Here is a 57,671-nt window from a genome sequence, read left to right as displayed (position 1 = left end):
GACTGGCGGTGGGAGACGCGCTGGGCTCGCAGTTCTTCGTCCCGGAGAACTACCCCCTGCTCAAGCACCGCGAGCTGCCCGCCGGCCCCTGGCAGTGGACCGACGACACGGAGATGGCCTGCTCCGTGGTGGCCGTCCTGGCCGCCCATCACCGGCTCGACCAGGACGCGCTGGCACGCTCCTTCGCCGAGCACCACGACTTCGACCGCGGCTACGGCCCGGCCGTCAACCGGCTGCTCCGCCTGGTCCGCGAGGGCGAGGACTGGCGCGAGCTGTCCGCCGGCCTCTTCAACGGACAGGGGTCCTGGGGCAACGGCGCCGCCATGCGCATCGCGCCGCTGGGCGCCTGGTATGCGGACGACCCCGAGCAGGCGACCCACCAGGCGGAGATCTCGGCGTATCCCACGCACCAGCACCGCGAGGCCGTGGTGGGCGCGATGGCCGTCGCCGCGGCCGCCGCGCTGGCCGCGTCCCCGGCGGGCCCGCCGGGCCCCGAGGCGCTTCTGGACGGTGTCATCGCGCTCATCCCGAAGAGCGCCGTCGGCGCGGGGCTGCGCAGGGCCCGCGACATGCTCGACTACGGGGACGCGGTCACCGTCGCGGCCGTGCTGGGCTGCGGACGCCGTACGTCGGCCCACGACACCGTCCCGTTCGCCCTCTGGTCCGCCGCGCGGGCCCTGACGGACTTCGAGACGGCGTTCTGGACGACTGCCCGTGTCGGCGGGGACGTCGACACGACCTGCGCGATCGTGGGTGGCGTGCTCGGCTCGGGCAAGGCGGGCACGCCCCCCGCGCAGTGGGTGGAGCTGACCGAGGCGCTGCCTGCCTGGGTGCCGACGGGGTTCTGAACGCCCGCCGGCCGTTCCGGCAGCGGACTCGCGGAAACTCTCCGTGCGCGCCGGGAACTCTGTGTGACCGTCCGCCGTTTCGCAAGTAGTCGCTCCGCGAACGCGGACGACGGCTCGGTTCGGGCGGCTCATGGGCGGGAGGGGTGCGGGTGATGGCGGTCGTTGTCACTGTGCTGACAGTGCTTGTCCCGCTGTCGGTCTACGTGCGCGTGGTCGCGCGGGCGGTGCGGCCGGCCGGACCGCAGCATGTCGGGTTCCCCCCGCTGCGGTCGGGCCGACCGCGGTGCCGCGCGACCACGGGCCGGTCAGCCGATGCCGGGCCCCGCTGTGCCGGCGAGGGCATCGATATCGCTCCTGCGGACCTTGATCACCAGCCAGGCGGTGAGGAACGCGAGCACGGCCATGGCCGCGGCCGGGACGAAGGCCGCGGAGATCCCGTGCGCCAGCACCTCGTGCCCCCAGGGCGCGGGCAACTGGTGTGTCGTGGCGAACTGCGCCTTCTGCTCGGGCGTGCCGTCGGCGAGGAACTGCGGCAGCTGTTTCTTCGCCTCGTCGGTGCTCGCGGAACCGAAGACGGTGGTGAGGATGGACAGACCCAGCGAACCACCGACCTGCTGGGTGGCGTTGAGCAGTCCGGAGGCCGCGCCCGCCTCGTGCTGGGCCACGCCGGAGACGGCCGTGACGGTGACCGTCACGAAGTTCAGGCCCATGCCGAAGCCGAACACCAGCATCGGTCCCAGCACCCCGCCGAGGTAGGAGCTCTCGGGCGTGATGAAGGTCTGCCAGACCAGTCCGGTCACCACGAGCGCCGAGCCGGTCATCATGAAGGGTTTGGGGCCGAGCGTGGGCAGGAAGCGCTGGGACAGACCCGCGCCGACAGCGATCGCGAAGGTCACGGGAAGGAAGGCCAGGCCGGCCTTGATCGCGCTGTAGCCGAGCACGTTCTGCACGAACAGCACGATGTAGAAGAACATGCCGAACATAGCCGCGGCGAGGCTCAGCATGATCACGTACGTGCCCGAGCGGTTGCGGTCGGCGAACATCTTGAGCGGGGTGATCGGCTCCTTCGCCCGCAGCTCGATGAGGACGAAGGCCACCAGGAGCACCACCGCGGCGCCGAAGGACCCGAGGGTGAGGCCGTCCCGCCAGCCCTCCTCCGAGGCGCGGATGAACCCGTAGACCAGCGATGCCATGCCGGCCGTCGATGTGAGCGCTCCCGCGATGTCGAACCGCCCCGGGTGCCGCTCGGACTCGCTGATGTACAGCGGGGCGAGGAAGGCGATCAGCAGGCCGATCGGCACGTTGACGAAGAGCACCCACCGCCAGTCGAGCCAGTCGGTCAGCATGCCGCCCGCGAGCAGGCCTATGGCGCCACCACCCGCGGACACGGCGGCGAACACGCCGAAGGCCCGGTTGCGTTCCGGTCCCTCGGGGAACGTGGTGGTGATCAGGGCGAGCGAGGTGGGAGAGGCGATCGCGCCGCCCACTCCCTGCAGGGCGCGTGCCGCGAGGAGTTGCCAGGGTTCCTGGGCGAGCCCGCCCAGGAGCGAGGCGAAGGTGAACAGCAGGATGCCGGTCATGAACACCCGGCGCCTGCCGAGGATGTCGCCGGCCCGCGCGCCGAGCAGCAGCAGACCCCCGAAGGTGAGCGTGTAGGCGCTCACCACCCAAGTGAGGTCGGTGGTGCTGAACTTGAGAGCGTCTTGAATGTGCGGGAGCGCGATGTTCACAATCGTCGCGTCGAGTACCACCATGAGCTGGCAGGCCGCGATGACGGTGAGAGCGATGCCGGGATGCCCGTCCCGGCGTGCCGCACCCGGTTTCCGTTCTTGGAGCAGCTGAGAGGTTGTCACTATGGGTCCCCCACAAAGGCGTTAGTGAACGATCGCGTTCACTTCCGCGTCAACGGTAGTGAGTCCCCGACAGTGAACGCAAGCGTTCACTTAATTCCGCGTCGCGTGTCGCCTCCCCCTTGCCGCGACGTGACGCGACCCCACCCCCGGAACCCCCGCTTCCCCTTGCATGCTGGAGAAACACAGATGGAAACCTCGCGCTGGACGGCCGCTCCCGCTCAGGCGGCCTCCCCCCGGCGGCGCGGCGCGGTGCTCGAGCGCGCGATCCTGGATGCCACCCTGGAGCAGCTCGGCACGGTCGGCTGGAACGGTCTGACAATGGAGGGCGTCGCGGCGGGCGCCCAGACCGGCAAGGCCGCGGTCTATCGCCGCTGGTCCTCCAAGGAGGATCTGGTCGCCCACGCCCTCGAGGCCGGACTGCCCCCTGTCGAAGCGGCCCCCGACCTCGGTGGCGTCCGGGAGGATCTGCTGGCCCTGTGCCGGCGCGCACGGGACGCCATGTTCTCCCGCCCCGGTTCCGCTCTGCGCGCTGTCATTCACGAATGCGATCCGGCCCAGGTCGAACGCTTCCACAGTGTGATCATCGAGGGAGTGGTCGAGCCGATGATCGAGCAGCTGCGCGAGGTCGTCATCCGCGGTATCGAGCGAGGAGAAGTGCGCCCGGACGCCGACAACGGCTACGTCTTCGACGCCGTCCCGGCGATGATGATGTACCGGTCCAAGATGTGCTCCAGCGAATGGAGTGATCAGGATCTCGAAGAGATGATCGACCGGCTGATGCTGCCGCTGCTGCGGCAGCACGGGGCCTGACCCGGGTCGTCGGCGTTCCCGGTCCGATCACGGGGGCCGGGGTGTCGCGCGGCCCCGCGGGCGGCGTAATCTAAGGGCGCCATGCCGTACGAACCACCTACACACACCGTCGAGCGCTCCCTGCGCGCCACGACCGGAGCGAAGGTCATTGCCGGTGTCGACGAGGTGGGGAGGGGTGCGTGGGCAGGCCCCGTCACCGTCTGCGCGGCGATCACCGGACTGCGCCGGCCGCCCGAGGGACTGACCGACTCCAAGCTGCTGACCGTGAAACGGCGTACGGAACTGGCCGGGATACTGCGGTCGTGGGTCACGGCCTACTCCCTCGGGCATGCGACGCCCGAGGAGATCGACGCCCTGGGCATGACCGCCGCGCTGCGGCTGGCCGCCGTCCGCGCCCTGGAACTCCTGCCGGTCCGCCCGGAGGCCGTGATCCTCGACGGCAAGCACGACTACCTCGGTGCGCCGTGGCAGGTGCGCACGGTCATCAAGGGTGACCGGTCCTGTGTGGCCGTCGCGGCGGCATCGGTGATCGCCAAGGTTCAGCGCGACAAAATGATGGCCGAACTGGGTGTCGACCATGCAGACTTCGGATTCGCGGACAACGCAGGGTATCCGTCGCCCGTGCACAAGGCGGCACTGGAGGAGCGGGGCCCCACCCCGTACCACCGCTTGTCGTGGGCGTATCTTGATGCGCTGCCCCAGTGGCGGCACCTCAAGAAGGTCCGCAGCTGGGTGGACGGAAGCGTTCCGGAGATCGAGGGTCAGCTCGGCTTCGACTTCTGACGGTTCCGCTCGCACTGATGTGCCACCCGGCCAACCGTGCCGCACCAACGTTTGATAAAAATCAGCTCATGCCTCTCATTCCCGAGGAGCCTCAGATTCACGAGAGTGCCCAGGGTCCCCGCACCGCGCCGACCCCACGCCCCGTACCCGGCCCCCGTCCCGCGGCTCCGTCCCGCCCCGGTCGTCCAGGCCCCCCGCGGCCCGCGCCGCCGGTGCAGCGCGCCTCGCGTGACGCGGCTCCGGCCAAGCCGGCCCCGTCGGGTCCGGCCGCTCCCGCCGCCAAGGCTTCCACCGCCGCGCCGGCGAGTCCTCAGGTCCAGTTGATCCCTGCATCGGCCGACGGCGCGCTCGACGCCGCCGACGAGGCAGTGGACCTGCTCCTGGACTCGGGCCGCGCCCCCGGCGAGGTGCTGGTGATCACCACCGGCTCCCAGCATCCGTGGGCGGAGCACGAGTTGTCTTTCGGAGAAGCCTCCTACTGGAAGCAGCACGACGCCGGTGACGACGTCTTCTACACGGACGCCGTCCACGCCTCCCGTGCCGCTACCCGGCCCGTGGTCGTCGTGGCCGTCAACGGAGACTCCGCCGACGCCACCGCCACCGCCCTCCCGCTGGCCCACTCGCGAGCCGGCGCGCTGCTGATCGTCTGCGGTGACCCGCAGCAGATCAACGCGGTGCTGGGCGCAGGCGTCTGAAGCACGTCCGGGCCCCTCGGGGCCGGGCATGGCGAAGACCGCTCCGACGACATCCGTACGGCGCGGCTTTCGGCATGCCCGGACAACCGGCCGTTCCGCATGCGTGAGTCGGGCCCGTCCGCAGGCCGCCCTCCGCGGCGGCGCGGGCAGCCTGCGGGCCCCTGGCGGCGCCATGGGCAGCCCGCGGGTACTGGTGGCCGTCGTCCGCCCGGTCGTAGGGATGCGACGGTGGCCGGCCGACGCCGCCTTGAACCGCCACAGACGGAGCTCCGCCCTTTCGGGCGACCGGTTTCAGCGGGCGGCCGCGCGGCGCAGGACCTCGGAGACCGGGCCACCGGTGCGGGGAGGCAGGGGCGGAGCCTGTGACATGGCGAAGGACTCGGGCTCCGAGTGGGCGTTCGGATGGCGTCCGCCCCTTCCCTCACCGAGCACCTGCCAGCCGTCCCCGGTCAGGGTGATGTACGCCCCGCAGCGCAGCCCGTGCAGGGTGCAGGCGTCCCGGAGCCCCCACATCCAGGCCCCGTCCTCCTCGGTCCAACGGGACTCGCCCTCACGGCAGTAGAGCAGCACCGCGGTGCGCACGGGAGTACGGCGGCGCAGGTCGTGCGGGATGACCCGGCGCAGCTGGTCCAGCAGCGCGTTGCGGAACATCCAGCCGTCGGCCGGCGCGGGGCGCCGTACGAACGACGCGCTGGCGCAAAGGCGTTCCTCCGGATCCAGCACGGCGACGACCGCCGTCGACGGCTGGGGACGATGGCGGGCGTGCAGCCCGCCGACAACCTCACGCGGGTTGCGCAGCAGGGGTATTCCGGCGGCCGCCCACTCCGCGGGCTCGAGCAGGCGACTGGCGGAAGCGGCGGACGCGGACGTCGACAAGGAGGCCGCCGAGGACGAGGCGAATCCGAAGGTCACGTTCCTCCCTTCGGCTACGCGCCCACACTGCGGGCGAGGTCGGATTCGGGGGAGCGCGCACCGCGGCGAAGCCCACGGATCGTGGGCGAGCCGTGCGGGGAGCGGACTTCAATTCTTCCTGTCGAACTTGGATGCGGCAACGAGCAATTGGAGCCGCTGACGGTTATCTGGTGGTGCGTGGCTTATATCCCTACCCACAGGAGGCGCTGACGACCCCTGTGGCGCTCGACCGAGGCACGTTCGTGTCCCGCGGGCCGCGCCGGCCCGGCTCGCGGGGCGTGCGGTCATCCCTGGACGGCCAGCACCAGGGGCAACACACCGTCGGCGCCGGCCTTTCTGAGCAGGCGTGCCGCGACGGCGAGGGTCCAGCCGGTCTCCGTGAAGTCGTCCACCAGCAGGACCGGACCGTGCGCCTCTGCGAGCGCGGAGGCGAGGGCCGGCGGCAGCGTCAGCGAGCCGTCGAGGGCCTTCAGCCGCTGGGCACTGTTGCTGCGAGGCACCCGGGGCGCGTCCCCGGCGTACTCCACGGAGCCGAGCAGCGGCAGCCGGCCGACCTCGGAGATGCGGGCGCCGAGGGAGCCGATCAGCGCGGGCCGGGAGCGGGAGGCGATGGTGACCACACCCACCGGCCGCGCCTGGACGCCGCCCGCCCCTGAAGCCCACCCTCCCGGACCCTTCGCCCAGTCGGCCAGTACGTCCACCACGGCCCGCGCCACATCGTCCGGCACCGGCCCGTCGGAGGCCTGAGGGGCCAGCAGGGGCCGCAGCCGGTTGCCCCAGCCGATGTCCGACAGCCGGCCCAGGGCCCGGCCGGACGCGGCCTGTTCGGCGGCCGCGATGCGGCCCTTGAGGTTGATGCCGATCGCCGGGAGCCCGGTCGGCCACATGCGACGGGGTTCCACCTCGACCCCGGCACGGCCGAGGTCGGAGCGCGCGGCGTCCAGTGCCGCTGCCGTGGTGTCGGCGGTGAAGCGCGGCCCCGCGCAGTTGTCGCAACGGCCGCAGGGCTTGGCGCCCTCGTCGTCCAGCTGCCGCTGCAGGAACTCCATCCGGCAGGTGGTGGTCGACGCGTACTCGCGCATCGCCTGCTGCTCGGCGCCTCGCTGCCGGGCCACCCAGTCGTACCGCTCGGTGTCGTAGGACCAGGGCTGCCCGGTCGCGGTCCAGCCGCCCTTGACCCGCCGCACCGCCCCGTCCACGTCGAGCACCTTCAGCATCGTCTCCAGCCGGGAACGGCGCAGTTCCACCAGGGGCTCCAGGGCCGGGAGGGACAGCGGTCCGTCGGCCCGGGCGAGGACGTCCAGGGTGCGGCGCACGAGGTCCTCGGAGGGGAAGGCGAGCGAGGCGAAGTACTGCCAGATCGCCTCGTCCTCCTTGCCCGGCAGCAGCAGCACCTCGGCGTGCTCGACACCACGGCCGGCGCGGCCGACCTGCTGGTAATAGGCGATGGGGGAGGACGGCGAACCGAGGTGCACCACGAATCCCAGGTCCGGCTTGTCGAAACCCATGCCGAGGGCCGACGTGGCGACCAGCGCCTTGACCCGGTTGGCGAGCAGGTCGTCCTCCGCCTGCTGCCGGTCGGCGTTCTCCGTCCGGCCCGTGTACGAGGCCACGGTGTGGCCGCGCTGCCGCAGGAACGCGGTGACCTCCTCGGCGGCGGCCACGGTGAGCGTGTAGATGATGCCGGAGCCTGGCAGGTCGTCGAGGTGGTCGGCGAGCCAGGCCATCCGGTGCGCCGCGTCCGAGAGCCGCAGCACGCCGAGGCTCAGGCTCTCCCGGTCCAGCGGACCCCGCAGCACCAGGGCGTTCGAGGTACCGCCGGTGCCGAGCTGCTCGGCCACGTCGGCGGTCACACGGGCGTTGGCCGTGGCGGTCGTGGCGAGCACGGGGACACCGGGCGGCAGGTCGCCCAGCATGGTGCGCAGCCGACGGTAGTCCGGGCGGAAGTCGTGGCCCCAGTCGGAGATGCAGTGGGCCTCGTCCACGACGAGCAGTCCGGTCGCCGCGGACAGCTTGGGCAGGACCTGGTCGCGGAAGTCCGGGTTGTTCAGCCGCTCCGGGCTGACCAGCAGCACGTCGACCTCGCCGCGCTCGATCTCCGCCTGGACGGAGTCCCACTCCTCGGTGTTGGCGGAGTTGATGGTCCGGGCGTGGATGCCGGCACGGGCCGCGGCCTCCACCTGGTTGCGCATGAGCGCGAGCAGCGGGGAGACGATCACCGTGGGCCCGCTGCCTCTGGCCCGCAGCAGCGACGTGGCCACGAAGTACACCGCGGACTTCCCCCAGCCGGTGCGCTGCACGACCAGGGCCCGGCGCCGGTCGGCGACCAGCGCCTCGATCGCCCGCCACTGGTCCTCGCGCAGCCGCGCCGTCGCCGTCGTGTCCCCGACGAGCCGGGCGAGGACGGCGTCGGCCTGTGCCCGGAGGTCCGCGTTGCTCGTGTGCTCCATGCGTCCCATACAACAGGACGGGACCGACAATCGGGCGAGACGGCGGCGGTCGGCCGCCGTCCACGGCACTCTGACTGTGGAAAAGCGCCCACGCCTACGATCATCCGCCCGGGTGTCTTGTCGTGTCCCTGATTCGAGTTGTCCACAGGCTCAAGCGGGCTTTCGGCATTCGCGAGATCGTCGGCGCATGACGAATCACGGCGAAACGACCGGACCCTTCGAAAACGGCGACCTCGCGGGGCACGAACCACTGAGCGGGCCACTGGGTGACCGGTCCGCGCACGACCCCCAGGTCACGCTGCGCACACCCGGCGAGCTGGCCGACGCCATGCCGTACCTGCTCGGTTACCGCCCCGAGGACAGCATGGTGCTGGTCGCCCTGCACGACCGGGAGGGCCGCGGCAGGTTCGGCGGCCGCGCCCGGCTCGGCATCCCGGCGAGCCGGGAGGACTGGCCCGAGGCTGCCCGGCAGCTGGCCCGGGGCCTGGTGGCCGGCAGTGAACGGCGCGGCACACGGCCCGAGCAGATGGTCGCCTACGTCTGTCAGGAACCGGACCCGGGCGAGTCAGGCCGGGACGTCATGAAGCGGCTCGAACCGCTGGCCCAGCTCCTGCGCACCGAGTGCGGCGGCCTCGACGTGCCGGTGATCGAGGCGCTGTGCGTCTCGGACGGCCGGTTCTGGTCCTACTGCTGCCCGGTCAAGGGGTGCTGCCCTGACGACGGAACGCCGATGGGCCTGCCCGGCACCTCGGTACTGGCCGCCGCGGCCACCTACGCGGGGATCCAGGTGCGCGGCACGCTCCGCGAGCTGCGGGCCAGGCTGCTCCCCTGGGAGGCGGGTGCCGCCCTGGAGCAGGAGGTCGCCCTGGATGCGGCGGGCATGTCCCTGGTGCCCCGCATTCTGGACGAAGCGGAACGTGTGCGCGTGGCCGAGGAGACCCTCGCGCTGGCCGACCTCGTCATCCGCCGGTTCGCTTCGGCCACGCCGGTGGCCGGCGCCCACCAGGCGGACCTCCGGGACGACGGTCTGCTCGCGCACGACGAGGCGGCGACGCTGATTCTCGGACTGCAGGACCGCACGACCCGCGACCGTGCGGCCGCGTGGATGGAGGGCGAGGAGGCGGCTCCCGCTCTGAGGCTCTGGCGCGCACTGGCCCGCCGTTGCGTGGGTTCGTACGGCGAGCACGCCGCCGCCCCGCTGACACTGGCGGGATGGGTGGCCTGGTCGTCCGGAGACGAGCTGGAGGCCCGGGAGGCTCTTGCCATGGCCCTCGGCGCCGACCCCGACTACCTCTTCGCCCGGTTGCTGCACCAGGCCTGCAACGAAGGGCTCGATCCCGAGTCGATTCGCCGCTGTCTGCGCGCGGAGCGTGAGCGGCCAGACGGTACGGAGACCGTGCAGCCGGCCGCCCCGGCGACCGCGGCCTCGTCCGGTGACCCTTCGCCCGCCGTGGTCGAAGCATCCGGAGTCACCGCACAGCCCGGTGACCGAGGTGCGGAGCGGGCCCAGACCGCTGGTAACCCACGCCGCCGGCGCCGTACCCGCTCCGCGGGTTCCGTCGACGGCGCCGCACGCTCGGTGCGTGGGGACGAAGGACGGCGGCGCCCGTCCGGCTCCCACCCCCAGCCGTCCGGCGCCGGGGCTTCCCGCCCGGGCAAGGGCAAGCCGGGTGCCGCCCGAATGCGGGCGGGTGACGGCTTGTCCCGCGACAGTGTGGCGGCGAGCGGACACCAGGAGAGCGAGGGTGAGGGATGAGAGCCCCATGCTGAGGCGTGCGGGGGCGGGAGCACCCCGGGCGCGGGTGGGAGCCGCCCGCTGCCCTGTGGCCGGCAGGGCCCTGACCTCGCGCGACATCGGCCACACATGGATGGGGGAGCCCGTCCCGCGTGCATACCGGAACGAAGCGGATCGGGTGCTGAGGGGACTGACGAAGGGAGTGTTTATCGTCAGGAAGACGACTATGATCGCGGCATGCCCTACGACCCGTCAGCCTTTCCGCCCTTCGCCGTCACCGTGGACCTGGTCGTGCTGACCGTGCGCCGCCATTCGCTGTGTGCGCTGGCGGTACGCAGGGGTGAGTCGCCGTTCCAGGGTCGGTGGGCGCTGCCCGGTGGTTTCGTGCGGGCCGACGAGGACCTCTCCCAGGCGGCGGCGCGGGAGCTGGCCGAGGAGACCGGGCTGCGCGCCCACGACCCCGCGGCTCCGGCCCAGGACAACGGCGCCCATCTCGAACAGCTCGCCACCTACGGTGACCCGAAGCGGGACCCCCGGATGCGGGTGGTGAGCGTCGCCCACCTCGCACTCGCTCCCGACCTGCCCGCGCCCCGTGCCGGCGGCGACGCGAGCAACGCGCGCTGGGCGCCGGTCGAGGAACTGCTCCAGCAGGGTGGATACGGCCGCGACGGCGAACCCGTGGCGCCGCTCGCCTTCGATCACGCCCAGATTCTCGCCGACGGGGTCGAGCGGGCGCGCTCCAAGATCGAGTACTCCTCGCTGGCCACCGCCTTCTGCACGCCCGAGTTCACCGTGGGGGAGCTGCGGCGGGTCTACGAAGCCGTGTGGGGGGTTGCCCTCGATCCGCGCAACTTCCACCGCAAGGTCACCGGGACGCCGGGATTCCTCGTGCCCACCGGCGGTACCACGACCCGCCAGGGCGGCCGGCCGGCCCAGCTCTTCCGGGCCGGCGGCGCCACCCTGCTCAACCCGCCTATGCTCCGTCCCGAGGTCTGACGGAGGCGGCACCCGGACCCGTTCCGGCCGGCGCCGGCCGGGGCGTGCCAGGAGCTCATTCCGCCTATTGGCGGACGTTTGTCCCGCCCGACTTGCGCACCACCGAAGAGCAGATAGGGGGATACCAGGAAAACCGGACATGGCGCGCTATCTTGCTGCAGGTGATCCAGGCCTTCGGATTGACCAGCAACCCCCGCAAGGCGCACCCGCCCGCAGTCGACGACGTCTCCTTCGAGGCGCGCGCCGGCCATGTCACCGCGCTCCACGGCGCCGGAGGAGCGGGGAAGACGACGACGCTCAGGCTGATGCTCGAACTGCAGCAGGGCCGGGGCATGACCTACTTCCGTGGGCGGCCCCTGCACCGCATCGCTCACCCGTCACGGGAAGTCGGCGTGCTCCTGGGGGACGTGCCCGGTCACCCTGCCCGCTCGGTCCGCGGCCACCTGCGCATGCTGTGCGCGGCGGCCGGTGTCCCCGTCCGCCGCGCGGACGAGGTGCTCGAGGTCGTCGGTCTCGTCAGCCTCCGCGAGGAACGCCTCGGAACCCTGTCGCGCGGCATGGACCGCAGACTCGGACTGGCCTGCGCTCTGCTGGCCGACCCGCACACGCTCGTGCTGGACGAACCCACCGCATGCCTGTCCGCCCGCGAGGCGCGCTGGCTGCACGGCATGCTGCGCGCACACGCGGACCAGGGCGGCACGGTGCTGTTCACGACGGCCGATCCCAAGGAGGCCGCTCGGACGGCCGACCGGGTCGTGACCCTCGACGGCGGCAGAGTCTCCGCCGATCAGGAAGGCAGGGAGTTCGCCCGCACCCGGCTGCGTCCGCGCGTGGCCGTCCGCAGCCCGTACGCCGCCCGCCTCGCCGTCCTGCTCGCCAAGGAGGCCCGTACCGCACAGCGCTCCGTCGAGGTCGTGCGGGAGACGGGCAACCGGCTGTCGGTATACGGCAGCACGACTGCCGACGTCGGTGAGATCGCCTTCCGGCACGGCATCCTCGTGCATCAACTCGCCGACGAAGTAGGCGACATGGGGGCGAGCGCGGGGTCCGAGGCCGGCGGGATCACAGGTTGGGAGCCGCTGTCCGCCGAGCGGGACCGGGTCGTTCCGGACCACTCCGCGCAGGGGCGGACACAGGCCGAGTCCGGATCGTCGCCGCGGGATCGGAGCGCCGCTTCCGCGTCAGCCGTGACCGCTCCTCCCGCCGAGGAACGCGAGGAGCGCGAGGGGCACCAGCGGTCGGTGTCTCGCGTCCCCGTGCCGGACGACACGCTGGAGCAGAACGCCGACGGTCCGCGCCCGGCGCTCGCAGGGAGGCACGACCCCCGGTCCGGGAGCGCGGACGTCGCCGAGGGCGGGCGGACGGAGGGCTCGTCGAAGCCCGACGCCGCGTCCGTGGCCGGTCGCACAGCCACCGGGGCCGCTTCCAGCGCCGAGGCGCCCGAGGGCGGTGCCGACGCGGCGGTCTCCGGCGTCTCCATGACCGCCGCGCATACTCGCCCCGACGCACCCTCCCCGAAGACCGAGTCCTCGGAGACCGGCACCGGCGCATGGGACAGAGCCGATGTGGCGACCATGATCGTCGCCGACTCGTCCACGGCCGGCACCACCGTGCCCGGCGCGCGCACGCCAGGGGCCGGGCATCCGGGTGGCGGGCAGCGCCGGACCGAACCGGCGTCGCGTTCGCTCGCCGACGCGGCCCGTACCCTCGACGCGCTGTCCCCGCTCCCGCCTCCCATCTCCGTCCGCACCGCTCGCAGCCCCCTCCGTCCACTGCGCTACGAACTGCGGCGCGCCACGGGAATCGGCACGGGCTTCCTCACCTGCGGGGCCGCACTGCTGGTGTCCGCGCTCACCGCCGTCCTCCTCGCCCGGATCGGGCACACCCCGCAGGCGCGACTGTTCGCCGCATGGCCGAGGGAGCTGCCGCTCCCGCCCGCGGCGCTCGCTGCGGGGCTGCTCGGCGCCCTGGCCTTCGGGGACGAGTTCCGCCACCCCGCGCTGGCGGCGGACCGAGGCACCGTGCCCCGCAGACTCGGGCTGCTCACCGCCAAGCTCCTCGTCTCCGGAGCCACCGCCGTGATGCTGGCGTTCCTCACGGTGGGCTGCGACGCCGAGGTTCTCTACCTCGTCTACGGGCGGGAGCTGACCCAGGTTCCCTCGGACTGGCTCTCGCTGAGCGCGGGTTGGTTCGGTCTCGTGGCCGGCTGTGCCTGGGCCGGGGTGCTGGCGGCCGGAATCTTCCGGTCCACCACGGCGGGTCTGGCCGCAGTCCTCGCCGTACCCGTCGTCCTCGTCCCTGTCCTGCGGTGGCTGCTGGGAGGGCCGGCGGTGCGGACGGCGGCCGGCCTCCCCTTGCGGATGCGGGAGATGCTCCTGCTGCAGTGGCCCTTCGGCGGCGAGCGCTACCTGCTGGCGACGATCCGGATCATCGCCCAACCGGTCGGCGGTGCAATGACGTTGTCGCTGGCCGCGCTGTTGTGCGCGTACCTGGTCACTACCGTGCGAACCAGGGCCCGATGACCACCGCCGCGAACGCATCCTGTCCCGCCGTGCCAACAACTCCCCGAATACGGCCCGTTTCTTTCCGATAAGGCGTCAATTGCGACGTCGTGAGCGATCACCCTTTCGTGTGCTTTTCACCAAAGACCTCAAGGGAGTTGAAGACGACGCCGACAAAGGATGCGTGAGTACCCTTGCGCACACCATGATGACCGCCGCCCGCTCCTCAGACTCCGGTCTGGTCGGACCGGGCGAACTCGACCGCTACCCCTACACCGACGCCGCGGTGAACGACCGGGTCGGAGCGCCCGCCTGGGAGGGGGCGGATCCCGAGCTGGGCCGCGTGGGCCGGCGCGCCGCGGGCAGCCGCGGACGCGGGCTGCACGGCCAACTCGTTCAGCAGCTCGGTCAGATGATCGTATCGGGTGACCTGGGTGCCGACCGCCCGCTCGTGCCCGAGGAGATCGGCCAGCGCTTCGAGGTCTCCCGTACCGTCGTCCGCGAGTCCCTCCGCGTCCTGGAGGCCAAGGGCCTCGTCAGCGCCCGTCCGAACGTCGGTACGCGCGTGCGTCCCGTCAGCGACTGGAACCTCCTGGACCCGGACATCATCGAGTGGCGGGCCTTCGGGCCGCAGCGCGACGACCAGCGCCGCGAGCTGAACGAGCTGCGCTGGACGATCGAGCCGCTCGCCGCCCGCCTCGCCGCCGGGCACGGGCGCGAGGACGTGCAGCAGCGCCTGTCCGACGTGGTCGAGATCATGAGCCACGCCATGGCGCAGGGCGACGCGCTGACGTTCTCGCGCGCCGACACCGAGTTCCACGCGCTGCTCATCCAGATCGCCGGCAACCGCATGCTGGAGCACCTCTCCGGGATCGTCTCGTCCGCCCTTCAGGTCTCCGGCGGCCCGGTCACCGGCTGTGACAGGCCGAACGAGGCCTCCCTCGCGCTGCACGCGCGGATCGTCGACGCGCTGGGCACCGGCGACGGCACGGCGGCGGAGACGGCCATGCGTCAGCTCCTCACCGTCCACCCCGAGGTGGAGCGCGTGGTTCCCGCCCCGCGCGAGCACTGACCCGTTCACCGTCGGTGCGGTCGTCGGTGTGCCGTGGTGCAGTGGCCGGCGTGACGGCCGGTCTCGGGGACCGGCCGTCGCCGGCCCCCGCCGGAACCCCTGGAGTCCGGCGGGGCCCGGCGTCCCCGCGGCCGGGCGGTGATCGGCCCCGATGGGCGGCGGCTGCGCAGGTGATCCTGTATGTCGGCCATCGATAGCTTTTGACCGCTTACGGGGTGTGACTCGGGCCACGCAGATTGGGCGTAACGCTCGTGGGAGCAGCGCGATGACCTAAGAGGTGACAGCCGCGGAGGGAATACGGACGCCTGGCAAGGCGCTGTGCATCTTCCCGGCCCCCGCCCGCTCCGTCGGCCCACCCCCGGCCGGTGGTCGGCCCCTGTCCGCTGTGGACGGGGCCGGAAGCCGTTTTCCAACGTTCCGAGAGGTTGTTCGTGTCGGCCAGCACATCCCGTACGCTCCCGCCGGAGATCGCCGAGTCCGTCTCTGTCATGGCGCTCATCGAGCGGGGAAAGGCTGAGGGGCAGATCGCCGGCGACGATGTGCGTCGGGCCTTCGAAGCCGACCAGATTCCGGCCACTCAGTGGAAGAACGTACTGCGCAGCCTCAACCAGATCCTTGAGGAAGAGGGTGTGACGCTGATGGTCAGTGCAGCAGAGCCCAAGCGCACCCGAAAGAGCGTCGCTGCGAAGAGCCCGGCCAAGCGCACCACCACCACCAAGACGGTCGCGGCGAAGACGGTGACCACCAGGAAGGCCACCGCCACCACGGCGGCGCCGGTCGCGCCCGCCGTCCCGGCCGCCGACGAGCCCGCCGAGGAAGCCGCACCCGCCAAGAAGGCCGCAGCCAAGAAGACGACCGCCAAGAAGGCGGTTGCGAAGAAGACCGTCGCCAAGAAGACGGCGGCCAAGAAGACCGCGGGCAAGAAGGACGACGCCGAACTGATCGAGGACGAGGTCCTCGAGGAGGCCAAGCCTGCCGACGAGCCCGAGGGCACGGAGAGCGCCGGCTTCGTCCTGTCCGACGAGGACGAGGACGACGCTCCGGCCCAGCAGGTCGCCGCCGCCGGCGCCACCGCCGACCCGGTCAAGGACTACCTCAAGCAGATCGGCAAGGTCCCGCTGCTCAACGCCGAGCAGGAGGTCGAGCTCGCCAAGCGCATCGAGGCCGGTCTGTTCGCCGAGGACAAGCTGGCCAACGCCGACAAGCTCGCTCCCAAGCTCAAGCGCGAGCTGGAGATCATCGCCGAGGACGGCCGCCGCGCCAAGAACCACCTGCTGGAGGCCAACCTCCGACTGGTGGTCTCCCTGGCCAAGCGCTACACCGGCCGCGGCATGCTGTTCCTGGACCTCATCCAGGAGGGCAACCTCGGTCTGATCCGCGCGGTCGAGAAGTTCGACTACACCAAGGGCTACAAGTTCTCCACGTACGCCACCTGGTGGATCCGTCAGGCGATCACCCGCGCCATGGCCGACCAGGCCCGCACCATCCGTATCCCGGTGCACATGGTCGAGGTCATCAACAAGCTCGCGCGCGTGCAGCGCCAGATGCTCCAGGACCTGGGCCGCGAGCCCACCCCGGAGGAGCTGGCCAAGGAACTCGACATGACCCCTGAGAAGGTCATCGAGGTCCAGAAGTACGGCCGCGAGCCCATTTCGCTGCACACCCCGCTGGGCGAGGACGGCGACAGCGAGTTCGGTGACCTCATCGAGGACTCCGAGGCCGTGGTCCCCGCCGACGCGGTCAGCTTCACGCTGCTGCAGGAGCAGCTGCACTCCGTTCTGGACACCCTGTCCGAGCGTGAGGCCGGCGTCGTCTCCATGCGCTTCGGTCTCACCGACGGCCAGCCGAAGACCCTCGACGAGATCGGCAAGGTCTACGGCGTGACGCGTGAGCGCATCCGCCAGATCGAGTCCAAGACCATGTCGAAGCTGCGCCACCCGTCGCGTTCGCAGGTGCTGCGCGACTACCTCGACTAGGTCGCGGTCGTACGACGCCGAAGGCCCGGCTCCCCACGGGGGCCGGGCCTTCGTGCTGCGCGCGAAGCCGGCCTGGATGACTCTGGGTGTTCCAGTACGACCCAGAGTGAGGAAGCCGCATGCGCCGTTCGATTGCCCGGGTCCTGATCGGGCCCTTGGCCCTTGCGACCGTGATGACCGCGATACCCCTGACCGCCTCGGCCTTCGCGGCCCCCGGCGATGTGGTCGTCGGCGGGTTCCCGATAGACGTCTCACAGGCTCCGTGGACCGTGGCGCTGTCGAGCCGTGACCGGTTCGGGGGTACGCGGGCGGGGCAGTTCTGCGGGGGCGTGGCCGTCTCGCGGACCACCGTGCTCACCGCGGCCCACTGCATGGCCGACGAGGTCCTGGGGGCGCCCCCGAACCGGGTGCGCGACCTGCGGGTCATAGCGAACCGCACGGACCTGCTGTCCTCCAAGGGCAAGGAGATCGCCGTACGGGACGTCCGGGTGAACCCGCGCTACGACGCCGACGGCAACTCGGGCGACTTCGCGGTGCTCACCCTCGCCAAGGCGCTGCCGCGCGGCGCCGTGGTGGCGATGGCGCCCGAAGGGGATCCCGCGTACAAGACCGGCACGAAGGCGCTGGTCTCCGGCTGGGGCGACACCACAGGTGGAGGGGGGTATCCGCGCCACCTGCACGCGGCGCGTGTGCGGGTGCTGGCGGACGACGTCTGCGCCCGCGCCTATCCGGGCGGCCCTGACGGGACCTACCGGGCGGACACGATGCTCTGCGCGGGAGAGCCCGCCGGCGGCCCCGACGCCTGCCAGGGCGACAGCGGGGGCCCGCTCGTGGCGTCGGGCCGGCTGATCGGCCTCGTGTCCTGGGGGAGCGGTTGCGGGCAGCCCGGAGACCCCGGTGTCTACACCCGGGTGTCCGACGTCCTCCGCAGCCTGGGAGGGCCCGTCGCGGGGCCCCAGCGGGCACAGAAGGGCTCCAGAAGGGCTCCTGAGGGCACGGAGGTATGACGACGGGCGGCCGCTCCTGGGGAAGGGGCGGCCGCCCGTTCACCGGCCTGTGCCGGGGCTGGCTCGTCGTGGATGCGAGATTCAGCGCTCTTCTTCGGCAGCGTTGCTGGGAGCGGACGTCAGCCGCTCCGTCTCGTCCTGTATCTCAGCGGCGATCTTCTTGAGTTCCGGCTCGAACTTGCGACCGTGGTGGGCGCAGAAGAGCAGTTCTCCGCCGCTGAGCAGGACCACGCGCAGGTATGCCTGGGCGCCGCAGCGGTCGCAGCGATCGGCGGCCGTCAGCGGGCTCGCGGGGGTCAGAACAGTAGTCACGTCGCCTCTTCTCTAGCTCGACGAGCTGTCGTACCAGGGTCAACATCCAACCAGCCCGAAAACGTTCCCGCTCGTGGCTTTTCCTCGAAAAAATCTTCCGGGGCGGCTGTCTGCTGCCGGTTGGCGGCGAATGTGCCGTAGTGCGTGTCTTAGGTGCTTACGGGTTCGCGCGGTATCCGGTCTCTGTCCTCCCGGCTGGGTTGCCGGTTGTTCATGAGGACGTGCCCGGAGCCTAAATGGTTCATGCCTCCAATGGAACGTGATGTGGACTTCACCCCATCGAGGGATCGAACACTCATGCGATCGTGGACTAGGCTGAGTTTTTCGACGAGGGTGGCGTTACAACGGCTCTACCAGGCCTCGGTACCCTCTGAGCGGCAACCGAAGCCGCCCCCTTACCCACAAGGGGGTCACCTGAAATTCAGCGAGGAGCGAACCGCGTGACCGCCGATACGTCCGTGCCGTCCACAGCGCTGCTGGCAGGAGCAGACCGGGACGGTTCCAACTACACCGCGCGGCACCTGCTCGTCCTCGAGGGCCTCGAGGCCGTGCGGAAGCGCCCGGGCATGTACATCGGCTCGACCGACAGTCGCGGTCTGATGCACTGCCTGTGGGAGATCATCGACAACGCCGTGGACGAGGCCCTGGGTGGTTACTGCGACCACATCGAGGTGATCCTCCACGACGACGCCTCCGTCGAGGTGCGGGACAACGGCCGCGGCATCCCCGTGGACGTGGAGCCCAAGACCGGCCTGTCCGGGGTCGAGGTCGTGATGACCAAGCTCCACGCCGGCGGCAAGTTCGGCGGTGGCAGCTACGCGGCTTCCGGCGGTCTGCACGGCGTCGGCGCCTCCGTGGTCAACGCCCTCTCGGCCCGCCTCGACGTCGAGGTGGACCGCGGTGGCCAGACGCACGCCATCAGCTTCCGGCGCGGCGTTCCGGGGGCCTTCCGCGGCAACGGCGCCGAGGCCAAGTTCGAGGCCGGGAGCGGCCTGGCCAAGACCAAGAAGATCCCCAAGGCGCGTACCGGCACGCGCGTGCGGTATTGGGCCGACCGGCAGATCTTCCTGAAGGACGCCAAGCTCTCCCTCGAGACGCTGCACCAGCGCGCCCGGCAGACCGCCTTCCTGGTGCCGGGCCTGACCATCGTCGTCCGGGACGAGTTCGGACTCGGCGAGGGTGGCAGCAAGGGTGAGGAGTCCTTCCGCTTCGACGGCGGCATCAGCGAGTTCTGCGAGTACCTGGCCAGCGACAAGGCGGTCTGCGACGTCCTCCGCTTCTCGGGGCAGGGCACCTTCAAGGAGACCGTCCCCGTTCTGGACGAGCACGGCCAGATGACCCCGACCGAGGTCGCGCGTGAGCTCGGCGTCGACATCGCGCTGCGCTGGGGAACCGGCTACGACGCGAAGCTGCGGTCGTTCGTGAACATCATCGCCACCCCCAAGGGCGGCACCCACGTGGCCGGCTTCGAGCAGGCCATCACCCAGACGATGAACGAGGTGCTGCGCGCCAAGAAGATGCTCCGCGTCGCCGAGGACAACATCGTCAAGGACGACGCCCTCGAGGGTCTCACCGCCGTCGTCACGGTGCGCCTGGCCGAGCCGCAGTTCGAGGGCCAGACCAAGGAGGTCCTCGGCACCTCGGCGGCCCGCCGCATCGTGAACAACGTGGTCACCAAGGAACTGAAGGCGTTCCTGACCTCCACCAAGCGGGACGCGGCCGCCCAGGCCCGGGTCGTGATGGAGAAGGTCGTCGCCGCCGCCCGCACCCGGGTCGCGGCCCGCCAGCACAAGGACGCCCAGCGGCGCAAGACAGCGCTGGAGTCCTCGTCCCTCCCGGCCAAGCTCGCAGACTGCCGCAGCGACGACGTCGACCGCAGCGAGCTCTTCATCGTCGAGGGCGACTCGGCCCTCGGCACGGCGAAGCTCGCCCGGAACTCCGAGTTCCAGGCCCTGCTGCCCATTCGCGGCAAGATCCTCAACGTGCAGCGGTCGTCGGTGACCGACATGCTCAAGAACGCCGAGTGCGGCGCGATCATCCAGGTCATAGGGGCCGGCTCGGGGCGCACCTTCGACATCGACGCGGCCCGCTACGGCAAGATCATCATGATGACCGACGCCGATGTGGACGGTTCCCACATCCGCTGTCTGCTGCTGACGCTGTTCCAGCGCTACATGCGGCCCATGGTCGAGTCCGGGCGGGTCTTCGCCGCGGTGCCGCCGCTGCACCGCATCGAGCTGATCCAGCCGAAGAAGGGCCAGGACAAGTACGTCTACACGTACTCGGACCGCGAGCTGCGCGACAAGCTCATGGAGTTCCAGAGCAAGGGCGTCCGGTACAAGGACTCCATCCAGCGGTACAAGGGTCTGGGCGAGATGGACGCCGACCAGCTGGCCGAGACCACGATGGACCCGCGGCACCGCACCCTGCGCCGGATCAACCTGTCCGACCTGGAGGCCGCCGAGCAGGTCTTCGACCTGCTCATGGGCAATGACGTGGCGCCGCGCAAGGAGTTCATCTCAGGGTCGGCGGCGACCCTGGACCGGTCGCGGATCGACGCGTAGCCGCGCTGTCCCGCGTCGGTCGGCCGGTCCGCTCCAGGCGAGCGGACCGGCCGACCGTCATGTGGGCTCCCGTGCGTGAGGACCGGTCCGGGGCGAGGACCCCGCATCGACAGGCCCGCCATGCCGTCCCTCCACCCGTGGGTGGAGGGAGTCCGGTCTCGTGATTCCACCCGAGATCCACCTCCGCTCCGATCTTCCGGCCGGCGGGTTTCCGTAGCTTCGATGGTGTCGGCGGCGCCTGCTCCCGACAGCACCTTCTCGCTCGCGGAGGCAGTGATGCCGGGGTTCGTCAATGCGCTGGTGATCGTGGCCGTCGCCGTCGTGGTCATCGTGCGGCAGTCCCGCGCCCGTGCGATCGGCACGGGCCGGCGCTGGTGGCTGCTGCCCGTGATCCTCGCGGTGGTGGCGCTGCGGGAACCCGGCATACTCGACGGCCACCACCCCACAGCCTCGGCCGTCCTCCTCGCCGTCGAACTGCTCATCGGCGTGGTCACGGGCGCCGGCTGGGCCTGGACCACGCGGATCTGGACGGCGCCGGACGGCGTCGTGTGGACCCGGAGCACCGAGGCGAGTGCCGTCGTCTGGATCGTCGGCATAGCCCTGCGAGCCGGCGTCTTCGCCCTCGGCGCCGCATCGGGTGTGCACCAGGACAGTTCCGCGCTGCTGCTGGGCCTCGCCGGCACGCTGCTGGTGCGCGCCGGGATCCTGGCCTGGCGGGCGCAGTCCCTCGGCGCCTCGCGTCAGCCGGCCCCCGCGTACGGTGACGACATGCGGCTCGCGTGGAAGGAGCGCGCGTGACGGAGAACGCTCTGACCCGCTGGCCGACCCGGGAGGCGCTCGGCCGGGCGAACACCAGCCGGCCCCGGCGGATGCTCGCCCGGGTGGTCAGGTTCCTGGTCCTCGCCCTGCTGCTGTGGGGCGCCTTCAACCAGAGACACGTCGGCATCTGGGGCGCGCTCGCGGCCGCGGCGGGAGTGCTGCTGGCCGGCCTCGTCTCCTGGGCGTTCTTCCACACCACCTATGAGCACCGGCTGGTGCCGTCGCTCCTCCTCATGGCGATGCTGCTCGGCATCGCGGTCGCGGCCGAGGCCACCGGGTTCAGAGGGCCGGCCCTGGTGATCTGGTGCGGTTGCGGAGTCTCCGCCCTGGAGCGGCTGCCCCTGGGGGCCGCGCTGCCCGTGACGTCCGTGGCACTGGCCTCGTTCTCCGCCTTCAACAACGACGTGTGGCTCACCACGGCCGCCACCGTGGCGGGCATGGCCCTCGCGGGATACGTGCTGCGGCTCGACGCGGAGGCCCGGGGCGGGGCACAGCGGCTGCTCGCCCAGGAGCGCGCCGCCCGCGCCGCCGAGGCGGAATCGGCGGCGCTGGCCGAACGGTCGAGGATCGCCCGGGAGATCCACGACGTGCTCGCGCACAGCCTCTCGGCGCAACTGGTGCACCTGGAGGCCGCCCGGCTGCTGATCGAGCGCGGCGCGGACCGGGACCAGATCCTGGAGCGGGTGGTGGCCGCCCGGGGGATGGCCCGCGACGGACTGGCCGAGACCCGGCAGGCGCTGAGCGCGCTGCGTGGCGAGCTGACCCCGCTGGAGGACTTCCTGAGCGGACTCGTCAGTGCGGCCGACGGCGCCGATGTCACCGTCACGGGTGAGCGCAGACCTCTGCCGGCCGAGGCGTCGCAGGCAGTGCGGCGGGTCGCGCAGGAAGCGCTGACGAACGTCCGCAAGCACGCCCAGGGCGCCAAGGTGCAACTCAGGCTCGACTACGGAGAGCACGAAGTGACCTTGGGGGTGAGGGACTCGGGCGGCCGTCCGGGCGAACTCACGGTCTCCGGCGGCGGGTACGGTCTGCGGGGGATGCGGGAGCGCGCCGAGCTGCTGGGCGGTTCGCTCGACGCGGGGCCGGACGAGGAAGGGTTCATGGTGACGCTGAAGGTGCCGGTATGACGGAGGGGGCGGGGGAGAGGAAGCCCGCGCGGGTCGTGGTCGCCGACGACCAGACGGTGGTCCGGGAAGGCATCGTGATGCTGCTGGGGCTGCTGCCCGGTCTGGAAGTGGTGGGATCCGCCGGAGACGGCGAGGAGGCGGTGCGGCTGGTCGCCGAACTCGCGCCGGACGTGGTGCTGATGGATCTGCGGATGCCGCGCTGCGACGGAGTGGAGGCCACGCGCCGTATCCGCTCGGAGTACCCGGGGACCCAGGTGGTGGTGCTCACCACCTTCGGGGACGACGAGTCGCTGTTCCCCGCGCTGCACGCGGGAGCCCGCGGCTATCTCACCAAGGACGCGGGCGGCGACGAGATCGTGCGGGCCGTGGAGAGCGTGCTGTCGGGAGAGGCGGGACTCGCGCCCAGCGTCCAGCGGCGCCTGCTGGAGAGACTGGCGGAGCCCCCGCCGGCACCCGCCGTCACCGAGGCGCCCGACGGTCTGACCGCGCGGGAGGCCGAGGTCCTGGTGCTGATCGCCGAGGGGCTGAGCAACCAGGAGATCGCCCGTCGGCTGTGTGTCTCCACGGCGACCGTGAAGACACACATCAACAATCTGTTCGCCAAGACGGGCCTCAAGGACCGGGCGCAGGCGGTGCGTTACGCCTACGCCAAGGGGCTGGTGCGGCCTCCGTGAATTGGGTCACCTGATGGGGTGAAGCGTCCTGGGAAGAGAAGTCACAGATGTTCCCGGTCTGTCCATCCTTGGGTATGCAGTCAAGCGACGGTCGGGCCCGGGAAGCCGGGGACGCTGCCGGGAGTTCGGTCGGCCATCACGATGACCACGGCCCGGCCTCCCGCGAGGTGAGTTACGAGGACCCCTGGTACGACGCCCTGGCCTCCGGCTGGGGCGAAGCGGGCGGCGCCGGCACGCCGGCCCGGACCGTACCGGCCGCGCGCGGGGAGGGGGACGTCGCGGCGGTCCGTGCCCGCGATGTGTACCTCGAGGTGCAGCGCAGCGAGGCCTTCCAGGAGGTGCGCGGCCGGTACCGGAGGTTCGTGGTGCCGGGTGTCGCCGTCTTCCTCGCCTGGTACGTGGGGTACGTGGTCGCCGCGACGACGGCTCCCGGGCTCATGGCCAGGCCGGTGGTGGGAGCCGTGAACGTGGGGATGCTGGCCGGGCTCAGCCAGTTCCTCAGCACCTTCCTGCTCACCTGGGGCTACGCCCGGCACGCTCGGCTGCGCAGGGACCGGCTCGCGCTGGAACTGCGCTGGGACACACAAGAACTGACCCGTGGAGCCCGGGGAGGCGCCTCGTGACCGGTGAGCACCAGACACTGGCACTGCTGCTGTTCATCGGCTTCGTGGCCGTCACCCTGGCCATCACGACCTGGGTGAGCCGCAGACGGCACGGCTCCGCCGAGGAGTTCTACGCCGGCGGGCGGTTGTTCTCCCCGATGGAGAACGGTTTCGCGGTCTCGGGCGACTACGTGTCGGCCGCCTCCTTCCTCGGGGTCACCGGGCTCATCGCGCTGTACGGATACGACGGGCTGCTGTACGGGGTGGGCTTCCTCGTGGCGTGGCTGGTCGTGCTGTTCCTGGTGGCGGAACTGGTGCGCAACTGCGGGAGGTTCACACTCGCCGACGTGGTGGCAGCGCGGATGAGCGAGCGGCCGGTGCGGATCGCGGCGGGGACCGCCTCGGTCACGGTGTCCGTCCTGTACCTGGTGGCCCAGATGGTCGGCGCCGGCAGCCTGGTGGCGCTGCTGCTGGGGCGCACGAGCGCGACGGCGCAGGCGTGGACGGTCATCGGGGTCGGCGCTCTCATGGTGACCTATGTGTCGCTGGGCGGGATGCGGGCCACCACCTGGATCCAGATCGTGAAGGCGGTCCTGCTGCTCTGCGGGACGGTCGTGCTGACCGTGCTGGTGCTGGTGCGCTTCCACGGCGACCTGGACCGGCTGCTGGTCACGGCGGCCGAACGCAGCGGCCACGGCGACGCGTTCCTGGCGCCGGGGCTGAAGTACGGCGGGAGCTGGACCGCCCGCCTCGACTTCATCAGCCTGGGCCTCGCCCTGGTGCTGGGCACGGCGGGGCTGCCGCACATCCTCTCCCGCTTCTACACCGTGCCCACCGCGCGGGCCGCCCGGCGCTCCGCGGTCTGGTCCATCGGCCTGATCGGCGGCTTCTACCTGATGGCGATCGTGCTCGGCTTCGGGGCCGCCGCCGTGGTGGGCCCGGAGGCCCTGCGCCGCTCCAACGCGGCCGGGAACACGGCGATGCCCCTGCTCGCCCTCGATCTCGGCGGAGGCGTCGGCTCCACGGGCGGGACGGTGCTGTTCGCGGTGGTCGCCGCCGTCGCCTTCGCGACGATCCTCGCGGTGGTCGCCGGGATCACCCTCGCGTCCTCGTCCTCCGTGGCCCACGATCTGTACGCGTCGCTGCGGCGTCCGCAGTCCAAGGTGCGCGGCGAGGTCGCGGTGGCCCGCGTCGCGGCCGTGGGCATCGGCATCGTCGCGATCGGGCTCGGCCTGCTGGCCCGCGATCTGAACGTCGCCTTCCTCGTCGGTCTGGCCTTCGCCGTGGCCGCGTCGGCGAACCTGCCGGCGCTCGTGTACTCGCTGTTCTGGCGTGCCTTCACCACTCGCGGCGCGGTGTGGGCCGTATACGGCGGACTGGTCCCCGCTCTCGTGCTGGTGCTGCTGTCCCCGGTGGTGTCCGGCAGTCCGGGTTCGCTGTTCCCGGACATCGACCTGCAGTACTTCCCGCTGCAGAACCCGGGCATCGTCTCCATCCCGCTGGGCTTCCTGGCCGGCTGGCTGGGCACGGTCACCTCGGACGAGGTCGCCGACGAGGGAAAGTTCGCCGAGACCGAGGTGCGGTCGTTGACCGGCGCGGGCGCCGTGTAGCGACGCGAGGACAGGGCACGGGCGCACCGTGTGGGGGCGCGGTGCGGCGTGGTGACCGGTGGGCGCCGGTGCTCAGGGCGCCACCCACGCGTACTTGTGCTCGGGGCGGCCGGTGTCGCCGTACTTCAGGGAGAGGCTGAGGCGGCCGGCCTGTTCCAGGTGGCGGAGGTAGCGCTGGGCCGTGGAGCGGCTCAGGCCGGTGCGCGCCGCCACCTCGTGCGCGGACAGCGGCTGGCCGGCGCCGTGTAGCACGTCGCAGATGAGGTCCGTGGTGGGCTCCGAGTGGCCGCTGGGCAGGCCCGGCGTGGACGGTGCGGGGGAGGTGCGCAGCGCGCCGAAGATCCGGTCGACCTGCTCCTGGCCCGTGAGCCCCCGGCCGCCGACCCGGTCGACGGTGCGGCGCAGGGCCGCGTAGGAGTCCAGGCGGGTGCGCAGGGCGGCGAAGGTGAAGGGCTTGACCAGGTAGTGCAGGGCGCCCAGACGCATGGCCTGCTGGACGGTCGTGACATCGCCGGCCGCCGTGATCATGATGACGTCGGTGCCGTGTCCCTGCTCCCGCATCCGGTGCACGAGTTCGAGACCCGTCTGGTCGGGCAGGTAGTGGTCGAGCAGTACCAGGTCGACGGCGGCGCGCTCGAGGGCGGCCAGAGCCTGCGCGGCGCTGTGCGCGCGGGCGGCCACCCGGAAACCGGGAACCTTCGCCACGTACTTGGCGTTTATCTCTGCGACGCGGAAGTCGTCGTCCACGACCAGGACGTCAATCATCGGGCCTTCCCTCCAAGGCCGGCGAGCGTTAAGCCCGTGTTTCGGCTCCGCAGTTGTAACGCGAGCAAAATGAGCACAACAGGTGCTTGCGAGCAAAAGAACGGCATGTGCTCACAAGACTGCTGCTGTGGCCGGGGCCACATCTACCGTCCCGGGCCATGAGCACAGACACCAGCCCAGCCATCGAGCTACGGGGCGCGAGCAAAACCTTCAGGACCCCGTCGGGGGGTCTGCACACGGCCGTGCGCGGCCTGGACCTCACCGTGCGGCGCGGCGAGTTCGTGGCCGTCGTCGGCCCGACCGGCTGCGGGAAGTCCACCACGCTGACGCTGGTCAGCGGCCTGGAGGAGCCCACCGAGGGCGAGGTGCTGGTGGCCGGGGAGCCGGTCGACGGCGTCGGTGACAAGGTCGGCTTCGTCTTCCAGCAGGACGCCACCTTCCCCTGGCGGACCGTGCTGTCCAACGTGATGGCGGGTCCCCGCTTCCGGGGCGTGCCCAAGGCGGAGGCGAAGGAGAAGGCCCGCGCGTGGCTGGCCCGGGTCGGTCTCGCGGCGTTCGAGGACCGCTATCCGCACCAGCTCTCCGGCGGCCAGCGCAAGCGCGTCGCCCTCGCCGCCACCTTCGTCAACGACCCCGAGATCCTGCTGATGGACGAGCCGTTCTCGGCGCTCGACGTGCAGACCCGTGCGCTGATGTCGGACGAGCTGCTGGAGCTGTGGGAGGGCACGGGCGCCTCGGTCGTCTTCGTCACCCACGACCTCGAGGAGTCCATCGCGCTGGCCGACAGGGTCGTCGTCATGACCGCCGGGCCCGCGACCGTGAAGCAGGTCTTCGACATCGATCTGCCGAGGCCGCGCAAGGTCGAGTCGGTACGGCTGGAGCCGCGGTTCATCGAGATCTACCGCGAGATCTGGGAGTCCCTCGGCGAAGAGGTCCGCATCACCCGGGAAAGGGGTGCCGCGAATGTCGCCTGAGGTTCTCAGCACGCCGGTCGTCGACACGGTGAAGGTTCCGGGCCGCGCGGAGTCACGGGCCCAGGCGGCCCGCAGACGCAAGGTGGTCGTCACCGCCGCGCGGGTGCTCCTGCTGGTGGTCGTGCTCGGTCTGTGGGAGGCGCTGTCCCGCGCCGAGGTCATCGATCCGTTCAACTTCTCGATGCCTTCTAAGATCTGGGACCAGATCAGCACCTGGGTCCTGCACGGGACCGCGCAGGGCTCCCTGGGCGAGCAGATCTGGTACACGCTGCACGAGGCGCTGCTCGGCTGGTGCATCGGCGTCGTCGCCGGTGTCGTGTTCGGTATCGCCCTGGGGCGGATCGCCTTCCTCGCCGATGTCCTCGGCCCTTACATCAAGGTCCTCAACTCCCTTCCCCGGATCGTCCTGGCTCCGATCTTCGTGATCTGGTTCGGCCTGGGTCCCGCGTCCAAGGTCGCGTCGGCCGTGGTGCTGGTGTTCTTCCCGGTGTTCTTCAACGCCTTCCAGGGCGCCCGCGAGGTCGACCGCAACCTGGTCGCCAACGCCAGGATCCTCGGCGCCAGCGACCGCAAGGTGACGCTTCAGGTGGTCGTCCCGTCGGCCACCTCCTGGATCTTCACCAGTCTCCACGTCAGCTTCGGCTTCGCCCTCATCGGCGCCATCGTCGGCGAGTACATCGGCGCCACGAAGGGCATCGGCCTGCTCGTCGCCGCGTCCCAGGGCACCTTCAACGCCGCCGGCGTCTACGCCGCGATGGTGATCCTCGCGGTCGTCGCGCTCGTCGCCGAGGGCCTGCTGACCTTCGCCGAACGCCGCATCTTCCGGTGGAAGCCGGCGAACTCCGACCACTGAGTCCCGGCCGCCCGGCGCCGTCGGGCAGCCGGGGCGCTCCGAGCCGCCCCCCTTCACCGCACCGCACGCACCGCACACTCACAAGGACGTGAACCTCCATGCGCAAGACCGCCAGATACGCCTCGCTCGCCGTCTCCGGCCTGCTCGCCCTCTCCTCGCTCACCGCCTGCGCCAACGACGCGGCGAGCAGCACCTCGTCCGGCGGCGGCAAGGGTGACGGCAAGGGCACGAAGGTCAAGATCATGGTCGGTGGCCTGGACAAGGTCATCTACATGCCGGCCATGCTCACCCAGCGCCTCGGCTACTTCGACTCCGAGGGCCTCGACGTGGAGCTGCTGAGCGAGCCCGCCGGCGTCCAGGCCGAGACCGCGCTCGTCTCCGGCCAGGTCCAGGGCGCCGTCGGCTTCTACGACCACACCCTCGACCTGCAGACGAAGGGCAAGGCCGTGGAGTCCGTCGTGCAGTTCTCGCACGCCCCCGGCGAGGTGGAGGTCGTCGCGAGCAAGAAGGCGGGGGACATCGGCTCGCCGAAGGACTTCAAGGGCAGGAAGCTGGGCGTCACCGGCCTCGGCTCCTCGACCGACTTCCTCACCAAGTACCTCGCGGTCAAGAACGGCGTGGACGTCAGCGAGTTCACCCCGGTCGCCGTGGGCGCCGGCCCGACGTTCATCGCGGCGCTGCAGCAGGGCTCGATCGACGCCGGCATGACGACGGACCCGACCGTCGCCACCATCCTGGACAAGAAGGCCGGGAAGATCCTCCTCGACATGCGCACCCCCGAGGGCTCCCAGGAGGCGCTGGGCGGGCCGTACCCGTCGTCCAGTCTGTACATGCAGACGGACTGGGTGAACGGGCACAAGGAGACCGTCCAAAAGCTGGCCAACGCCTTCGTCAAGACGCTCAAGTGGATGGCCGGCCACAGCGCCTCGGAGATCGCCGCCAAGATGCCGGCCGACTACTCGCAGGGCGACAAGGCGCTCTACGCGGAGGCGATCAAGAGCACGCTGCCGATGTTCACCAAGGACGGCGTGATGCCGGCGAACGGCCCCGAGACCGTGGAGAAGGTCCTCAAGGCGTTCAACCCCAACATCAAGAACGCCAAGGTGGACCTGAAGAAGACGTACACCACCGAGTTCGTCGAGGCCGCCAAGTAGCGTCCGAGACATGCCCGCTCAGGCGCGGGTCGCCCACACGTAACGGTGTTCCGGGCGGCCCGCGTCGCCGTATCTCAGGGTCAGCCGGGCCCGTCCGGTCCGCTCCAGGAGCTTGAGATAGCGCTGGGCGGTCTGCCGGCTCACACCGGTGAGCTCGGCGATCTCCTGCGCCGACAGGGCGCCTTCGGCCTGCATCAGGGCCCGGCGCACCAGGTCGGCGGTGGTGGGGGAGTGCCCCTTGGGCAGCCCGGGCTCCGACGGCGCGGACAGGGCGCCGAAGATGCGGTCCACCTCGGCCTGTTCCGCCTCGCCGCCGCCGTCCAGCGTCCGGCGCAGCACGGCGTACGCCTCCAGCTTGGCCCGCAGTCCGGCGAACGCGAAGGGCTTCACCAGGTACTGCAGCGCGCCGTGCCGCATGGCCGCCTGGACGGTCGAGACGTCACGCGCGGCCGTCACCATGATGACGTCGGTCTGATGGCCGCGCCGGCGCATCTCCTGGACCACCGCGAGCCCGGTGTCGTCGGGCAGGTAGTGGTCCATGAGGACCAGGTCGAGCCGGGGCAGCGCGTCGAGCAGGCGCAGCGCCTCGGCCGCGTTGTGCGCCTCGCCGGCCACGTGGAAACCGGGCACCTTCTCCACGTAGGCGGCGTTGACCCGGGCGACGCGGGCGTCGTCGTCCACGACCAGGACCTCGATCACCGTGCCTCCTCCCCGCCGGGGGCCGGCATAGGGGACGCGTCGGGTGCGGCGAGCGCGGGTTCCTGGTCCGGCGCGCCCAGCGCGTCGGTGAGCGCCTCCGGCAGTACGACGGTGAACTCCGCGCCGCCGCCGTCCGCCGTGCCCACCGTCGCGCCGCCGCCCTGCCGTTCGGCGAGCCGGCGCACCAGCGGAAGTCCCAGGCCCCGCTTGCCGTGTGCGGGTGGCTTCTTGGTGGACCAGCCGTCCGTGAAGACGAGTTCCCGCTGGTCCGCCGGGATGCCGGGCCCGGTGTCGCGTACCCGCAGCACGACCGTACGGCCCTCGGTGCGCAACTCGACCTCCACGCGCGCGTGGAGGGTGCCCGCGACCGCGTCCAGCGCGTTGTCCACCAGGTTGCCGACGACCGTCACGAGTCCTCGCGGGTCGACGAGCCGGTCGGGGAGCCGGGTGCGCTCCGACACCCACAGGGCGACCCCGCGTTCGGCGGCGACGGTCGCCTTGCCCACCAGCAGGGCGGCCAGCAGCGGGTCCTGGATCTTCTCCGTGACCTGCTCGGCGGTGACCCGGTGGTCGCCGACGACCTCGCCGACGAACTCCACGGCGTCGTCGTACATCTCGAGTTCCAGCAGACCGAGCAGGGTGTGCATGCGGTTGGCGTGCTCGTGGTCCTGCGCGCGCAGCGCGTCGATCAGACCACGGGTGGAGTCGAGTTCACGGCCGAGCTGCTCCAGCTCGGTGCGGTCGCGCAGGGTGGCCACGGCGCCCCCGTCGTCGGTGGGCATGCGGTTGGCGACCAGGACCCGCTGCCCGCGCACGGTCAGCAGGTCGGTGCCGGTCACCCGGCCGGCCAGGACGTCAGCGGTGCGGCCCTCGCCCAGCGCCTCGTCCGGCGACTTGCCGACGGCCTCGTCGCCGAGGCCCAGCAGCCGCCGGGCCTCGTCGTTCAGCAGCCGGACACGGCCGGCGCGGTCGAGCGCGACCACGCCCTCCCGGATGCCGTGCAGCATCGCCTCGCGCTCGGCGAGCAGCGCGGAGATGTCGGAGAAGGCCAGGTCCCTGGTCTGCCGCTGCACCCGGCGGGAGATCAGCCAGGCGGCCAGCGCGCCCACCGCGAGGGCCCCGCCCGCGTACGCGAACAGCCCCGGTATCGCGGCAAGCAGCCGGGCGCGCACGCTGTCGTACGCGATGCCGACCGACACGGCCCCGATGATCCGGTGACGGGCGTCGTACAGCGGCACCTTCCCGCGTGCGGAGCGGCCCAGGGTGCCCTTGTCGATCTCCATGACGTCCCTGCCGCCCAGCGCGTCACTGGGATCGGTGGAGACGGGCCGGCCGATCTCCCCGGGGGTGGGGTGCGACCAGCGCACCCAGTGGAGGTCCAGCACCACGATGTACTCGGCGTTCGTGGCGTGCCGGATCCGCTCGGCCTCCCGCTGCACCGGGCCGTTCCTGCTCGGCGGGGTGGTCAGCACGCCCTCGGCGATCTCCGGGTCCTGCGCCGTGGTCTGCGCGATGGCCAGTGCCCGGCGCATGGCCTCCTGGTCCAGCTGTTTGCTCAGCGGCGCCAGGAACAGCCCCGTCGCGAGCACCGCGACTCCCGCGGCGATCGCCACCTGCATCAGCAGCACCTGCGAGAACACCCGCCGGGGCAGACCGAGGCGCAGACGGCGTGCGGGGGGAGTGGGGCTCATACCGATGACGGTACGTGGGAGCCCCGGCCCGGCCCCAGCCGGTGTGGCGGGGATCTCCCGGCCGGCGCCGGACGAGGGGCGGGGGCCGGACCGCCGGGGTCAGCTCGCCATCGCCGTCTTCCGCACTTCGCGCACCGCGACCACGTCCATGCGCGCCGGCGCGCCGAGCACCGAGGCGCCGCAGCTCTCCGGGCGCGGCGGCAGGGACGCGCCCTGTGCCACCGAGACGCGCCAGCGGCGGCCGTCGGCATGGGCGACGGTCACCTCCCAGCGGGGCGCCCGGCCCTCGGTCCGCACGACGCTCAGCGCGCCGGCCCGGCGCACCCCCGCCACCGAGCGCACGGCCAGTTCGGCGGCCTGGCCGGGCCGCTCCCAGGCCGAGCAGCCGCGGCAGCCCTCCAGCACCACGCGCCCCTCCCGGACGCCGTGCAGGGCCGCCTCGACCGTGTGCGCCGCCACCCGGCCGTAGGCGTAGCCGTACGGCAGCACGAGCACTGTCGGCGAGAAGCGGTGACCACCCAGATGGGTGACCTCCCAGACGCCCCGCACACCGGAGGCGGCCAGCTCGGCGGCCAGTGGACGGCCGAGGAGGGCGCAGCAGCGGTCGCGCTTGCCGTTGGTGCAGACGAGCGCGAGCGGATCGCCGGTGTGCGGCTCGCCGCCGAGCGCCGCGCCGAAGGAGCGGTGGTCGCCGGCGCCGAGAGCGGCGAAGTCGAGGTCGAGCAGACTGCGCGGGTCGCACGTGGTGGCGCTGTGCAGCCACACGTTCCCGGGCACGGTGTGGGCCGCGTACACCTGCCGGGGCTCGGGGGTGCCCGGGTCGGCGTGCCGGCCGGGGCGCCGGACGAGGGCGACGCGGACGCCGGTTCCCTCGGCGGCGGCCTCCAGGGCGCGGCCGACAGCGGGGTCGAGGTGACTCGAAGTGAGCGCCTTCGCGCCCCACGGCCCGGACTGCTCCAGCAGCAGCCACGTCGTCGCCGTGGCCGCCGTGGCGGAAACGGGCTCGTCCAGGTCCTGGGAGACGGTCGCGCACCTACTCACAGAGGTGAGCCTAACCTGACTCCGTAGGGGGCGACTTCCGGCCGGGCCCGTGCCGCTCCCACGGCGGCACGGTCAGCCGTGCCGCGGCGGCGCGGACACCTGGCCGCGGCCGCCGCGCGGACGGCTTCACTCCGGCAGGGGCTGCGGGGGACGCGGGCCGACGTAGTGACCGCTCGGGCGCATGCGCAGCGGGCGTTCGCCGTACTCCTCCAGCGCGTGGGCGATCCAGCCCGCCGTGCGGGCGACGGCGAAGACGGTCTCCCCGGCGGAGGCGGGCATGCCGCAGGACGCGGTGAACACCGCGAGCGCCAGGTCCACGTTGGCGTGCAGCGGGGCGTGCCGGGCCGTCGTGGCGACGACGTCGCGGGCCGCCAGGAGCGCGGACTCCGCGTGCGGCACCTGCTCCAGGAGGCCGAACAGCACGCGCGCGCGGGGGTCTTCGCCGGAGTAGAGCCGGTGGCCCAGCCCGGGGACGCGCCGTCCCGCCCGCAGCTCGTCCGCGATCACGGGGACCGCGGTGCCCTGGTCCAGCACGTCGAGCAGCATCCGGTGGGCCAGGCCGCTGGCGGCGCCGTGCAGCGGGCCCTCCAGGACGCCGAGCCCGGCCGAGACGGCCGCGTACGCGTGCGCGCGGGCCGAGGCGGCGACCCGGACGGCGAGCGTGGAGGCGGCCAGGTCGTGGTCGGCGAGCAGGGCCAGGGCGGTGTCCAGGACGCGCAGCGAGGCCTCGTCGGCGCGGCGGCCGGTCAGCCGGGCCCACAGGCGGTGGGCCAGCGGACCGTCGTCCTCGTGGTCGTGCCGGACGGGCGGCAGCGCGGCCACGAGCGTGGGGATGAGGATGCGACCGGTACCGAGCACCGTCTCCTCGCAGAGGTCGAAACGCAGCGGGTCCTCGGCCGCCGCTGCGATGGCCGCCACCCGTAGCCGGTCGGCCGGGGAGGTGTGCTCCGGCAGGGCGTTCACGGCGCGGCGGGCGACCTCGACGGTCCCCTCCGGCGCGGTGAAGGTCGTGCCCGGGGTCATCCGGCCCGTCCACAGCCACTCCGCGACCTCCTCGTAGGAGTGGCGCGTGGCGAGTTCCGTGGCGTCGACGCCGCGGAAGTAGTAGCGATCGTCCTCGATGAGGGTGATGCGGGTCCGTACGGACAGGTCGCCCCCGGAGCCCGGACTCCCCGCGGCTTCCCGGCGGTTGCGCCGGGCGAGGGCCTCGACCTCCTTCGCGTCGAAGGTGCTGGCGCGGCCGCCGGGCTCCCGCCTGCTGCTGAGCAGGCCGCGGCTCACGTAGGCATAGACCGTCTCCGGCTTCACCCCGAGCAGTTCGGCGGTCTCCCGGGTGCTCAGCCTCCGCCCGGGCCGCCGGTCGGGAGCGGTTTCGTGATCGCGCATGGGGGCCACCGTAACCGTCGCTCCACATCTTGATGGGCTGACATTGACTCGATCAACGTTGACAGTCCATGAGTCAAGCATGGACAGTCGGATCAAGTCCAGGAGGGAGACACCATGTCCGTCAACAGGACCGCACCCCGGGTCGAGGTGCCGCGTGGCCTCGCGGGGGTCGTCGTCACCGACACCCGCGTCGGAGACGTCCGGGGGATCGAAGGCTTCTACCACTACCGGCAGTACTCGGCCGTCGAACTCGCGTGCACCCGCGGCTTCGAGGACGTCTGGCACCTTTTGGTGCACGGGACCCTGCCGGAGCCCGGGCGCGCCGCGTCCTTCGCCGCCGGGACCGCGGGGCTGCGCCGGCTGCCCGATGAGGTCCGCGCGGCCCTTCCCGCGATCGCCGCGGCCGGGCGCGACTCCGGGCCGCTGGCCGGCCTGCGCACCGCGCTGTCCCTGCTGGGCGCCGCGCGGGGGTTCCGTCCGGTCTACGACACGGACCCGGACCAGCGCCGCGCCGACACCGTGGCCGCCTGCGCGGCCGTGCCCACGCTGCTCACCGCGCTGTACCGGCTCGGGCGGGGCCTCGAACCCGTGGAGCCCCGCGAGGACCTGTCGTACGCGGCCAACTACCTCTACATGCTCACAGGCGAGGAGCCCGACCCGCGGCGGGCCCGTGCGGTCGAGCAATACCTGCTCTCGACCATTGACCACGGATTCAACGCGTCGACATTCACCGCGCGGGTCATCGCGTCCACCGGCGCCGACGTCGCAGCCTGTCTGACCGGAGCCGTGGGCGCCCTGTCCGGGCCGCTGCACGGCGGGGCGCCGAGCCGTGCGCTCGACACCCTGGACGCGATCGGAACACCGGACCGGGCCGACGCATGGATCAGGGAGCGGGTGCTCGCCGGTGACCGCGTCATGGGCTTCGGCCACGCCGTCTACCGCACGGAGGACCCGCGTTCGCGGATGCTGCGGGAGATCGCCCTCGGCTTCGGCGGCCCGCGCGTCGAACTGGCCGTCGAGGTCGAACGGCACGTCGAGGCGGTCCTCGCCGAGCTGAAGCCGGGCCGTGAACTGCACACCAACGTCGAGTACTACGCGGGCGTGGTCATGGAACTGTGCGGCCTGCCCCGGGAGATGTTCACCCCCACCTTCGCGGCGGCCCGGGTGGTGGGCTGGAGCGCCAACATCCTGGAACAGGCGGCGGACCCGAAGATCATCCGTCCGGTGGCACGCTACGTGGGCCCGGAGCCGCCGGTCGCGGTGCCACCCGCGGCCTGAGGCGACGAGGAGCCGCCCCCCCCGCGCGGCGTCCCGGCGCGTCCCGGCGCGTTCCGGCTCGCTCGTATCCTGGTGTCGCAGTCGATGCCCGAAAAGATGCCCGCCATCCCGTCCGCGCACCCGGCGGCGAGCCGGTGTGCGCGTCCGTGTGAGAGAGGTCGCCCGTTGGGGAACAGCCCGGCGAACAGCCGCAGTCCGCAGATCCCGGTGGTCGTGCTCGCCGGTTTCCTGGGCTCGGGGAAGACCACGCTGCTCAACCACCTGCTGCACCACAGCGGAGGCAGCCGCATCGGGGCGATCGTCAACGACTTCGGCGCCATCGAGATCGACGCGATGGCGGTGGCCGGCGCCCTCGGCGACTCCACCGTCTCGCTCGGCAACGGCTGTCTGTGCTGTGCCGTCGACGCGAGCGAACTCGACGTCTACCTGGACCGGCTCGCCGCCCCCGCCGCGGGCGTCGACGTCATCGTCATCGAGGCCAGCGGACTCGCCGAGCCCCAGGAACTGGTGCGCATGGTGCTGGCCAGCGAGCACCCGGGGATCGTCTACGGCGGCCTCGTCGAGGTCGTGGACGCCGCCGAATTCGACGACACCCGCACCAGGCACCCCGAGATCGACCGGCATCTCGCCCTGGCCGACCTGGTCGTGGTCAACAAGCTGGACCGGGCGCCGGACGCCGACCGCGTGCTCGCGCTCGTCCGCTCGCTCGCCGGCCGTGCCGCGGTCCTCCCCGCCACCTACGGCCGCGTCGACCCGGAGTTCCTCTTCGACTGCCGGCCGAGCGAAGAGCGCATCGGCCAGCTCTCCTTCGACGACCTGCACGAGCACCGCGAGGACGGCCACGACCACGCCGGCCACCTGCACACCGGCTACGACAGCCTCTCCTTCACCTCGGCGCCGCCCATGGACCCCCGCCGGCTGATGAGCTTCCTGGACAGCCGCCCCGAGGGGCTGTACCGGATCAAGGGATACGTCGACTTCGGGCCGTACGACACCCGCAACCGGTACGCCGTGCACGCCGTCGGCCGGTTCCTGCGCTTCCGGCCCGAGCCCTGGCCGCCCGCCGGTCCGCGCCGCACCCAGCTCGTGCTGATCGGCTCCGGCATCGACGCCGACGCCCTCCACAAGGAGCTGCAGGCGTGCGGCGACGACGCCCCGCACGCCGACGAGCACGGCATGTGGGGCGTCCTGCGCTTCGTGCCCGGCTCCGAGGAGGAACCGGGCACGGAGACGTACGAGGGGTAGCGCCCCCAGGGCGTGCGGCCGGGCGTCCTACGACACCGGTCCCGCGACCACCGCCACCGTCTTCGGCAGCGAGGTGCCCGAGCCGTCGCGGCGCGGGTCCGGCTCCGGGAGCGTCACCGGGGTGCCGTTCTTCTGCGCGGCCCGCGCCGGGACGGGGCCCGCCCAGGCCAGGGACAGGCAGTCCTCGCCCTTCAGGAACCGCTGGCAGCGCACGCCGCCGGTGGCGCGGCCCTTGCGCGGGTACTGGTCGAACGGGGTCAGCTTGGCCGTCGTCTGCACCGAGTCGTCCAGCGTGCCGCGCGAGCCCGCCACCGTGAAGACCGCGGCGTCGGCGGCCGGGTCGACCGCGGTGAAGGAGATGACCTTGGCGCCCTCGGTCAGCTTGATGCCGGCGATACCGCCGGCCGGGCGGCCCTGCGGGCGGACGATGGACGCCTGGAAGCGCAGCAGCTGCGCGTCGTCCGTGATGAACACCAGGTCCTCCTCGCCGGTGCGCAGCTCCACCGCGCCGACGATCCGGTCGCCCTCCTTGAGCGTGATGACCTCCAACTCGTCCTTGTTGGACGGGTAGTCGGGCACCACGCGCTTGACGACACCCTGCACCGTGCCGAGCGCCAGGCCGGGCGACGACTCGTCCAGCGTGGTCAGGCAGACCACCGTCTCGTCGTCCTCGAGGGACACGAACTCCGCGAGCGGCGCCCCGCCGGACAGGTTCGCCGTCGCCGCCTCGGGGAGCTGCGGAAGGTCGACGACGTTGATCCGCAGCAGCCGGCCCGCCGAGGTGACCGCGCCGATCTCGCCGCGCGCGGTCGCCGGGACCACCGAGAGGATCACGTCGTGCTTCACGCGCTTGACGCCGGCCGACTCGGCGAACGGCTGGTCGGTCGCCGTGCGGGCCAGCAGGCCCGTCGAGGACAGCAGCACCCGGCACGGGTCGTCGGCGACCTGGAGCGGCACGGCGGCCACCGGCGCGCCCCCGGACTCCAGCAGCACCGTGCGCCGGTCGGCGCCGAACTTCTTCGACACGGCGGCCAGTTCGGCCGAGACCAGCTTGCGCAGCTCCGCGTCCGAGTCCAGGATCCGGGTCAGCTCCTCGATCTCCGCGGTGAGCTTGTCCTTCTCCGCCTCCAGCTCGATGCGGTCGTACTTGGTGAGCCGGCGCAGCGGCGTGTCGAGGATGTACTGCGTCTGGACGTCGCTCAGCGAGAACCGCTCCATCAGGCGCTGCTTGGCCTGCGCGGAGTTCTCGCTGGACCGGATCAGCCGGATGACCTCGTCGATGTCGACCAGGGCGGTGAGCAGGCCCTCGACCAGGTGGAGCCGGTCGCGCTTCTTGCCGCGGCGGAACTCGCTGCGCCGGCGGACCACGTCGAAGCGGTGGTCGAGGTAGACCTCCAGCAGCTCCTTCAGGCCCAGCGTGAGCGGCTGGCCGTCGACCAGGGCGACGTTGTTGATGCCGAAGGACTCCTCCATCGGCGTCAGCTTGTAGAGCTGCTCCAGGATCGCCTCCGGCACGAAGCCGTTCTTGATCTCGATGACCAGGCGCAGCCCGTGCTCACGGTCGGTGAGGTCCTTGACGTCGGCGATGCCCTGGACCTTCTTGGAGTTGACCAGGTCCTTGATCTTGGCGATGACCTTCTCGGGGCCGACCGCGAAGGGCAGCTCGGTGACGACCAGGCCCTTGCGGCGGGCGGTCACCGTCTCGACGCTGACCGTCGCCCGGATCTTGAACGTGCCGCGTCCGGACGCGTACGCGTCGCGGATGCCGTCCAGGCCGACGATCCGGCCGCCGGTGGGCAGGTCGGGTCCGGGGACGTGCTTCATCAGCGCGTCCAGGTCCGCGTTCGGGTGCCTGATCAGATGGCGGGCCGCCGCCACGACCTCGCGCAGATTGTGCGGCGGCATGTTCGTCGCCATACCCACCGCGATGCCCGAGGAGCCGTTGACCAGCAGGTTCGGGAAGGCGGCGGGCAGCGCCACCGGCTCCTGCTCCTGGCCGTCGTAGTTCGGCGCGAAGTCGACCGTGTCCTCGTCGATCGACTCGGTCATCAGGCTCGTCGCCTCGGTCATGCGGCACTCGGTGTACCGCATGGCGGCCGGCGGGTCGTCGTTGCCCAGCGAGCCGAAGTTGCCGTGGCCGTCGACCAGCGGGACGCGCATCGAGAACGGCTGCGCCATGCGCACCAGGGCGTCGTAGATCGACGAGTCGCCGTGCGGGTGCAGCTTGCCCATGACCTCGCCGACGACGCGGGCGCACTTCACGTAGCTCCGGTCGGGGCGCAGGCCCATCTCGTTCATCTGGTAGACGATCCGGCGGTGCACGGGCTTGAGGCCGTCACGGGCGTCCGGCAGGGCGCGCGAGTAGATGACCGAGTACGCGTACTCGAGGTAGGAGCCACGCATCTCGTCCACGACGTCGATGTCGAGGATCCTCTCCTCGTACGAATCGTCGGGCGGCGGGGTCTTCGTGCTGCGGCGGGCCATCGCTGCCGGCTCCTCCAGATTTCTGTTCGCTCGGGGTTGACGGATCTGACGCGCACCATTGTGGACCGCGGCACTGACAAGCCGGGCCGCGACCCGGTCCCCCGCGGTCCGCCCCGGTGCCGGGAAGCCCTCCCACGGCACGCGGGACGCAGGCTACGCGATCCGCTGAGGTGATCCGCTGTGGGCGTACGTCCGGCGGGAACTTCGCCGAGGCTCCGCACGCTTGCATACAGTGGCAGGACCGGCAGGAAAACCGCGGTTTCCATCAACCGCCTCCGCTCGCGAAGGGACGTACATGCCCATGGGTCACACGACCACGGCCGAGGCAGGCTCCGGGGGCCTGACAGCGACCGAGCACCGGCTGGCCAACGGTCTGCGCGTGGTGCTCTCCGAGGACCACCTGACCCCGGTGGCGGCGGTCTGCCTGTGGTACGACGTCGGCTCCCGCCACGAAGTCAAGGGACGTACCGGCCTGGCTCACCTTTTCGAGCACCTGATGTTCCAGGGCTCCGGACAGGTGACGGGCAACGGCCACTTCGAACTGGTGCAGGGCGCCGGCGGCTCGCTGAACGGCACCACCAGCTTCGAGCGCACCAACTACTTCGAGACCATGCCCGCCCACCAGCTCGAGCTCGCCCTCTGGCTGGAGGCCGACCGCATGGGCTCCCTGCTGGCCGCCCTGGACGAGGAGTCCATGGAGAACCAGCGGGACGTCGTCAAGAACGAGCGCCGCCAGCGCTACGACAACGTCCCCTACGGCACCGCCTTCGAGAAGCTGACCGCCATGGTCTACCCGGAGGGCCACCCCTACCACCACACGCCGATCGGCTCGATGGCCGACCTGGACGCGGCCACCCTGGAGGACGCGCGCCAGTTCTTCCGGACGTACTACGCGCCCAACAACGCGGTGCTGTCCGTGGTCGGCGACATCGACCCGAAGCAGACCCTCGCCTGGGTCGAGAAGTACTTCGGCTCCATCCCCGGCCACGACGGCAAGCCCGCGCCCCGCGACGGCTCGCTGCCGGAGGTCATGGGCGGCCAGGTGCGCGAGGTCGTCGAGGAGGAGGTCCCGGCGCGCGCCCTGATGGCCGCCTACCGGCTCCCGCACGACGGCACGCGCGACGCGGACGCGGCCGACCTGGCCCTGACCGTGCTCGGCGGCGGCGAGTCCTCCCGGCTGTACAACCGGCTGGTGCGCCGCGACCGCACGGCCGTCGCGGCCGGCTTCGGCCTGCTCCGGCTGGCCGGCGCGCCCTCGCTCGGCTGGCTGGACGTGAAGACCTCCGGTGACGTCGAGGTGCCGGTGATCGAGGCCGCGATCGACGAGGAGCTGGCCCGGTTCGCCGAGGAGGGCCCCACGCCCGAGGAGATGGAACGCGCCCAGGCCCAGTTGGAGCGCGAATGGCTGGACCGGCTCGGCACGGTCGCCGGCCGCGCCGACGAACTGTGCCGGTTCGCCGTCCTGTTCGGAGACCCGCAGCTCGCCCTGACGGCCGTCGAGCGCGTGCTGGAGGTGACCCCCGAGCAGGTGCAGGAGGTCGCCAAGGCCCGCCTGCGTCCGGACAACCGCGCGGTCCTCGTGTACGAGCCGAAGTCCCCGGAGACCGTCGAGGACGCGGACGTCCCCGAGGACCCGGAGGCCGAAGCGACCGTCGAGGGCCGACACGACAACGAGGAGACGGCCAAGTGAGCGAGCTCGCCCCGATGGACTTCCACCCCCAGCCGCAGCCGGGCGAGGCCAGGCCCTGGGCGTTCCCGGCCCCCGAGCGCGGCACGCTGGACAACGGGCTGACCGTGCTGCGCTGCCACCGCCCCGGCCAGCAGGTCGTCGCCGTGGAGGTGCTGCTCGACGCGCCCCTGGACGCCGAGCCGACCGGCCTGGACGGCGTCGCCACGATCATGGCGCGGGCCTTCTCCGAGGGCACCGACAAGCACTCGGCCGAGGACTACGCCGCGGAGCTGGAGCGGGCAGGCGCCACGCTCGACGCGCACGCCGACCACCCGGGCGTCCGGCTCAGCCTCGAGGTGCCGGCCTCCCGGCTGGCCAAGGGCCTCGGTCTGCTCGCCGACGCCCTGCGCGCCCCCGCCTTCGCGGAGAGCGAGGTCGAGCGGCTGGTGCGCAACCGGCTGGACGAGATCCCGCACGAGCTGGCCAACCCCTCCCGGCGCGCCGCCAAGGAGCTCTCCAAGGAGCTGTTCCCGGCCACCGCGCGCATGTCGCGCCCGCGCCAGGGCACCGAGGAGACGGTCGAGAAGATCGACGCGGCCGCGGTCCGCGCCTTCTACGACCGTCATGTGCGTCCCGCGACGGCGACCGCGGTCGTGGTCGGCGACCTCACCGGCACCGATCTGGACGCCCTGCTCGCCGACACCCTGGGCGCCTGGTCCGGTACCCCCGGCGAGCCGCGCCCGGTGCCGCCGGTGACCGCCGACGACACCGGCCGTGTCGTCATCGTCGACCGCCCCGGCGCCGTCCAGACCCAGCTGCTCATCGGCCGGATCGGCCCCGACCGGCACGACCGGGTCTGGCCCGCCCAGGTGCTCGGCACCTACTGCCTCGGCGGCACGCTCACCTCCCGCCTGGACCGCGTGCTGCGCGAGGAGAAGGGTTACACCTACGGCGTGCGCGCCTTCGGGCAGGTCCTGCGGTCCGCTCCGGACGGCACCGGCGCCGCGATGCTCGCCATCAGCGGCTCCGTGGACACCCCGAACACCGGTCCGGCGCTCGACGACCTGTGGAAGGTGCTGCGCACCCTCGCCGCCGAGGGCCTGACCGACGCCGAGCGGGACGTCGCCGTGCAGAACCTGGTCGGGGTGGCGCCGCTGAAGTACGAGACCGCGGCGGCCGTCGCGAGCACCCTGGCCGACCAGGTCGAGCAGCACCTGCCCGACGACTTCCAGGCGACGCTGTATCAGCGGCTCGCGGCCACCGGCACGGTCGAGGCCACCGCGGCGGTCGTCAGCGCCTTCCCGGTGGACGGTCTGGTGACGGTCCTGGTCGGTGACGCGGCGCAGATCAAGGAGCCGGTGCAGGCGCTCGGCATCGGCGAAGTCACCGTGGTCGCCGCCGAGTAGCGGCCGGACGGCGCCACGCGCGCATGGGGACCTCGCGGCCGACGGGCCGTCAGGTCCCCATCGTGTGCGCGGTCCTTCGCGAAACAGGTGGGGCGCCCTTGTCCAGATGTCCGAATTGAGGCGGAGGTTGCCTGTCTGCCCTGTGGGATGCGCTACAAAAGCCCGGATCCGTTTGGGTGCCGGAGACCGGGCCGCTTAGCGTCATCCGGGCTGTCCGTCAGGCAGTGCGCCGCGCCCGCGGCACCGGACAGTCATCGCCGAGTCCCCGTACGGCGCGAGCCAGGGGAGCCGGGGACCCATCGCAGTCCCTGGGGTGAATCGGACGCCCGCGCGCGAGCGAGGGAGTCCGTAGGAGACCTTCCTGCTCCGAACCCGTCAGCTAACCCGGTAGGCGAGAGGGAAGGAAAGGACCAGCCACTTCATGGCGTTCATGTGCGCCTCCGGGAAGCACCGCAAGCCCGGCCGCGTCAAGCGCACCACCGCTCAGGCGGCGGGTGTCGCAGCCCTCACCACCACCGGCGTCATCGGCAGCCTCGCGGCCGCCCCGGCGTTCGCCGTGGAGAAGCCCGTCGAGCAGACCGGCCTCACGCCGGTGATCAGCGTGAGCGACCAGGTCGCCGAGCAGATCGACGAGCAGGCCGCCGCCCAGACGCAGGCCGCCGAGCGGCAGGCGGCCGAGGAGGCCGCCGTCAAGGCGGCCGCCGCCGAGGCGAAGAAGGAACGCGAGGCCGCGGCGCGCGCCGCCCGTGAGGCCGAGCGCAAGCGCCTGAACGCCTTCGTCGCCCCGATCGTGCACTCGTACGTCTCGACGGCGTACCAGGCCAGCAGCTCGCTGTGGTCGTCCGGCTCGCACACGGGCATCGACTTCCACGCCGCCAGCGGCACCTCCGTGCACGCGGTCGGCGCCGGCACCGTCGTCTCCACCGGCTGGGGCGGGGCGTACGGCAACCAGATCGTGATCCGGATGGCCGACGGCATGTACACCCAGTACGGCCACCTGTCCTCCATCGGCGTCACGGTGGGCCAGAAGGTGACCCCGGGCCAGCAGATCGGCCTGTCGGGCGCGACGGGCAACGTCACCGGCCCGCACCTCCACTTCGAGGCCCGTACGACGCCCGAGTACGGCTCGGACGTCGACCCCGTCGCCTACCTCCGCCAGCACGGCGTGCACGTCTGACGCCTCGCGCACGGACATCCGAAAGCCCCGGCTCACCGAGCCGGGGCTTTCGCCGTTCCCGGCGGTGTTCGCCGCTGTCCGGCCAAAAAATATTCATGGATTCCGGCCCGCCGTCGGAGATTCCGCTCCCTTGGAATAGAGTCACGAGTCAACGCGTCCATCGTCGGCGTTTCACGGGGATTAAGGCGGAGGTCGGTCATGCGTATTCCGGCGCATTCGGTGTGCACGGCGATCCGGGACGACATCGTCGCAGGCGTCCACGAGCGCGGCGGCCGGCTCACCGAGGAAGTCCTGGCCCGCCGCTACGGCGTCTCGCGCGTCCCCGTCCGCGAGGCCCTGCGCACCCTGGAGGCCGAGGGCTTCGTGGTGACCCGGCGGCACGCGGGCGCGTGCGTGGCCGAACCGACCGAGCAGGAGGCCGCCGACCTGCTGGAGATGCGCGTGCTCCTGGAGCCGCTCGGCGCCTTCCGGGCCGCCCAGCGGCGCACCGAGGCCCATCTGAAGGTGCTGCGCGGCCTGGTCAGGCTGGGGCAGGAGCGGGCCCGGCGGGGCGGCAGCGAGGATCTGCGCGCGCTGGGGGGCTGGTTCCACGAGACACTCGCCCAGGCCTGCGGCAGTCCCTCGCTGACGTCGATGCTGACCCAGCTCCGGCACAAGATCGCCTGGATGTACGCGGTGGCGGCCCCGCCGAGCCCGGTGGACTCCTGGACCGAGCACGGCGCGATCGTGGACGCGGTGGCGCGCGGCGACGGCGAACGCGCGCGTGCGCTCACGGCGCTGCACACCGAGCGCGCTACGGCCGCGCACCGATTGCGCTTTTCCGGCGGCGAGGGCCGCCCGGACCGTGTGAGGACTTCGCAACATGCCGTAAACATGTCGGGCCGGCGGCATTAACACGGGCACCGTATACAAAGAGGGGGGAATTCCGTGGCGCGGTATTTCCGCTGCCCGATTTCCCGCGCGCCTGGATTTCCGGAGAAACGGCGGAGCCGTGCCGCCCGGAAAAGGGCGGCACGGCTCCGGTGTTTCCCGTGACCGGTGCTCAGACCGTCTCGGGCAGTTCCTCGAGGCCCTCGGCGACCAGCTTGGCCAGACGGTCCAGGGCGACGTCCGCGCCCTCGGCGTCGGAGGCGAGGACGATCTCCTCGCCGCCCTGGGCGCCCAGGCCCAGGACGGCCAGCATGGAGGCCGCGTTGACGGGGTTGCCCCCGGCCTTGGCGATCGTCACCGGGACGCCTGTGGCCGTGGCGGCTCGGACGAAGATGGAGGCGGGGCGGGCGTGGAGGCCCTCGGCCCAGCCGACGTTGACGCGGCGCTCAGCCATGTGTTGCTGCCCTTCGGTGTTCAGGTTGTCTAGACCAGTTTCCCATATCGTGAAGCGTGCCCCGAGCGGTGCGGTGCACCGCCGCGGCGCGCCACCGGATCGCGGCCTCGATCCGGCCTGTCGTCCTCCACAGACTGCCTCGCGACGCCGTCGTACGCGAGCCGTACCCTGGGGCCCATGCAGAGCCCGGCGGACCGGCAGGACCGGCACGAGTACCCCGCTCACTGGGAGGCGGACGTGGTGCTGCGCGACGGGGGCACCGCGCGCATCAGGCCCATCACCGCTGACGACGCCGACCGCCTGGTCAGCTTCTACGAGCAGGTCTCGGACGAGTCGAAGTACTACCGCTTCTTCGCGCCGTACCCACGTCTGTCCGCCAAGGACGTCCACCGCTTCACTCACCACGACTTCGTGGACCGGGTGGGACTCGCGGCCACGATCGGCGGCGAGTTCATCGCCACCGTACGCTACGACCGCATCGGCACCGACGGCATGGCCGCCTCCGGACCCGCCGACGAGGCCGAGGTCGCCTTCCTGGTCCAGGACGCCCACCAGGGGCGCGGCGTCGCGTCCGCGCTGCTGGAGCACGTCGCGGCCGTCGCGCGCGAGCGCGGCATCCGGCGCTTCGCCGCCGAGGTGCTGCCCGCCAACACCAAGATGATCAAGGTGTTCACGGACGCCGGATACACCCAGAAGCGCAGCTTCGAGGACGGCGTCGTACGGCTGGAGTTCGACCTCGAGCCCACCGACCGCTCGGTCGCCGTCCAGCGCGCGCGGGAGCAGCGCGCCGAGGCCCGCTCGGTGCGCCGGCTGCTGGCGCCCGGCTCGGTCGCCGTCGTCGGCGTCGGCCGCGCGCCCGGCGGCGTCGGCCGCGGCGTCCTCGGCAACATCCGGGAGGCCGGCTACCAGGGCCGGCTGCACGCCGTGAACAAGGCCTTCGCCGAGGACCTCGAGGAGGTCGACGGGGTGCCCGCGCACCGCTCGGTGCGCGACATCGAGGGGCCCGTCGACCTCGCCGTCGTCGCCGTCCCGGCCGAGCACGTGCCCGCGGTCGTCGCCGAGTGCGGCGAGCACGGGGTGCAGGGGCTCGTGGTGCTGTCCGCCGGTTACGCCGAGAGCGGGCCCGAGGGCCGTGAGCGGCAGCGGGCCCTGGTGCGGCAGGCGCGCGCCTACGGCATGCGGATCATCGGCCCCAACGCCTTCGGGATCATCAACACCGCGCCCGGCGTCCGGCTGAACGCCTCGCTGGCCCCGGAGATGCCGAGGCCCGGCCGCATCGGCCTGTTCGCCCAGTCCGGCGCCATCGGCATCGCCCTGCTGTCCCGGCTGCACCGGCGCGGCGGCGGGGTCACGGGCGTCACGGGCGTGTCCACCTTCGTGTCGTCCGGCAACCGGGCCGACGTCTCCGGCAACGACGTCCTCCAATACTGGTACGACGACCCCGAGACCGACGTCGCCCTGATGTACCTGGAGTCCATCGGCAACCCGCGCAAGTTCAACCGCCTCGCCCGCCGCACGGCCGCGGCCAAGCCGCTGGTCGTGGTGCAGGGCGCCGGATCGGCGCCGCAGGGGCACGCGGTCCGGGCGACGCGACTGCCCCACGAGACCGTGTCGGCGCTGCTCCGGCAGGCCGGCGTCATCCGGGTCGACACGATCACCGAGCTGGTCGACGCGGGCCTGCTGCTGGCCCGGCAGCCGCTGCCCGCCGGCCCCCGGGTGGCGATCCTCGGCAACTCCGAGTCGCTCGGCCTGCTGACGTACGACCGCTGCCTCGCGGAGGGGCTGCGGCCCTCGCCCCCGCTCGACCTGACCACCGGCGCGACGGCGGAGGACTTCCACCGCGCGCTGTCGCGGGCCCTGGCGGACGACACGTGCGACGCGGTCGTCGTCACGGCGATCCCGGCGATCGGCGAGAGCTCGCCGGGCGACGCCGAACTGGCGGAGGCGCTGCGGTCGGCGGCCTCCGGGACGTCTGGCAAGCCGGTGCTCGTGGTGCACGTGGAACTCGGCGGCCTCGCGGAGGCGCTGTCGGCCGCGGCGAGCACCGCACCCGCGGCGGCCGGGCAGGTTCCGGACGCGCAGGGCGCTACGTCTCAGGGGCCGGGCGCACCTGAAGCTGCCCAGCAGGCCTCCGGCACGGCCGGCACCCCGCCCAGGGCCGCCGCGCAGACTCCGGGCGCGCCGGGCGCCGCACCTCAGGCCGCTCAGCGGGCTCCGGGCCCCGCGAACGCCGCGTCCAGCCCCGCGCAGGCCTCCGGCGCTCCGGCCGGCACCGGGCCGGCTCGCCCCGCGACGCGGCCGCCGGGTGCCGTGGCAGGGCCGCCGGACGCGGCGGCGCCGGGGGCGCCCGGCGCCGCCCCGCGGGACGGCACCCGCCTCATCCCCGCCTACCCCGCCGCCGAACGTGCCGTCCGCGCCCTCGCCGAGGCCGTGAAGTACGGGCAGTGGCGGCGCGAGGCAGCCGATCCCGGCAAGGTCCCGGAGTACGACGACATCGACGAGAAGGGGGCCGCCGCCCTGATCGGCTCCCTGCTCGAACGCGGGCAGGGGCTCACCCTGGGGGAGGCGGAGACCTGCGAACTGCTCGGCAGATACGGCATCCCGGTCCGCCGCGCGCTGCCCGCGCCCACCCCCGACGCCGCCGCCGAGGCCGCCCGCACCCTCGGCTACCCGGTGGCCCTCAAGGCCACCGCCCCGCACCTGCGCCACCGCGCCGACCTCGGCGGCGTACGCCTCGATCTCGCGAACGAGGAGCAACTGCGGCGCGCATACGCCGAGTTGTCCGCGCTGTTCGGCAAGCCCGACGAGCTGCGGCCGGTGGTGCAGGGCATGGCGCCCAGGGGCGTCGACACGGTCGTGCGCGCGGTGATCGACCCGGCGGCCGGCGCCGTGCTGTCCTTCGGGCTGGCCGGGGCCCCCTCGCAGCTGCTCGGCGACATGGCGCACCGGCTGGTCCCGGTCACCGACCGGGACGCGACCTCGCTGGTGCGGTCCATCCGCACGGCGCCGCTGCTCTTCGGCTGGCGCGGCTCCACGCCCGCCGACACCCCCGCGCTGGAGCGGCTGCTGCTGCGGGTGTCCCGGCTGGTGGACGACCACCCCGAGGTGGTGGCCGTCACCCTGGAGCCGGTCGTCGTCGCCCAGCGGGGTGTGAGCGTCCTGGGCGCCACCGTGCGTCTCGCGCCGCCGCCGGCCCGTGACGACCTCGGCCCGCGCACTATGCCGGCGTACTGATCGGCGCCGGAGGGCGGGCGGGAGCGGCCGCCGGCGACTGGCCCGGAGCGCCCTTGCCCACGGATTAGGATGGACGCCATGGCCAAGACCAGTACGACGACCCAGGGGCTCCGCGCGGCGATCGAGCGCAGCGGCTACTACCCGGCCCTCGTGGCCGAGGCGGTGGAGGCCGCCGTGGGCGGCGAGCCCATCCGGTCGTACCTGGTCCACCAGGAGACGACGTTCGACCAGAACGAGGTGCGCCGGCACGTGACCGTGCTGGTCCTCACCGGCAACCGCTTCATCGTCAGCCACACCGACGAGCAGGCCGCCGACGACACCTCCCCGACGCCGTACGCCACCACCTCCACGGAGTCCGTGAAGCTCGGCCGGATCTCGTCCGTCGTGGTCAGCCGGGTGGTCGCCAACCCGGAGCAGTACAAGCCGGGCACCCTGCCCCGCGAGATCGTGCTGACCATCGGCTGGGGCGCGGTCAGCCGCATCGACCTGGAGCCCGCCGCCTGCGGCGACCCCAACTGCGAGGCCGACCACGGCTACACGGGCAGCTCCACGGCGGACGACCTCAGCCTGCGGGTGAGCGAGGCCGGCGACGGCCCCGAGACGGTGCGCCAGGCGCTCGCCTTCGCGCAGGCCATCTCCGAGGCGACCGCGGACCCCACGCGCTGATGGCGCAGCTCTCCGCCTGGGACCACCCGGAGCCACTCGCCCTGGACAGCGCGCCACTGCCCCAGTACGGCAGCGGCTCGCTCGCCGACCTGCTGCCCACCCTGGCCGCGGGCCTCGGCGTCCCCGGCATGACCGCCGCGATCGGGGAACTCACCCCGGCCGACCGGGTCTGCGTCTTCCTGGTCGACGGGCTCGGCTGGGAGCAGCTCAGGGCGCACCCCGACGAGGCCCCCTTCCTGAACTCGCTGCTCGGCACCTCGCGCGGCGGCACCGGCCGCCCGCTCACCGCCGGCTACCCGGCCACCACCGCGACCTCCCTTGCCTCCGTCGGCACCGGCCTGCCGCCCGGCGCGCACGGCCTGCCCGGCTACACCGTCCGCAACCCCGCCACCGGCGAGCTGATGAACCAGCTCCGCTGGCAGCCGTGGGCCCCGCCGCGCCCCTGGCAGCCGTACCCCACGGTCTTCCAACTGGCCCACGACGCCGGGGTGCACGCCGCCCAGGTGTCCTCGCCGGCCTTCGCGAGCACCCCGCTGACCAAGGTCGCGCTGAGCGGCGGCACCTTCCACGGCAGGCTCACCGGCGAGGACCGCATGGACCTCGCCGCCGAGCAACTGGCCGCGGGCGACCGCGCGCTGGTGTACACGTACTACGCCGAGCTGGACGGCGCCGGGCACCGCTACGGCGTCGCCTCCGACACCTGGCGCGGCCAGCTCATGAACGTGGACCGGCTCGCCCAGCGCCTCGCCGAGCAGCTGCCGCCGCGCAGCGCGCTGTACGTCACCGCCGACCACGGCATGGTCGACGTGCCGTTCGACGAGGAGCACCGGATCGACTTCGACGAGGACTGGGAGCTGGGCGCCGGCGTCGCGCTGCTCGGCGGCGAGGGCCGGGCGCGGCACGTGTACGCGGTGCCGGGCGCCGAGAACGACGTGCTGACCGTCTGGCGCGAGGTGCTCGGCGAGCAGTTCTGGGTGGCCTCGCGGGACGAGGCGATCGCGGCCGGCTGGTTCGGGCCGCGCGTCGACGAGCGCGTGTACGCGCGGCTCGGGGACGTGATCGCGGCCGCGCACGACGACGTCCTGGTCATCGCCTCCGAGCGGGAGCCCAAGGAGTCGGCGCTGGTCGGCAACCACGGCTCGATGACCCCCGCCGAGCAGCTCGTCCCGCTGCTCGAAGTACGCTCCTGACCACCCTGCCCGTACCCGCCGAAAGGTGCTCATCCCCTCATGCCCGAGCTGGTGTTCTTCTCCGGAACCATGGACTGCGGGAAGTCGACGCTGGCTCTGCAGATCGAGCACAACCGCTCCACGCGCGGCCTCGTCGGGGTGATCTTCACCCGGGACGACCGGGCGGGTGAGGGCAAGCTGTCCTCCCGGCTCGGCCTGGTCACCGACGCGGTGGAGGTCGAGGACGGCCAGGACCTGTACGCCTACCTCGTCGACCGCCTCTCCCAGGGCGGCCGGGCGGACTACGTGATCGCGGACGAGGCCCAGTTCCTCGCGCCGGAGCAGATCGACCAGCTCGCGCGCGTGGTGGACGACCTCGGCCTCGACGTCTACGCGTTCGGCATCACCACCGACTTCCGCTCCAAGCTCTTCCCCGGCTCCCAGCGCCTTGTGGAGCTGGCCGACCGCATAGAGGTCCTCCAGGTCGAGGCCCTGTGCTGGTGCGGCGCTCGCGCCACCCACAACGCCCGCACGGTGGACGGCGAGATGGTCGTCGAGGGCGCCCAGGTGGTCGTCGGCGACGTCAACCACGCGGCGGGCGAGATCGGCTACGAGGTGCTGTGCCGCCGCCACCACCGCCGCCGCATGACCGCCGCGACCTCCCGCGCGGCGGCCCTGTCCCCGGACGTGCTGCCGGTCACGGCGGACTGAGGGGGCCCGGGACGACGCCGGCTGACGCGGTCGCCGGGCGGGGCGTGGCCCGGGCCGTTCACTGCCCGTGCAGGACGGCGATCGGCTACGGTTCGGAAACCGGCGGCGGCGCCGGCCGACGACGAGGGGGACGAACGTGCGCGAGCTCGGCCCGGTTCAGGCCAGACTGCTCCGGGCGTGGTCGCAGGGCGTGGGCGGCGGCCGGCGCGCGACGTCCCCGGCCGCCGTGCTGGAGGGGTGCCTGGCGGTGCAGGCGCAGGACCTGAAAGCGGCCGCGCTCGGGATCAGGACCCGCGGCTCCGGGCTCACCGAGGCGGACGTGTACCGCGCGCTCGGCGCCGAACGCAGCCTGGTCCGGGGCTGGTTCATGCGCGGCACGCTGTACGTGGTCCCGGCCGCCGACGCGGGCTGGCTCCGCGAACTGCTCGCTCCGCAACTGCTGCGCCGCAGCGAGCGCCGCTACCGGGAACTGGGGCTCGGGCCTGCCGAACTGGCCCTGGGGGAGAGAGTGATCGCCGAGGCCCTCGCCGACGGCCCCCTGACCAGGGACGAACTCGCGGTGCGGATGACCGGAGCGGGCCTCGACGCCTCCGGGCAGGTCCCGTTCCACCTCGTCCGCCGGTCCGCACTGCTCGGCACCGTCTGTTTCGGCCCGGTGAGGGAGGACGGCTCCGCCACCTACGTCCTCGCCGACGACTGGCTGCCCGCCTCCACCGGCCCGTCCGGCGCCGACGCGGTGAGGAAGCTGCTGCTCGGATACCTGGCGGCGCACGGGCCGGCGACGCCGGCCGACTTCGCCACCTGGTCGGGGCTCGGGCAGCCCGCCGTCCGCCCCGTGTGGAAGGAACTGCTCACGGCCGGCCGGCTCGAACCGTGCCGCGTCGCGGACCTGGACGGCTACGCGCTGCCGGCCGACACACCGCCCGGCCCGGAGCCGACGGGCGACGTCCGGCTGCTGCCGGCCTACGACAACTACCTGGTCGGATTCAAGGACCGCCGGCTGTCCGTCGAGCCCGAGCACGAGCGCAGGGTCTGGCCGGGCGGCGGTCAGATCAACCCCACCATCGTGGTGGACGGACTGGTCCGCGGAGTCTGGCGCCGCGACCGGACGCGTGCCGTCACCCCGGAACCCTTCGGCAGCGATCCGGGCGTCGTCCCCGCGGAGGCCCTCGCCGGCGAGCTGCGCGACATCGCCCGCTTCCTCGCTGCATAACCTTCGGCTAACCGCCCCTCTCTACGGTCTCGGGAGACTTGCCGAGTCCAAGGAGAACAGGTGACGATCGTCCCTCCCACGGGGTCGCCGGCCCGGTCCCCGGAACGCGCTCGGCTGCTGAAGGCCCTCGCGCAGCGCCGGCCCGGCCCGCCGGGCATCCCTCGGCGCAGCCCGGCCGGGCCGGTCGCCCCCGCCTCGTACGCGCAGGCCGGGCTGTGGATGGTCGCCGAGCTGGAGCAGGGCCCGTCCGCGTACAACGTGCCGCTGCCGGTGTCGCTGCGCGGCCGCCTCGACACCGAGGCCCTGCGCGGCGCGCTGACCGCGGTGGTCGAGCGGCACGAGGCGCTGCGCACCACCTTCACCGAGCACGACGGCGAGGTCCGCCAGGTCATCGGCGCGCCGACCCAGGTGCCGCTGCCGGTCCTCGACCTGAGCGGCGCGGACCCCGACGAGGTCTCCCGGCGGGTCGCCGCGGCGCAGACGGCCCGGTTCGACCTGGACGCCGGCCCCCTCCTGCGGGCGGAGCTGCTCCGGCTCGACCCCGAGGCGCACCTGCTCCTGCTCACCGCGCATCACATCGCCTGCGACGGCTGGTCGGTGCCGCTCCTGCACGCCGAACTGGCGGACGGCTACAACTCGGCGCTGCGCGGCGTCCCTTCGGCGCTGCCCCCGCTCCCCGTGCAGTACGCGGACTTCGCCTGCTGGCAACGGGACCGGCTCGACGCGCCGGAGACCGACCGCCTGACCCGCTACTGGCGCACCCGGCTCGACGGCGCGCGGATGACGCTGCCGACCGACCGCCCCGCCGGTGCGGCGCAGACGGCCGAGGGCGACCTGTGCCGGGCCACGATCCCCAGGCCCACCGTGGACCGCCTCGACCAGACCGCCCGGGGTGAGGGCGCGTCCCGGTTCATGACCGTCGCCGCGCTGCTCGGTGTGCTGCTCGCCCGCTGCACGGGGCAGCGGGACCTGCTGTTCGGCTCCACCGTCGCCCAGCGCCAGCAGCCCGAACTGCGCCATCTGATCGGGCTGTTCACCAACGCGTTCCCGATCCGTGCCGACCTGTCGGGAAACCCGACGTTCCGTCAGCTGCTCGCGCGTACGCGGCGCGACCTGATCGGTGACTACGAGGGCAGCACGCTGCCGTTCGGACTGCTCGTCGACGCCCTGCGGACGGAGCGGTCCGGCACCCGGACGCCGCTCATCCGGGTGCACGTCCAACTGGAGGAGGGAGAAGGCGAGTCCACCGCGTACCAACGGCTCCCGGCCTACGACGGACTGACCGCCGAGGGCCTCGTCCCGGAGCTGAGGGCCGCCAAGTTCGACCTCAACTTCATGGTGCGCGCCGACGCCGGCGCACTGGTGCTGGACCTCGTGTACGCCCGCGATCTGTTCGCCCCGGCGACCGCCGGCCGGCTCGCCGCGCTGTACGCGCGGGTGGCCGACGCGGTGGCGGCCGACCCGGACCTGGGGATCGAGGACCTGCTGCTGCCGGAGCCGCCGCGCCCCCCGGCCCGCGTGACCGCGGCCGCTTCGGCCGCCGCCCCGGCCCCGGAGCCGAAGGCCGTCGAGGAGACGGCGCCGGAGGCGGACGCCGACGCGGCGCCCGAGACGCTGGAGCGGGTCCGCCGCGTCTGGCGGGAGGTCCTGGGCACGGACGACGTCCACCCGCACAGCGACTTCTTCGACCTGGGCGGCAACTCCTTCGCCGCGCTCAAGGTACGCCGGCTGCTCGGCGGCGGCGTGCCGCTGGCCGAGCTGTTCCGGCACCGGACCGCCGCCGCGCTCGCCGCCTATCTGGCGGACGGGGCAGGGCAGTCGACCGATCAGTTGCTCTGGCCGCTCACCAGCGACGACGCCGAGGCCGACATCACCGTCGTCGCGATCCCCTACGCCGGTGGTGCCGCGACCGCCTACCAGCCGCTCGCGGACGCGCTGCCGCCGCGGTTCCGGCTGTGGGCGGCGAGCCTGCCCGGACACGAGGGCGACGCCGCCGACCTCCTGGACTTCGACGCGGCCGTCTCCCGACTGGCGTCCGAGGTCCAGGAGCGCGTGACCGGAGCCGTCATGGTCTACGGGCACTGCGCGGGCGCGTCCCTCGCGGTGGCCGTGGCCCGCGAACTGGAGGCCCGGGGCGCCGACCTGCGCGCCGTCTTCGCCGGCGCCAGCCTGACCGACCCGGACGCCGAGGCGAACCTGGCCCGCGTCACGGACAGCTCCGGCGACGAGTTCTACACCTACATCAAGGCCATCGGCGGCTTCGACGGCCCGCTCGACGACGCCGACCGCGACCGGGTGCTCGCCGCGCTGCGCCACGACATGGCGGGCGCGACGCGGTTCCAGGCCGCGGCGCACAGGGCGCCGGGAGCGCGGCTGCGGGCCCCGCTGCACTGCGTGCTCGGCACCGCCGACCCGGTCACGCCGGATCCGGAACACGGCTACCGCGGCTGGTCGGTGTTCGCCGACACGGTGCGGCTCGAACTCGTCCCGGAAGGCGGCCACTACTTCGTCCGCGACCACGCCGCGGAGCTGGCCCAGGTCATCGGCGCGGCGTCCCCCGCCGCCCCGGCGGCCCGGCTTCCGGTCGTCTGCCTTCCGCACACCGGCGCCGGCGCCTCGTTCTTCCGCCCCTGGCAGGCTCACGAGGGCGTCGAGATCATCGCGCCCGACCTGGCCGGGCACGACAAGCGGTTCGGCGAGCCACCGCACCGCACGGTCGCCGCGGCCGCCGCCGACCTGCTGCCCCGGGTCCTCGCGGCCCTCGACGGCCGGGACGAGGCCGTGCTGGTCGGCCACTGCCTGGGGGGCACCGTCGCCTTCGAGCTGGCCGGACTGCTCCTCGGACACGGAGTGCGGCTCCGGCACCTGGTCATCAGCGGTACGCCCGGCCCCACCGTGCCCCGGCACAGGCGGACCACGGGGCTCCCGGACCGGGAGTTCCTGGCCCGGCTCGAGGAACTGGCCGGTTACGCCCACCCGGCGCTGGCCGACGCGGAGATGGCCGCACTGCTGCTGCCGGTGCTCCGGGCCGACCAGGAGATGTACGAGAACTACCGGCGGACCTCGGTCACCCCCCTCGACGTGCCGGTCACCGTGCTGCGCGGAGCGGCCGACGCCCTGGTGAGCGCCGCCGACTCGGCACGCTGGCAGGAGGCGACGACCCGGCCGCTGCGCTACGTCGAGGTCGCCGGCGGCCACATGTACCTGGCGGACGACGCCGCCCCGGTCCTGGAGCTGATCGGGTGTCTGGCCGACGGCGTCGAGGACCGGATCGACGCGCTGCTCGGCGCGACGTACCCGCGACCCGAGTGGGGGCTCAAGGACTTCCCCGAACCGGCCCCGGGCGGCTCGCACGATCCGGGTCCGGTCCCACGGCACTGCGTGCTCGCGGCCGCCGCGGTCGTCCTCGGCAGCTACCACGGCCTGCCGGTCACCGTACTGGCGGTGCGCGAGAGCGCCGGGGCCGGCCGCCCGGCCCTGGTCGCCTTCCCGACCGACCCGGCGACCCCGGTCGCCGACCTGCTCGCCGTCGCGCGGGACGCGCTCGACGGGACGTGGCCGCGGTCCGGCTCCCTGCTGGCGGGGACGCCGGGCGACGGCGGTCCGGTCGTCGAGGTCCGGTTCCACGAGGCGGCGGACGCCGGGTTCCCGCTCACCCTGACCGTCGGCGCCGTCCTCACCGCGGCCGTGCACGGCGACCTGATCACCGAACGGGCCGCGGACCGGTTCGCGAGCGCCGTCGCCCACGTCGCCGGGCAACTGGCCGCCGGGGACGGCGAGCTGGCCCGGCTGGAGCTGCTGGACCCGGCCGAGGCAGCACGCGTCCGGCGGCTGGGCACGGCGAGCGAACCGCCCGCCGAGCACCGGCGCATCGACGAACTCGTCGCCGCCCGTGCCGCCGAGCGCCCGGACGCCACCGCGGTCACCGACGGACGCACCCGGCTCAGCTACGCCGGCCTGGACAAGGCCGCGAACCGGGTCGCCCGCGCGCTCGGGGAGCTCGGCGTCGAGCACGGCGACCGCGTCGGCGTCTGCATGACCCGGGGCTGGGAGCTGGTGGTGGTGCTCCTCGGCGTGCTGCGCGCCGGCGCGGCGTACCTGCCCATGGAGCCGGACAACCCTCCGGAGCGACTGGCGCGGATGGTCTCCGCCGCCACCCCGCGACTCGTCGTGACGGCGGCGGACTTCCCGGCCGGGCCCTGCCGCAGCGTGTCGCCCGCGTCGCTCGCCGCCGCCGCCGGACGGCAGTCGCCGGCGCCGCCGGCGCGCACCGGTGACGCGGGCGACGCCGCCTACGTCATCTGCACCTCGGGCTCGACCGGCACACCGAAGCCGGTCGCGGTCGCGCACCGCAGCGTCACCGCCCTGATCGGCGGCACCGGGACCGAGTTCGGGTTCGGCACCTCCGACGCCTGGGCGTTCTTCCACTCGGTCGCGTTCGACATGTCCGTGTGGGAGATCTGGGGCGCGCTCACCACGGGCGGCCGGCTCGTCGTGGTGCCGCGGGAGGCGACCCGCGCCCCGGACGAGCTGCACCGGCTGCTCGCCACGGAGAAGGTGACGGTTCTGAACCAGACGCCGACCGCGTTCGGCATGCTGATCGACGCCGACCGGGACGCGCCGCTCGGGCTGGCGGTCCGCCTGGTCACGTTCGGCGGGGAACCGCTCGACACCCGGGCGCTGCTGCCCTGGTTCCGGCGTCACCCGCCGGAGGCGTGCCGGCTGGTCAACCTCTACGGCATCACCGAGACGACGGTGCACAGCACCTGGATCACGGTGACGCCGGACACCGCCCGGACGGCGTCCCGCTCGGTGGGCGTACCGCTGCCGGGGGAGTCGCTGACCGTCCGGGACCGGGCCGGCCGGCTCCTTCCGCTCGGCGTGCCCGGAGAGATCCACGTGGGCGGCGTGGGGGTGGCGCTCGGCTATCTCGGCCTGGACGAGCTGACCGCCGAACGGTTCGGCGTGGATCCGGACGGCACGCGGGTGTACCGGAGCGGGGACTACGGCCGCATGCTCCCCGACGGAACGGTCGAGCACCTGGGCCGGCTGGACGACCAGGTCAAGCTCCGCGGCTACCGGATCGAGCTCGGCGAGGTGCGGGCCGCGCTGCTCGCCGCGGACGGCGTCACCGCCGCGGCGGTGGTGGTCGGCGGGACGCCCGATGCCGCCCGTCTCGACGCCTATGTGACGCCCGCCCGGGTGGACCCGGCGGCGACACGGCGTCGGATGCGGGCGCTGCTGCCCGAGTACATGGTCCCGGCCACCGTCACCGCGCTGGACGCGCTGCCGCTGACGGTCAACGGCAAGCTGGACCGGGCGCGGCTGCCACGGCCCGGCGCCGAACCGGCGTCCGGCGTTCCGGCAGCGTCCGAGGGCCTGCTGATCGAGATCTGGGAGCAGCTCACCGGGCTGCGCGTACGCGGCGACGACAACGTCTTCGACGTGGGCGGCAATTCGGTGATCATCAGCAGGTTCGTCGCGGAACTGCACGCCCGCGGCCTCACGCGGTCGACCGTCGGTGACGTCTACCGGCTGGGAACGCTGCGGGGGCTGGCCGGGCGGCTGCGATCTTGACCGGCGTAACCCGCTGATAACCAGTCGTTCCTACCGTACCGCGCGTCCCATGTACATGACCGCGCGACGAACCAGGAGTGCAGATGGCTGGCCACACCGAGGCCGCACTGTCGCAGAACCCGCTTCGCTGGAAGGCGCTGATCGGGCTGGCTCTCGTCCAGTTCATCGTCTTCCTCGACGCGACGAACGTGAACGTCGCGCTGCCCTCGATCCAACGCGACCTCGACCTCAGCCAGTCCCAGCTGACCTGGGTGGTCAACGCCTATCTGATCGCCGCGGGCGGTCTGCTGCTGCTCGGCGGCCGGCTCGGCGACCTCTTCGGACGCCGCCGTGTCTTCGTCGCGGGCGCGGCGCTGCTGGCCGTGTCGTCGCTCACGGCCGCCCTGTCGACCTCGTCGGCCATGCTCATCACGAGCCGCTTCGCGCAGGGCGTCGGTGAGGCCCTCGCGGCTCCCGCCGCCCTGTCGATGGTGGCGCTGCTCTTCGCCGACGAGGGCGAACGGACCAAGGCGCTGGGCATCTGGGGCGGGCTGGCCGGTCTCGGCGCCGCGTCGGGCGTGCTGCTGTCCGGCGTCCTCACCGACCTGGCGAGCTGGCACTGGATCTTCT

Annotated in this window: 43 protein-coding genes and 1 riboswitch (2 of these 44 only partly in view); of the genes, 32 read left to right on the top strand and 11 right to left on the bottom strand. The window is 72.6% G+C overall.

Annotated elements, in window-relative coordinates:
- Positions 1–848 carry the 3' portion of an ADP-ribosylglycohydrolase family protein gene (locus ACFYU0_RS32475; RefSeq protein WP_351669604.1) on the top strand. Its footprint begins 58 nt before the window's first position, so the window shows 848 of its 906 coding nt (coding positions 59–906); its start codon lies beyond the left edge, outside the window; it ends in the stop codon at positions 846–848.
- A 305-nt stretch (positions 849–1,153) separates the two neighbouring features.
- Here ACFYU0_RS32475 and ACFYU0_RS32470 read toward each other — a convergent pair whose 3' ends face one another.
- Positions 1,154–2,701 carry an MFS transporter gene (locus tag ACFYU0_RS32470; protein ID WP_389305850.1) on the bottom strand — a complete coding sequence of 516 codons (1,548 nt, stop codon included), beginning with the start codon at positions 2,699–2,701 and terminating at the stop codon, positions 1,154–1,156.
- 186 nt (positions 2,702–2,887) lie between these two features.
- Between ACFYU0_RS32470 and ACFYU0_RS32465 the strand changes: the two genes are divergently transcribed.
- The 3 genes from ACFYU0_RS32465 (at position 2,888) to ACFYU0_RS32455 (ending at position 4,989) form a co-directional block, all read left to right on the top strand.
- Positions 2,888–3,511, top strand: a complete 624-nt coding sequence (locus ACFYU0_RS32465; protein WP_351669600.1) for a TetR/AcrR family transcriptional regulator — start codon at positions 2,888–2,890, stop codon at positions 3,509–3,511.
- A gap of 81 nt (positions 3,512–3,592) precedes the next feature.
- Positions 3,593–4,294 carry a ribonuclease HII gene (locus tag ACFYU0_RS32460; protein WP_351669598.1) on the top strand — a complete coding sequence of 234 codons (702 nt, stop codon included), beginning with the start codon at positions 3,593–3,595 and terminating at the stop codon, positions 4,292–4,294.
- Between the two features lie 68 nt (positions 4,295–4,362).
- Entirely contained in the window at positions 4,363–4,989 is a 627-nt protein-coding gene (locus ACFYU0_RS32455) for a hypothetical protein (RefSeq protein ID WP_351669596.1), read from the top strand.
- Between the two features lie 291 nt (positions 4,990–5,280).
- Here ACFYU0_RS32455 and ACFYU0_RS32450 read toward each other — a convergent pair whose 3' ends face one another.
- A complete protein-coding gene (locus tag ACFYU0_RS32450) occupies positions 5,281–5,901 on the bottom strand; it encodes a hypothetical protein (protein WP_351669594.1) in 621 nt (206 codons plus the stop codon).
- Positions 5,902–6,185: 284 nt separating this feature from the next.
- On the bottom strand, positions 6,186–8,351 hold the full coding sequence (locus ACFYU0_RS32445) for a RecQ family ATP-dependent DNA helicase (RefSeq protein WP_389305847.1): 2,166 nt from the start codon (positions 8,349–8,351) through the stop codon (positions 6,186–6,188).
- 187 nt (positions 8,352–8,538) lie between these two features.
- Between ACFYU0_RS32445 and ACFYU0_RS32440 the strand changes: the two genes are divergently transcribed.
- From ACFYU0_RS32440 to ACFYU0_RS32415, 6 genes are all read left to right on the top strand, one after another.
- Complete coding sequence (locus tag ACFYU0_RS32440) at positions 8,539–10,107, top strand: DUF4192 domain-containing protein (protein ID WP_389305845.1); 1,569 nt, start codon at positions 8,539–8,541, stop codon at positions 10,105–10,107.
- A gap of 216 nt (positions 10,108–10,323) precedes the next feature.
- Positions 10,324–11,082 carry an NUDIX domain-containing protein gene (locus ACFYU0_RS32435; protein ID WP_389305843.1) on the top strand — a complete coding sequence of 253 codons (759 nt, stop codon included), beginning with the start codon at positions 10,324–10,326 and terminating at the stop codon, positions 11,080–11,082.
- 152 nt (positions 11,083–11,234) lie between these two features.
- The gene (locus ACFYU0_RS32430) at positions 11,235–13,604 is read left to right on the top strand and encodes an ATP-binding cassette domain-containing protein (RefSeq protein ID WP_389305841.1); all 2,370 of its coding nucleotides are present in this window, start codon (positions 11,235–11,237) and stop codon (positions 13,602–13,604) included.
- A gap of 163 nt (positions 13,605–13,767) precedes the next feature.
- Complete coding sequence (locus ACFYU0_RS32425) at positions 13,768–14,655, top strand: FadR/GntR family transcriptional regulator (RefSeq protein ID WP_351669584.1); 888 nt, start codon at positions 13,768–13,770, stop codon at positions 14,653–14,655.
- Positions 14,656–15,086: 431 nt separating this feature from the next.
- Positions 15,087–16,631 (top strand): RNA polymerase sigma factor, encoded by a 1,545-nt coding sequence (locus tag ACFYU0_RS32420; protein WP_389305839.1) that lies wholly within the window; start codon positions 15,087–15,089, stop codon positions 16,629–16,631.
- Positions 16,632–16,750: 119 nt separating this feature from the next.
- Positions 16,751–17,638: a serine protease gene (locus ACFYU0_RS32415; protein ID WP_389305837.1), complete on the top strand. Its 888-nt coding sequence runs from the start codon at positions 16,751–16,753 to the stop codon at positions 17,636–17,638.
- Positions 17,639–17,719: 81 nt separating this feature from the next.
- Here the strand turns inward: ACFYU0_RS32415 and ACFYU0_RS32410 are convergent, their stop codons facing one another.
- Entirely contained in the window at positions 17,720–17,950 is a 231-nt protein-coding gene (locus ACFYU0_RS32410) for a hypothetical protein (RefSeq protein ID WP_073897693.1), read from the bottom strand.
- A gap of 440 nt (positions 17,951–18,390) precedes the next feature.
- On the opposite strand from ACFYU0_RS32410, the gene ACFYU0_RS32405 reads away from it, so the two are divergent.
- The 6 genes from ACFYU0_RS32405 (at position 18,391) to ACFYU0_RS32380 (ending at position 25,346) form a co-directional block, all read left to right on the top strand.
- Positions 18,391–20,514 carry a DNA topoisomerase IV subunit B gene (locus ACFYU0_RS32405; RefSeq protein ID WP_351669578.1) on the top strand — a complete coding sequence of 708 codons (2,124 nt, stop codon included), beginning with the start codon at positions 18,391–18,393 and terminating at the stop codon, positions 20,512–20,514.
- A 276-nt stretch (positions 20,515–20,790) separates the two neighbouring features.
- Positions 20,791–21,312, top strand: coding sequence for a DUF1453 domain-containing protein (locus ACFYU0_RS32400; RefSeq protein WP_389305834.1), 522 nt, complete (start codon positions 20,791–20,793; stop codon positions 21,310–21,312).
- Positions 21,309–22,460, top strand: a complete 1,152-nt coding sequence (locus tag ACFYU0_RS32395; RefSeq protein ID WP_389305832.1) for a sensor histidine kinase — start codon at positions 21,309–21,311, stop codon at positions 22,458–22,460. Before ACFYU0_RS32400 ends, ACFYU0_RS32395 begins: the two co-directional genes overlap by 4 nt.
- Positions 22,457–23,134 (top strand): response regulator, encoded by a 678-nt coding sequence (locus ACFYU0_RS32390; RefSeq protein ID WP_389305830.1) that lies wholly within the window; start codon positions 22,457–22,459, stop codon positions 23,132–23,134. The genes ACFYU0_RS32395 and ACFYU0_RS32390 overlap by 4 nt, the downstream gene beginning before the upstream one ends.
- 167 nt (positions 23,135–23,301) lie before the next feature.
- Entirely contained in the window at positions 23,302–23,757 is a 456-nt protein-coding gene (locus tag ACFYU0_RS32385) for a DUF485 domain-containing protein (RefSeq protein WP_389305828.1), read from the top strand.
- Positions 23,754–25,346: a cation acetate symporter gene (locus tag ACFYU0_RS32380; RefSeq protein ID WP_389305826.1), complete on the top strand. Its 1,593-nt coding sequence runs from the start codon at positions 23,754–23,756 to the stop codon at positions 25,344–25,346. The genes ACFYU0_RS32385 and ACFYU0_RS32380 overlap by 4 nt, the downstream gene beginning before the upstream one ends.
- 72 nt (positions 25,347–25,418) lie before the next feature.
- On the opposite strand, the gene ACFYU0_RS32375 is transcribed toward ACFYU0_RS32380, so the two are convergent.
- Complete coding sequence (locus tag ACFYU0_RS32375; RefSeq protein ID WP_351669568.1) at positions 25,419–26,111, bottom strand: response regulator; 693 nt, start codon at positions 26,109–26,111, stop codon at positions 25,419–25,421.
- A gap of 158 nt (positions 26,112–26,269) precedes the next feature.
- Here ACFYU0_RS32375 and ACFYU0_RS32370 point away from each other — a divergent pair, with 158 nt between their 5' ends.
- The 3 genes from ACFYU0_RS32370 (at position 26,270) to ACFYU0_RS32360 (ending at position 29,092) form a co-directional block, all read left to right on the top strand.
- Positions 26,270–27,085: an ABC transporter ATP-binding protein gene (locus ACFYU0_RS32370; protein WP_389305823.1), complete on the top strand. Its 816-nt coding sequence runs from the start codon at positions 26,270–26,272 to the stop codon at positions 27,083–27,085.
- Positions 27,075–27,938 (top strand): ABC transporter permease, encoded by an 864-nt coding sequence (locus ACFYU0_RS32365; RefSeq protein WP_389305821.1) that lies wholly within the window; start codon positions 27,075–27,077, stop codon positions 27,936–27,938. The genes ACFYU0_RS32370 and ACFYU0_RS32365 overlap by 11 nt, the downstream gene beginning before the upstream one ends.
- A gap of 98 nt (positions 27,939–28,036) precedes the next feature.
- Positions 28,037–29,092, top strand: coding sequence for an ABC transporter substrate-binding protein (locus ACFYU0_RS32360; protein ID WP_351669562.1), 1,056 nt, complete (start codon positions 28,037–28,039; stop codon positions 29,090–29,092).
- An 18-nt stretch (positions 29,093–29,110) separates the two neighbouring features.
- On the opposite strand, the gene ACFYU0_RS32355 is transcribed toward ACFYU0_RS32360, so the two are convergent.
- The 4 genes from ACFYU0_RS32355 to ACFYU0_RS32340 form a co-directional block, all read right to left on the bottom strand.
- The gene (locus tag ACFYU0_RS32355; protein ID WP_389305818.1) at positions 29,111–29,791 is read right to left on the bottom strand and encodes a response regulator; all 681 of its coding nucleotides are present in this window, start codon (positions 29,789–29,791) and stop codon (positions 29,111–29,113) included.
- Positions 29,788–31,482, bottom strand: coding sequence for an ATP-binding protein (locus tag ACFYU0_RS32350; protein WP_389305816.1), 1,695 nt, complete (start codon positions 31,480–31,482; stop codon positions 29,788–29,790). The genes ACFYU0_RS32355 and ACFYU0_RS32350 overlap by 4 nt, the downstream gene beginning before the upstream one ends.
- Positions 31,483–31,581: 99 nt before the next feature.
- Positions 31,582–32,523 carry a sucrase ferredoxin gene (locus ACFYU0_RS32345; RefSeq protein WP_389305814.1) on the bottom strand — a complete coding sequence of 314 codons (942 nt, stop codon included), beginning with the start codon at positions 32,521–32,523 and terminating at the stop codon, positions 31,582–31,584.
- 126 nt (positions 32,524–32,649) lie between these two features.
- The gene (locus ACFYU0_RS32340; RefSeq protein WP_389305812.1) at positions 32,650–33,909 is read right to left on the bottom strand and encodes a citrate/2-methylcitrate synthase; all 1,260 of its coding nucleotides are present in this window, start codon (positions 33,907–33,909) and stop codon (positions 32,650–32,652) included.
- A 114-nt stretch (positions 33,910–34,023) separates the two neighbouring features.
- Here ACFYU0_RS32340 and ACFYU0_RS32335 point away from each other — a divergent pair, with 114 nt between their 5' ends.
- Positions 34,024–35,187 carry a citrate synthase/methylcitrate synthase gene (locus ACFYU0_RS32335; protein ID WP_389305810.1) on the top strand — a complete coding sequence of 388 codons (1,164 nt, stop codon included), beginning with the start codon at positions 34,024–34,026 and terminating at the stop codon, positions 35,185–35,187.
- Between the two features lie 165 nt (positions 35,188–35,352).
- Entirely contained in the window at positions 35,353–36,432 is a 1,080-nt protein-coding gene (locus ACFYU0_RS32330; RefSeq protein ID WP_389305808.1) for a CobW family GTP-binding protein, read from the top strand.
- A 27-nt stretch (positions 36,433–36,459) separates the two neighbouring features.
- On the opposite strand, the gene ACFYU0_RS32325 is transcribed toward ACFYU0_RS32330, so the two are convergent.
- The gene (locus tag ACFYU0_RS32325) at positions 36,460–38,916 is read right to left on the bottom strand and encodes a DNA topoisomerase (ATP-hydrolyzing) subunit A (RefSeq protein ID WP_389305806.1); all 2,457 of its coding nucleotides are present in this window, start codon (positions 38,914–38,916) and stop codon (positions 36,460–36,462) included.
- A 295-nt stretch (positions 38,917–39,211) separates the two neighbouring features.
- Between ACFYU0_RS32325 and ACFYU0_RS32320 the strand changes: the two genes are divergently transcribed.
- The 4 genes from ACFYU0_RS32320 to ACFYU0_RS32305 all read left to right on the top strand — a co-directional run bounded on the left by ACFYU0_RS32320 (position 39,212) and on the right by ACFYU0_RS32305 (position 44,062).
- Positions 39,212–40,606 (top strand): pitrilysin family protein, encoded by a 1,395-nt coding sequence (locus ACFYU0_RS32320; protein WP_351669546.1) that lies wholly within the window; start codon positions 39,212–39,214, stop codon positions 40,604–40,606.
- Positions 40,603–41,991: a M16 family metallopeptidase gene (locus ACFYU0_RS32315; protein ID WP_389305804.1), complete on the top strand. Its 1,389-nt coding sequence runs from the start codon at positions 40,603–40,605 to the stop codon at positions 41,989–41,991. Before ACFYU0_RS32320 ends, ACFYU0_RS32315 begins: the two co-directional genes overlap by 4 nt.
- A 245-nt stretch (positions 41,992–42,236) precedes the next feature.
- Positions 42,237–42,400: riboswitch (cyclic di-AMP (ydaO/yuaA leader) on the top strand.
- A 12-nt stretch (positions 42,401–42,412) separates the two neighbouring features.
- Positions 42,413–43,168 carry a M23 family metallopeptidase gene (locus ACFYU0_RS32310; protein ID WP_351669542.1) on the top strand — a complete coding sequence of 252 codons (756 nt, stop codon included), beginning with the start codon at positions 42,413–42,415 and terminating at the stop codon, positions 43,166–43,168.
- Positions 43,169–43,366: 198 nt separating this feature from the next.
- Positions 43,367–44,062, top strand: a complete 696-nt coding sequence (locus tag ACFYU0_RS32305) for a GntR family transcriptional regulator (RefSeq protein ID WP_351669540.1) — start codon at positions 43,367–43,369, stop codon at positions 44,060–44,062.
- 148 nt (positions 44,063–44,210) lie between these two features.
- On the opposite strand, the gene ACFYU0_RS32300 is transcribed toward ACFYU0_RS32305, so the two are convergent.
- Positions 44,211–44,492: an HPr family phosphocarrier protein gene (locus ACFYU0_RS32300; protein ID WP_317445823.1), complete on the bottom strand. Its 282-nt coding sequence runs from the start codon at positions 44,490–44,492 to the stop codon at positions 44,211–44,213.
- 177 nt (positions 44,493–44,669) lie between these two features.
- Between ACFYU0_RS32300 and ACFYU0_RS32295 the strand changes: the two genes are divergently transcribed.
- From ACFYU0_RS32295 to ACFYU0_RS32265, 7 genes are all read left to right on the top strand, one after another.
- Positions 44,670–47,726 carry a GNAT family N-acetyltransferase gene (locus ACFYU0_RS32295; protein WP_389305802.1) on the top strand — a complete coding sequence of 1,019 codons (3,057 nt, stop codon included), beginning with the start codon at positions 44,670–44,672 and terminating at the stop codon, positions 47,724–47,726.
- Between the two features lie 69 nt (positions 47,727–47,795).
- Positions 47,796–48,392 carry a DUF5998 family protein gene (locus ACFYU0_RS32290; protein WP_351669535.1) on the top strand — a complete coding sequence of 199 codons (597 nt, stop codon included), beginning with the start codon at positions 47,796–47,798 and terminating at the stop codon, positions 48,390–48,392.
- Entirely contained in the window at positions 48,392–49,582 is a 1,191-nt protein-coding gene (locus ACFYU0_RS32285) for a nucleotide pyrophosphatase/phosphodiesterase family protein (protein WP_351669533.1), read from the top strand. Before ACFYU0_RS32290 ends, ACFYU0_RS32285 begins: the two co-directional genes overlap by 1 nt.
- A gap of 39 nt (positions 49,583–49,621) precedes the next feature.
- Positions 49,622–50,272, top strand: coding sequence for a thymidine kinase (locus tag ACFYU0_RS32280; RefSeq protein WP_351669531.1), 651 nt, complete (start codon positions 49,622–49,624; stop codon positions 50,270–50,272).
- 136 nt (positions 50,273–50,408) lie between these two features.
- Complete coding sequence (locus tag ACFYU0_RS32275; RefSeq protein WP_389305799.1) at positions 50,409–51,485, top strand: winged helix DNA-binding domain-containing protein; 1,077 nt, start codon at positions 50,409–50,411, stop codon at positions 51,483–51,485.
- A 60-nt stretch (positions 51,486–51,545) separates the two neighbouring features.
- Positions 51,546–57,062, top strand: a complete 5,517-nt coding sequence (locus tag ACFYU0_RS32270; RefSeq protein ID WP_389305797.1) for an amino acid adenylation domain-containing protein — start codon at positions 51,546–51,548, stop codon at positions 57,060–57,062.
- An 83-nt stretch (positions 57,063–57,145) separates the two neighbouring features.
- Positions 57,146–57,671: the 5' portion of an MFS transporter gene (locus ACFYU0_RS32265; protein WP_389305795.1), read on the top strand. Its footprint extends 938 nt past the window's final position; 526 of the gene's 1,464 nt are visible here — the first part of the coding sequence; it begins with the start codon at positions 57,146–57,148; its stop codon lies beyond the right edge, outside the window.

Origin of the sequence: Streptomyces sp. NPDC003720 (assembly GCF_042875075.1) — a bacterium.
GTDB lineage: Bacteria > Actinomycetota > Actinomycetes > Streptomycetales > Streptomycetaceae > Streptomyces.
Note: the sequence above shows the minus strand (reverse complement) of the source record. Positions and strands in the feature narration are given on the sequence as shown.

Excerpts from the sequence above, each read along its gene's own strand:
- ACFYU0_RS32280 (WP_351669531.1), top strand. The coding sequence starts at position 49,622 with ATGCCCGAGCTGGTGTTCTTCTCCGGAACCATGGACTGCGGGAAGTCG.
- ACFYU0_RS32375 (WP_351669568.1), bottom strand. The coding sequence starts at position 26,111 with ATGATTGACGTCCTGGTCGTGGACGACGACTTCCGCGTCGCAGAGATA.
- ACFYU0_RS32335 (WP_389305810.1), top strand. The coding sequence starts at position 34,024 with ATGTCCGTCAACAGGACCGCACCCCGGGTCGAGGTGCCGCGTGGCCTC.
- ACFYU0_RS32290 (WP_351669535.1), top strand. The coding sequence starts at position 47,796 with ATGGACGCCATGGCCAAGACCAGTACGACGACCCAGGGGCTCCGCGCG.
- ACFYU0_RS32465 (WP_351669600.1), top strand. The coding sequence starts at position 2,888 with ATGGAAACCTCGCGCTGGACGGCCGCTCCCGCTCAGGCGGCCTCCCCC.
- ACFYU0_RS32365 (WP_389305821.1), top strand. The coding sequence starts at position 27,075 with ATGTCGCCTGAGGTTCTCAGCACGCCGGTCGTCGACACGGTGAAGGTT.
- ACFYU0_RS32325 (WP_389305806.1), bottom strand. The coding sequence starts at position 38,916 with ATGGCCCGCCGCAGCACGAAGACCCCGCCGCCCGACGATTCGTACGAG.
- ACFYU0_RS32370 (WP_389305823.1), top strand. The coding sequence starts at position 26,270 with ATGAGCACAGACACCAGCCCAGCCATCGAGCTACGGGGCGCGAGCAAA.
- ACFYU0_RS32305 (WP_351669540.1), top strand. The coding sequence starts at position 43,367 with ATGCGTATTCCGGCGCATTCGGTGTGCACGGCGATCCGGGACGACATC.
- ACFYU0_RS32400 (WP_389305834.1), top strand. The coding sequence starts at position 20,791 with ATGCCGGGGTTCGTCAATGCGCTGGTGATCGTGGCCGTCGCCGTCGTG.
- ACFYU0_RS32300 (WP_317445823.1), bottom strand. The coding sequence starts at position 44,492 with ATGGCTGAGCGCCGCGTCAACGTCGGCTGGGCCGAGGGCCTCCACGCC.
- ACFYU0_RS32285 (WP_351669533.1), top strand. The coding sequence starts at position 48,392 with ATGGCGCAGCTCTCCGCCTGGGACCACCCGGAGCCACTCGCCCTGGAC.
- ACFYU0_RS32310 (WP_351669542.1), top strand. The coding sequence starts at position 42,413 with ATGGCGTTCATGTGCGCCTCCGGGAAGCACCGCAAGCCCGGCCGCGTC.
- ACFYU0_RS32440 (WP_389305845.1), top strand. The coding sequence starts at position 8,539 with ATGACGAATCACGGCGAAACGACCGGACCCTTCGAAAACGGCGACCTC.
- ACFYU0_RS32460 (WP_351669598.1), top strand. The coding sequence starts at position 3,593 with ATGCCGTACGAACCACCTACACACACCGTCGAGCGCTCCCTGCGCGCC.
- ACFYU0_RS32360 (WP_351669562.1), top strand. The coding sequence starts at position 28,037 with ATGCGCAAGACCGCCAGATACGCCTCGCTCGCCGTCTCCGGCCTGCTC.
- ACFYU0_RS32295 (WP_389305802.1), top strand. The coding sequence starts at position 44,670 with ATGCAGAGCCCGGCGGACCGGCAGGACCGGCACGAGTACCCCGCTCAC.
- ACFYU0_RS32320 (WP_351669546.1), top strand. The coding sequence starts at position 39,212 with ATGCCCATGGGTCACACGACCACGGCCGAGGCAGGCTCCGGGGGCCTG.
- ACFYU0_RS32350 (WP_389305816.1), bottom strand. The coding sequence starts at position 31,482 with ATGAGCCCCACTCCCCCCGCACGCCGTCTGCGCCTCGGTCTGCCCCGG.
- ACFYU0_RS32455 (WP_351669596.1), top strand. The coding sequence starts at position 4,363 with ATGCCTCTCATTCCCGAGGAGCCTCAGATTCACGAGAGTGCCCAGGGT.
- ACFYU0_RS32435 (WP_389305843.1), top strand. The coding sequence starts at position 10,324 with ATGCCCTACGACCCGTCAGCCTTTCCGCCCTTCGCCGTCACCGTGGAC.
- ACFYU0_RS32415 (WP_389305837.1), top strand. The coding sequence starts at position 16,751 with ATGCGCCGTTCGATTGCCCGGGTCCTGATCGGGCCCTTGGCCCTTGCG.
- ACFYU0_RS32390 (WP_389305830.1), top strand. The coding sequence starts at position 22,457 with ATGACGGAGGGGGCGGGGGAGAGGAAGCCCGCGCGGGTCGTGGTCGCC.
- ACFYU0_RS32340 (WP_389305812.1), bottom strand. The coding sequence starts at position 33,909 with ATGCGCGATCACGAAACCGCTCCCGACCGGCGGCCCGGGCGGAGGCTG.
- ACFYU0_RS32445 (WP_389305847.1), bottom strand. The coding sequence starts at position 8,351 with ATGGAGCACACGAGCAACGCGGACCTCCGGGCACAGGCCGACGCCGTC.